Genomic DNA, 45,052 nt, shown 5'->3' with positions numbered 1-45,052 from the left:
AAACAGGTTTCTGAAACAGGTTTCTGAAACAGATTTCTGAAACCTGTGGATAACGGGCGCTTTCAACTAGCGGTTTCCTCCAACTAGCGAATTCCTCTCTTTGCTCCGGTTTGGCTGTATGTTGCTTTTTGAGAGCCCCGATGCTGGGAGAAAATCATTGGTAGTCTGGTGCTATGACAACACGTGATTTTGTAATTATCGGTGGTGGCATCAACGCCCTGGTGGCAGCGGCCAACCTCGCGGAGTCCGGCCGGGATGTGCAAGTGCTGGAGCGCAACGATCAGGTCGGCGGCGCGCTACAGTCCACGGAGATCCTCGGCGAAGGCATCGAGGCGGACCTGTACGCCACGAACCTGAACCTGTTTCTTGCTAACCCCGGCTACGAGAAGTGGAAAGATGAGCTCCGGAAGCTGGGCTTCGAAGCTGCTCACACCACCAAGCCGTATTGCAACGTGTTCCCCGACGGGAAGGCAATTAAGGTCTACGGCGACATCGAGAGGACCCGCTCGGGTCTGCGCGAGCATTCCCCGGAAGATCTTCGTGGATTTGATGAGTTGTACAGCGAGTACAAGATCTTCAATAAGGCCATGTTCCCTCTCTACAGCTCGCCGATGCCCACGGCGGAAACTGTAAGTCTTCTGACTTCGGGAGTGACGAAGGTAGGCTTCAATAAGTTCATGGAAGTCGCCCAGATCGTCCTGAGTTCCACCCGCGAGCTCGGTGACCAGTACTTCCATTCGCAAGAGATGAAGGCTCTCATCTCCACGTGGGGCCTCCACATGGACTACGGTCCGGAGGTATCCGCCGGTGCCATGTTCCCCTTCATGGAAACCTTCGCGGACATGGAAAACGGCATGACGCTGGCTAAGGGCGGCGCCCAGAACCTCATCAAGGCCATGGTTGCACTCATCAAGGAGTTCGGTGGCGTGGTCACCACTGATGCCGAGGTCGTAGAAGTGCTCACCGACGGCCAAAAGGCAACGGGTGTCAAGCTTGCTAATGGCGACATCATTGAGGCTCGCGAAGCGGTCATCGCCGGCACTGGCCCCAATGCCCTTTACAACGAGCTGCTAGGCAAGTCCAGCGCAATCGATCACAACGTGCGCTCAAAGGCCGCCCGCTACCAGTACGGACCCGCGACGATGATGGTTCACCTTGCACTCGACGCGCCCGCACCGTGGGCTGCCGGTGAGGAGATCCAGGACTTCCAATATGTCCACATCGGCCCGTACGTGGATGACATGTCACGCACGTACACGCAGGCAATCCAGGGCATCCTTCCGGACAGCCCCACGCTCATCGTCGGTCAACCGACAGCAACCGATCCGACGCGCGCGCCCGAGGGCACACATGTCCTGTGGGTCCAGGTTCGCTGCCTTCCATTCGAGCCGACCAGCGATGCCAAGGGAGAAATCACCCCAGGCACGTGGGACGAGATGAAGGAGGCCTACGCCGACCGCGTCGTCGACAAGCTGGAAGAGTACGCACCGGGGTTGAAAGACCACATCATCGCCCGCGACGTACGCTCCCCCCTCGATCTACAGCGCCACAACCCGAACCTCGTGCGTGGCGACTCGGTCGGTGGTTCCCACCACATCCGCCAGATGTTCCTGTTCCGCCCGTGGCTTGGTGGCTCGACGTACAAGACTCCGGTGAAGAACCTGTACATGATTGGTGCGGCGACGTGGCCGGGCGGCGGTTTGAACGGCTTGTCCGGGTGGCACCTGTCTGAACATCTGCTCGGAGATTCCATCCAGGATCGAATCTCCGACAAAGTGGTCAACGGCGTCAACCGCGTCAGGGAGTTTGTCCGCCGCTGGTAGTGTGGTAGAATTTCGCTCGTCTCGGCGAGGGCTGCATTGTACAGCCGTTATCGACGCGATGAGCAGAGTATGTAACCTGCGAAGACTCGACGAGAATGTCTTCGCAGGTTTTTTCATTCCTCGCGGAGATGGTACACATCTACGACTTTTAAGGAGACTTTTTCATGGCAAACAAGGCCCTGGATCTTTCCGCCAATCCCCGCAACGAATTTGGTAAGGGTGCCGCCCGCCGCGCACGTCGCGCAGGCCTCGTCCCCGGCGTGATCTACTCCAAGGACACCGAGCCGGTACACTTCACTACCGACCGTCTTGACCTCACCTCTATCGTCCGCAACCACGGCACCAACGCCGTCGTCGATGTTGACATCGAGGGCGAGAAGCACCTCACCCTGATCAAGCACATCGACCAGAACGTTCTCTCCCTCGAGATCGACCACGTTGACCTCCTCGCCATTAAGCGTGGCGAGAAGGTTGAGGTCGAGGTTCCGGTTGTCTACGAGGGCGAGCCTGCACCTGGCGCACTCGTATTCCAGGAGGTCGATACCCTCCGTATCGAGTCCGACGTGCTGTCCATTCCGGATGAGCTCACTGTTTCCGTCGAGGGCCTGGAGATCGGTTCCCAGATCACCGCCGCCGACATCGTGCTCGAGGATGGCGCTACGCTTGTTGACGAGGACGACCTCCTCATCATCAATATCGTTGAGCCGCAGGAAGAGGAGCCGGAAGAGGAAGAGGCTGCTGCCGAGGGCGAAGCTGTTGCCGAGGGCGAAGCTGCTGCCGAGGCTCCTGCCGAGGGCGAAGAGTAATTCTTCTCTCTTTTCGCAAAACCGGGCACCCACACGGTGCCCGGTTTTTGGGTTTATGTAGCGAAATGTGCCGCAGAGGCACAAAAAGGGTTTAAGCGAATAAACGGGCCGGGGACCACAGTGAGTGTCCCCGGCCCGCAGTGTCTATAACGTGTTAGAGGCTACAGATTACTTCTCGTAGTGTTTGAGGTTGACCTGAGGAGTAGGTGCCAGCGTGTGCGTTGCGGGGTTCTCCACATCGGGGCGGCGCATGTCTACCTGCGAATCCTCATCCGTTGCCTTGTACGGAATCTTGCCGGTCAGTACGTCGTGGACGCGATCCATATCGACGGTTCCAGTCCACTTGCCAACGAGAATGGTGGCAACCGCGTTACCGGAGAAGTTGGTCAGAGCTCGAGCCTCACCCATGAACTTGTCGATGCCAAGTAGCACAGGAACACCGGACAAGAGCTGCGGAGAGTGCGACTGAAGTCCTGCTGAAAGGACAGCGATGCCGGCGCCTGCCACACCAGCGGCGCCCTTAGAAGCGATGATCATAAAAACCAACAAACCAATCTGATCTCCGAGAGCCATGGGAGTGTGCATAGCATCGGCAATGAAGATAGCACTCATCGTGAGGTAGATGGCTGTGCCGTCGAGGTTGAAGGAATAACCAGTAGGTACAACGATGCCGACGGTGGCTCGATCAACTCCGGCGTGCTCCATCTTGCGCATGAGATTCGGAAGCGCAGACTCAGACGATGCTGTCGCCACGATGAGTAGGTACTCGCGGGCAAGGTACTTTGCCAGCCGGAAAATGTTCTGTCGCGTGAAGGCATACAACACTGTGCCGAGCACGCCGAAGATGAACAGGAAACACGTGAGGTAGAAGGCAAACATCAAGATCGCGAGCTGGCCCACGGCTTTGAGGCCAGTCGAGCCGACAACACCGGCCATAGCACCGAACGCGCCGACGGGAGCGAGCCACAGGATCATGGTCAAGAGCTTGAACACAACTTTCTGCAGATGCCCGACGAAGTTCAAAATGGGTTGTCCAGCCTGCCCCATCGACTGCACGGCGAACCCGAACATAAGCGCGATGAACAGCACCTGCAGCACGGACCCAGAAGTGAATGCCGAGAACATCGTGTCGGGGATAATATCGGAGATCATTCCCCACAGCCCACTGCTGGACTCCCCGGATGCTGCCTTTTCTTCAGCAGCTCTGATTGCTTCCTCACTCGGCTCGATCTTCATTCCGGACCCGGGCTCGATGATATTGCCCACAACAAGCCCAACTGCGAGAGCGAAAGTGGACATTGTGATGAAGTAGATGAGGGCAAGGCCACCGGCTTTGCCGACACTAGCTGCTGCACGCACCGAACCGATCCCCAGCACGATGGTGCAGAAGATGATCGGCGGAATGATCATTGTGATGAGCTTGATAAACAGCGTTCCGAGTGGCTTGAAGCCAGTCGCAATATCAGGGGCAATGAGGCCCAGAGCGATGCCTCCGACGACAGCCACGATAACGCCGATGTACAGCCAGTGGGTTCGATCCTTCGGTGCCTCTTTTTCCTTCGGAATCTGCGGTGAGTCGGAGACGTAGTCCTCGATATCCACCTTGTGCGAATCCGCTTGCGATACCTGTGTCATCGCATTCCTTCCTATTCTTCGTGTTCGTTAATTGTAAGCACGATCACACAGCAAAGTACATGAATTTACCTTTGGTTAACCCCGCTTTCACACCACCCATTCCGATGATCATCTACGTCTCAGAGGTGATTCTGTCCGCAGGCTGCGATGCGGGTAGCCTTATGTCCCATGAATCAATCCATCCTGTCCGAGGCATCCCGTCGCCGCACGTTCGCCGTCATTGCGCACCCTGACGCTGGTAAGTCCACGCTTACCGAGGCTCTCGCGCTCCACGCCCACGTCATCGCCGAGGCCGGTGCCGTCCACGGCAAGGCCGGCCGCAAGGCGACGGTGAGCGACTGGATGGAGATGGAGAAAGATCGTGGTATCTCCATCGCCTCCTCCGCCCTGCAGTTTGAGTACAAGCCGGAGGGGTACGAGGGCGAGCCCTACATGATTAATCTCGTGGACACACCGGGCCACGCAGATTTCTCCGAGGACACTTACCGTGTTCTAACTGCGGTTGATGCTGCAGTTATGCTCATCGACGGCGCGAAGGGACTCGAGCCCCAGACACTCAAGCTCTTCCGCGTGTGTAAGGCCCGCGGTTTGCCGATTATTACTGTCGTCAACAAGTGGGACCGCCCAGGCAAGCAGCCGCTCGAGCTTGTCGACGAAATTGTCGAGGAAATCGGGCTCCAACCGACGCCGCTGTTTTGGCCCGTTGGCGAGGCCGGCGACTTCAAGGGATTGGCGCGCCTGTCTCTCGACGGCGAACCCGAGGAATACATTCACTTTCTGCGCACAGCTGGTGGTTCAACGATCGCTCCCGAGGAGCACTACTCCCCCAACGAGGCGGCCGAGAAGGAACCAGTGGACTGGTCGCGTGCCGTCGAGGAAGCAGAGCTTTTGGCCATGGACGGTGCTATCCACGACGAAGAGCTATTCCTTGACTGCACCACGTCTCCAATGATCTTCGCCTCGGCGATGCTGAACTTTGGTGTCCACCAGATCCTTGACGCTCTGTGCTCATTGGCACCGCGCCCCCACCCCCGCGATTCCGATCCGCAAGCAATCGAGGAATCAACGACGGCGATGGACGAGACCCGCGAGGTGGACGATGCCTTCTCAGGCGTCGTATTCAAGGTGCAGGCGGGCATGGATAAGAAACACCGCGACACTCTTGCGTTCATGCGCGTTGTATCCGGCGAATTCGAACGTGGCATGCAGGTCACCCACGCACAGTCCGGCCGGAGCTTTTCCACCAAGTACGCATTGACGGTGTTCGGCCGTTCCCGTGAGACGGTGGAATCCGCCTTCCCCGGCGATATCGTCGGTCTGGTCAACGCGGGTTCGCTTGCCCCGGGCGACACAATCTACGCGGGTAAAAAGGTCCAATTCCCGCCTATGCCCCAGTTCGCTCCAGAGCATTTCTGCACGCTCCGAGCCAAGTCCCTTGGCAAGTACAAGCAGTTCCGCAAGGGCTTGGAGCAGCTCGATTCCGAAGGGGTCGTGCAGATTCTCAAAAACGATGCCCGTGGCGATGCCAACCCAGTGATGGCCGCCGTCGGGCCCATGCAGTTCGAGGTCATGCAGGCGCGCATGGAAAATGAATACAACGTGGAGACCGTCACCGAGCCGGTCCCGTATTCCGTCGCTCGTAAGACCACGCCGGAAACGGCAGAGGAGCTACGTAAACAGCGCGGTGTAGAGATCTTCACTCGCACGGACGGGGAGCTCATAGCTTTGTTCGGCGATAAGTGGAGGCTCCAATTTATTGAAAAGGAGCACCCTGAGTTTGAACTGGAAACATTGGTAGCGGATTAGAGTACTGAAACAGGCTGCTTCTATAATTAACCCCGCCACCTCGGGCAATGGTCCCTGGTTTACGAATTCATTTTTCAAGGCTAGACTAGCTTATTGCTATGAACGGTTTGAGAGAGACGAAGAAGGCGGCTACCAAAGAGCTTATCGCCGAATGTGCGGTAAGGATTGCTCTTGTCGACGGCATTGATAAGCTCACCGTGGCACGCGTGACGGCGGCTGCGGACGTTTCCCCACGGACATTCCATAACTACTTTCCGTCACGCGATTCAGCGTTACGGTGGTATCTGGAAAGCCACCTCACTGCGCTGAAGAAGAAGCTCATTGAGCACATCAAGCAAGAGGAATCCATTATCAACGCGGTGGAGGCCATCGTCCTCGAAGGTCTGGAAGAGGATCTCAACTCCCCTAGTTCCCTCCTGTCGCTCTACCACCTCGGGCAGATTCTGGAAACTATCGACTACGGGACGACGACCAAAGTCTGGTCTACTGTTCTGGCCGATGGTCTCAACCAGCTGACCCCGCTTACCGATCTCTCCGAATTCGAGTGCTATACCATCCTGAGCATCGCCGCCGAGGCAGGGCTCAAGGCCACCGGGTACCAGTATCCCAACCTGTCTAAACGGGCCGTTATCAAGAATGTGCGCTGGACCTTTGATCTTCTGCGCAATGGTGTAAATCCCACGTACGGGCTTTCCCACCCCTAAGACTCGTTCTTGTTCGATACTATTAAACGGGTGAGCACCTTTGTACCGAACGAAGACAACAAACCGGAACCAGTGGCACAGGTAAGCGTCGACAAGCAATTACCCCTACCCACCAGCCTCGATGAGGTCATCGCAGACGGGGTCATCACACGCGCGGGGAGGAAAATCCCCGCCGACCATGTCGTAGGGGTCCAGCTCAGCCCCGACGAACGGCTCCTGCGCGTCACCACCAATCATGGCAGCACCGACTACGACGCACTTCCCCTCGCCACCATCAGCGGCGACGATATGCAGTGGATCTGCCCACAGGTAGCAGAGCGGGGCCTCGGTATACCGGAACTCACCACGACGGAGCTGCAACCCGTCAACGACGCACTATTCACCGCCGCCTGCGCGCTATTCGACGCCGGCCCCATCGTCATCGTGCCACGCGTTGCCACCCCCGAATCCCGTGGCGTATGGAAGCCCCTCGGCAAAGCCCTCGACAAATGGACAACCGACGAGGCCCAAACAGACACCGACGCCATCGTGGTCCTCGCAAACGGCATCCCCTCCTCCGCCCGCGACGCAATCCTCGCCGCCGGCACATACCTCATGAACAACCCCGCTCATGCCACCCGCGCACTCGCAACCTACCTGCACCGCAACCCGACGCAGCTGCAGGTTCACGTCCACCCCGCAGGTCATATCGTCGGCGTGGGCGACGACAACCTCGATGCGATGATCGCCACGACGAAAAAACCCAGCGACAACGCCCAACAGCGTCTCATGCAGGCAATGGGGAACACCCCGCCACTATTGTCTCCTGACTTCGCGCACGTTTCCTTTTCGCACAATCGGCAGGCACGCTGTCTACCCGTCGCCACGGTGGCGGCAGGGACGTGGACGTGGGCGTGGGCGGACCCGAATGTGCCACGATCGGCGGCTGGGAAACTCCGGAGCTTTGGCTACGACAAGGGGCTCGTTCCTTTCACTGCTGCCTCCATGCCCAAGAAGACCGCCGATGACCTTCACCTGATGGAGGTCACAAAATATGTGTTCGGCCTGCTAGGCCACGCGTGGATTCCGCTCGACTCGGACAGGTCTTGCCTTGTCCTCTTCGACCCGCAGGAAGCCGGGTTGTAGTCCTCTGAAGAGGAAGAACAAGCAGGAGCAATAAAAATACCCGCGCAGTTCACTCAGTGTGAACCGCGCGGATGAAAACTATGTAGGTTTACTGCACAACGCTTGCGGGGATCTGCCCCTTGCTCATCTGCCGGTAGACGAGGGCACGAGCAATCATGATCGGTGCCACAATGAAGCCAGCGAGAATGAAGAGGGAGAACACGGACACAACGAAGGTGACAAGAGCTGCGAGGATCTCAAAGAGGATCACGGCGCTGTAGTTCTTTAGACCATCATTGAAGCCCTGCGAGATCGCACCGCCGATACCTGCGCGGTGGTCGGCTGCGTAGAACACCCAGTACGAAAGCAGTGGCCGCAGCAGAAGGCCCAGGAGGAAAGCGATCACGCCGGAGAAAATGATCCCGCCCCACGGAAGGGACTCTAGGATGGTCATCATTGCCTCTGTAGCTGCGTTGGTATCTGTTGTGTTTTGCGCCGCCTCCACAAGCGCCGGATCCAGGTTTCGTACCGCCGCGACAAAATTTCGTGCCCCGGGCAACAGGAAGAACACGCCTACGGTAACGAACCCGTTGACGAGGCTCGACGCCAACGAAACTACGATGATCGGCAGCCAATTGACATCCTTGAAGAATTCGCCGAAGGAAACCTTCGGTGCGTTTACGTTCTTCAGCGCGCCAGTCAGCATGACGCAAGAAACGAACAAGCTAACGATCATTGAGACGGACAGTCCAATGGTGGTACCACCCGTTCGCTGAAGAATGAAATTGAAACCGCCGGAGAACGCCCCCGCCACGATGATGATGCCAAGCCACGGCAAAATGTTCTTGAAGAAACGGGAGAAGCCGAAGCCTAGTGCGCCGACCGGGGACACTGTTCCATTAGATTGGACGAGTTCCTCGCCCGGCTCCGTGTACGTAAATGGCTGATATTCGCCCGCGCCACCGCTCGTTTCCGAGCCGGGGTACGCGGGGAACGCACCGGTGCCGGCTGCTCCACGGTCGTCCGGCGTGTCAAAGCCTTCAGGGGTGTGATCGTACGGGGATTGGCCGTACGAATCTGACGGCCTTCCCGGGAACTCGTTTTCTGCCATAGGCTTCTCACTCCTTTTCATGCTTTTCTAGCATGTCGATTATTTTTCATATGCGTTCATCCACGTTCATACGCGGTGCCCCAGTCTACATGTCTAAAATCCGCACGTCATGGGCAGAGTGCGAAAATGATGTAATCGTTATCAAACTTCTACCTGGCATCCAGCTGGCCGAAACCATAGCGAAACATTGCGTACCGCTGGAGGGGAGATACCCGCTGCAGTTCACGGCTACCTCCACTTCGTTCGTCTCGCTGGGATCCCCATCGCTCGGGGAGATCTTTCACGCGCAGATTGAAGATTGTTGTTCTCCAATCCGGGCACGGGGCGTTCTCGGGCACAGCTGGGCGGTAAGGGACGGACCGCCCGTCGAAAGGCATGCCACGGGCCCCAGGGAAACCAGGACTTTGCGTTCCGTCTCCCCTCGTAATCCGTCTGCCCCCGCAAACTATCTCTCCCCCGCAAACTGTATCCCCCGTGATCCGATTATCTCGTTATCTGGAACTCCACTGTCTGGGATCCCCTGGTGTTGGGGATCCCAGGTGCGCAGGCGCACTGCCTACGGATGTTTAGCTTTCCCAGGGCTACGCCTGGATACCAAGCGCCTCCCTGTAGGGGGTGGGGTCAACGGTATCGGTGGCCGACGGGTCAAAGTGCGGATCGCGATCCTTGTCCACGAGGACAGCGCGCACGCCTTCGAGGAAGTTCGGCTCACGGCGAAGGAGGGCACCCACAGCGAACTCATTGTCGAGTGCCTCCCGGATATCGCGGGCGCTCCTGTTCGCGGTGTATAGCTCAGCGGTGGCGACAAGCGAGGCGGGGTTGGCATTGGACTGAAGATCACGAACGAAATCGACAAACTCGGTATCGGCATGCGCGTCCAATGCCGCGTCGATGTCCGCCCACGTGTCCCCTGCGAAACACTCCTCGATCGCTGAAATCATCCCTGCCACGCGAGACGTACCGGCGGCATCATTGTCCACGTAGCGTTCCCGCGCCTCATCAAGCGACTCAGAGATCACCATCTCCGCGAAGCTGTCCAGGTCTTCCGAGCGCACGAAATCCGTGGCAAGGCCGCTCCAAAGGCAATCGGCAGGAGTCATGCGGTAGCCTGTAAGGCCGATAAAAGCAGCCAACGCGGAGCTCGGCCCGTACTCCCCTGCCATCCGCTGCGTCATATACGTCACTCCGGTGTCAGGGGCGAATCCGATGGCCATCTCTGGCATGCTCATCCAGCCTTTTTCGGTGATGACCCGGTGGGAGCCGTGGACGGAAATTCCCAGGCCACCGCCCATGCAGATGCCGTCGATGAGCGCGACAATTGGCTTCGCGTAATGGGCGATGAGTTCGTTCATGTCATACTCACGGGCAAGGCCGTAATCGCCAAAATCGTGGTCCCCGTTGACGGCATGTTCACGGAAAAGCTTCATATCCCCGCCCGCGCAAAACGCCTTTGGGTTGGTGGATCTAATGATGATGCGGTGGACTCGATCATCCGAAGCCCACTTCTCCAGGGCCTCGTCGATGGCACCAAACATGTCCACGTTAAGGGAGTTGAGGGCACGGGGCCGATCCAGCTCAATGATGCCTGTCGTATGCAGGGTGGAAGTCTTCACGTACTCGGTGGCAAATGCGGAGTCAGTCATACATCAAGTGTGGCATAAAAAATCCGGCTGCAACGAAATCGTTGCAGCCGGTGTGCGTGCGTTCGCTACTTGACCTGGAATTCGGCCATCTCATCCCACTCGGTCTTGCCAGGGATGAGGGTGTTTATGATGGTCGGGGTCTCTACCAAGTACTGCGGGATGTCGTCGCAGGCCTTGACAAAGTGGTCGGACTTGACGTGTGCTTCGGCAGCGTCGTCCTTGAATCCCTCAACGAGGATGTAGACATCGTCCTCATCGGTGGAGCGGAACCACTCGAAGAACAAGTTGCCGTCTTCGGCGAGGGTGGCGTTGGTGAAATCCGCGACGAGCTCGCGGAAGTTGTCCTTGAATTCCGGCTTTACCTTGTACTTTACGTTGATCAAAATCATGCAGCCCAGCCTAACGAGGAACCGAGATTCTCGCCACTTCTCCCGCTAGTCCAGCTGCTCGCCGAGCTCCAACCACTCCTCTTCCAGCGCGTCTTTTTCAGCGGCTACCCCATTGCGCTTTTCCGCGAGCTCGATGACGGTATCGGTATCAGCGCTGGCGCTTGCCTCCGCAAGTTTCGCGTCGATGCTGCCCAGTTCGGCATCCAGTTTGGAGATTTTGCGCTCAAGGGAGCTCATCTTCTTGGACAAGGCGTGGAATTCCGCGCCGCTGAGCTTATCGGGGTCCTCTTCCGTGGACGCATGCTCGCTGCTACCCGCGGACCCACGCGCGTGCTGGCTCGCGCCACTCTCCTTGCGCCTGGCCAGGTACTCGTCGATGCCACCGGGCAGGTTGGTCAGTGTGCCGTCGCCGAAGAGCGCCCACGTGGAATCGGCGACGCGTTCGATCAGGTACCGGTCGTGAGAGACAACAACGAGGGTTCCCGCCCACGAATCGAGGATGTCCTCGAGTTCCTGCAGCGTGTCGATGTCCAGGTCATTGGTGGGCTCGTCGAGGATGAGCATGTTCGGCTCACTCATGAGGACGCGGGTGAGCTGCAGTCGGCGGCGCTCACCACCGGAAAGATCCCGGACGGGAGTGCGTTGCCGCTTGGGGCTGAATCCCAAACGTTCGGCGAGCTGTGAGGCAGAAATTTCCTTGTCGCCGACGGTGATGTAGTTTTTCACGTCGGCGATGGAGTCGATGACCCGCTGGTTCTCATCGAGGTCATCGAGTTCCTGGCGCAACCAACCGATATGCGTTGTCTTGCCCTCAATACGCCGCCCCTTATCCAGAGGTCGTTCTCCTGCCAGGGCCTTGAGGAGCGTCGTCTTGCCGCTGCCGTTGACACCGACGAGACCGATGCGCTCGCCGGGCGCGAGGCGCCAGGTGAGCTTCTCCACCAGTGGCCGGCCGTCGGGGGTTGAGATGGTGGCATCCTCGAGTTCCACCACGACCTTGCCCTGTCGGCGTTTGGCAAAGCTCAAAAGCTCCACGGTATCGCGGGGCGGCGGCACGTTCTTGATCAGTGCCTCTGCTGCCTCAATGCGGTAGCGGGGTTTGGAGGTGCGGGCGGGGGCACCACGGCGCAGCCAAGCGAGTTCCTTGCGGGCCAAGTTCTGGCGACGCTGCTCGTTGGCATCTGCTTGGCGGGCGCGTTCGGCGCGGGCAAAAGTCCAATCGTTATAGCCGCCCTCGTACACGTCGACGGTGCCGTCGTGGACCTCCCACGTGTAGTTGGCAACGGTATCGAGGAACCAACGATCGTGGGTGACGACCACGACCGCCATGTCGGTAGACAGGAGGTAGCTAGCGAGCCACTCCACTCCCTCCACGTCGAGGTGGTTGGTGGGCTCGTCGAGGATGATGATGTCGAGGTCACGCACAAGTGCGGCGGCAAGCGACGTGCGGCGCTTCTCACCACCAGAAAGGTCACTGACGCGCGTGTCCAGGCCGAGCTCGGTGATGCCGAGACCGGAGAGGACATTTCGCACGCGCGGGTTTGAGGCCCATTCGTGGGTTTGCAGGCCGAGAGGGCCGATGACGTTGTCCGCGATCGAGGCTTCCTCGTCCAGATCGGGTGCCTGGGTGACGACCGCCAGGCGCAGGTCCTGCATGTGGCTGACGCGCCCGGAATCCGGCTCAAGACGGCCGGACAGGACGTTGATTAGGGTGGATTTGCCGCCACCGTTGAGCCCGACGATGCCGACGCGATCACCGGAGTTAACCCCCAAGGAGACATTGTCTAGCAATGTTTTCAACCCGAAGGACTGCGAGACTTTCTCCAGGTTTATGAGGTTAACCACGGTTGTCCTTTCTGTAGCTTGTCTGTAGCTTGTCGACGGCCCCGGGTGCGGTTGTCGTCGTCGTTACGGTGTGTCGGCAGGTTCCACTTGTTTCTAGTGCCCGCGCGACTGCGCTCGCTTGCTGCTCATCTGCACAGAGAAACGCGCAGGTGGGGCCGGAACCGCTGACAATCCCGCGTAGGGCGCCAGCGTCCTCGCCCGCGAACAGCGTGCGTGCAAGCTCTGGCCGCAGCGACAGTGCGGCATCCTGCAAACGGTTGAAAAGCAACGGCGCGAGATCGCTAGCTGAGGCTCCTGCTTTCAGGGCATGAACGAGGGGCTGGACGCTGTGGGGATGACCCCACGCACCGGCGCGATCGTGCTCTGTGAACACGGCCGGAGTAGAAAGGCCCTGGCCTTGGGTTGCGAAAACCCACCACAGGATACCGGTAAACGGGACTGGCGTGAGGATTTCGCCGCGCCCGGAACCGAGCGCTGTCCCGCCGTGGAGCACAAAATTAATGTCTGAGCCAAGGCGTGCGGCGATGGTGTCCAGCTCATCGATACCCAGAGGATGCTCGCGAAGAGCATTGCACGCAACGAGGGCTGCTGCGGCATCGGCAGACCCACCTGCCATGCCACCGGCTGTGGGAATCGCCTTGACGATGTGCAGATGGACAGGAGTGCTGGGAAGCACATTCTCAGCCACTTTCCAGACGAGGTTCGAGCTGTCCGTGGGCACGCAGTCGGCATCGAGGCCGGACACGGTGATCCGCATCTCTTCGGCCCGCGTCACAGTGACTGACTCTTGTAGGGCCGTAGCCTGGAAGACCGTCGTTAGCTCGTGGTACCCGTCCGGTCGGGGCGCTGCTGTCTCCAGGAAGAGGTTAACTTTGCCGGGTGCTGTGGCCGTCGCTGTCTCTAGCACGCTGCCTCCTTGGCAATGCGAACGAATTCGTCGACACCGAGTTTTTCCCCGCGCTGTCGTGGGTCGATGCCCGCAGCCGTCAGAATCGCCTCAGCGCGGTCCGCGCCGCCGAAAAAGCTGCCGAGGGCCGCGCGGAGAGTCTTGCGGCGCTGGGCGAAGGCGGCGTCGACAAGCGGAAAGAGCGCCTCGGGCGACACGCCCCACGGGTTGGACTCGAAGCAGTCGATGCGGACGAGTCCGGAGGAGACGTTCGGCGCCGGCCAAAAGACGTGTTTGCCCACTGTGCCGGCTTTCTTTACCTCGCCGAAGTAGCTGGCCTTGACGCTAGGCACGCCGTAGATTTTTGTTCCGGGGCTGGCAGACAGCCGATCAGCGACCTCTTCCTGCACCATCACAAGTACGCGACGAATGCTCGGCACCGTGCGCAGGAGGTGCAGGAGCACGGGCACGGCGACGTTATAGGGAAGGTTGGCGACAATGGCTGTGGGCTCCGCCTCTCCGAAGGCTTCCCTAGTGACGGCGAGCGCATCCGCGTTCACCACTGACAGTCGCTCGGCGCACCCCGGCGCGTGATCGGCGACGGTCTTGGGGAGCTGTTCGGCTAGGCGCCGGTCGATTTCCACCGCAGTGACAGCGGAAACCTCTCCGACAAGGCCAAGGGTGAGCGAACCGAGCCCTGGCCCCACCTCGATGACGCGGTCATCTGGTTCGAGGCCTGCTGCAGCAACAATCATCCGCACAGTGTTGGGATCGTGCAGGAAGTTCTGCCCCAGTTTCTTTGTGGGGACGATGTCCAACTGCGCGGCGAGCGCGCGGATCTCGGCGGGACCTAGGAGGCGAGGTGAATCGTTCATATCGCTACACATGGTAGCCCCGTCTGGTGCGACTAGCGAATACCAAGGGATGCGGTGCACGCGGGCCAGGCACCCCAGCCTTGTGCCGCCTGTACCTTCTGAGCGATAGCAATCTGCTGGTCACGGGTGGCGAGGTTTGCTGTGGGGGCGTACTCGCCGCCGCCGTAGGCGCTCCACGTGCCGACATTAAACTGCAAACCGCCGTAGTAGCCGTTGCCTGTGCTAATCGCCCAGTTTCCACCGGATTCGCACTGTGCGATGGAATCCCATACTGAGCCGGCAGCAACGGATGCAGCTGCCGGGGCCTTCTTCGTGCCACGGGCTATGACGGCGCCGGTCGACGGCGCGGTGACGGTTTCCTGCAACACCTCATTGGAAACTTCCTGGCCGTTGACGAAAACGATCTTCCTCGTCACGGTCTTACGGCCGGGCTCTGCGGGAGAAACTTCCGTCTCCTCACCCTCGGGGGACTCCGGGTCTTCGGTGTAGGTAGGTTCTGCGGTGTACTCCTCATCAGAGATGACGTTGCTAGTACGCACGCGATCAACCTTGATCGAGGATACGTCCTTCAGTGGTGTGTCCACGGAGGGTGTAACAACGTCTTCGGCACCGAGGGAAATGCCGCGCTTTTCGAGTACGTCACCAACAGTCTCGGCGGCGATGGAATCGTACACAACCCTGCCCGCGTCATCGACAGACACGATCTTCGGGTTGGTCACCTTGACGGTGAAGCCACCGGCGGGAATGACCTGCTCAGGGCTGGAGGAAATCTTGGCGGCCTTCGTGATGCTCGCCTTCTCACCGTCGTTGAAGTGCTGGAGAAGCTCGCTCACGGTGAGCGCGTTGGAGGTGACCTCGTGCTGCACGCCGTCGACAACGAGGGCGACCGGTTTGGCCGAGCGGACGGTGATATGGGTGCCGTCGACAAGCTTATCGGCGGGCGAAGGAGAAACAAGGTCGGAGTCCTTCGCTTCGAAGCCGACTGACTGAAGGGCATCGCCAACCGAGGCAGACATCGTCGAAAGTTCGGTGGATTGACCATCGATATCGAGGGTTATAGTCTTCGTGTTCCCTACGGCAAACACGCCACCGGCAACGACAGTAGCCAGAACACCACCGGCCGCAATCTTTACCGGGCGCGCATAGGTGGATTCGTTCAAGCGTCGCCTGACGCGACTATGGCGGGAGCTTTTAGAGGTGTACAGCGAAGAACCGTTGCCCTCGTGCGAAGTCATTGAACAGCCTTTCTCACCGGCGTGCTGTGCGGTACCGCGTGCGAACTCTCCGCAACGGCACCACGAAACGTCAGTGCGACGATAGTAACGAACGTGACAGTAACGATAGTAATGAATGTAACGATAAGGTAACAATGGCGGTTTTGTCCAGTAACATTTACCACTGTTACTAGTGTGGTAAATGTTGCTTCTTGGAGAGTCCAAAGATGGCATCGAAGGTGCGGGAGACGTGCGTTGCGAGTTCCTCGGGCTCCTCTCCACGCACCTCCGCAACACGCGCAAAGGTATGGCCGATGAGCGAGGGCTCATTCTTCCCGCCACGGAAGGGTTCCGGCGTCATATACGGGGCATCCGTCTCAATGAGAATCTGACCGGCAGGAGCGATCCGGGCTGCTTCGCGCAGCTCCTCGTTGCGTTTGAATGTCACGTTACCTGCGAAGCTGAGGATGTATCCGCGGCTAAGCGCTTCCTCCGCTACCGCCAGTGGGGAGGAAAAACAGTGGAGTTGCACGTAACGAGGTTTCGGCGCATCGGCAAGGATTCGCAGGAGGTCGGTATCCCCCTCACGGTTGTGAATCATCAGCGTCTTGCCTGATTCGACTGCAAGGTCGATATGGAAGCGCAACGCCTCTTCTTGCTGCTCTTTGCTTGCTGTGGTGTCCGGCTCGTGTTCCAGCCAGTAGTAATCCAAGCCGGTCTCTCCCACTGCGACACACTGCGGGTGCGCGACGAGTTCCCGAAGACGTTGGCGCGTGTTCTGGTCAAGCTCGTTTGCCTTTGTCGGATGGATCGCGCAGGCGGCGTACACCGCCGGATCCCATGTCGCTTGCTCGACCACGGCCTCGCTTTCTGCGAGGTCATCACCGACAGTAACGAGCTTTTCCACCCCGGCGTCCTGCGCGCGACGTACGAACTGTCGCACCGCCTCGGCATCGCGGGCGCCACACGACCAGAGGTGGGTGTGCGCGTCGCTGATTCCGGCGATGGGGTCGTGGGGCACGGGAAAGGGACGGGGCTTCTTTCGAGACATGCCTACACACTCTAGTCACACCGGCTTTCCGACGTGTTCTCCCTCCCGCGTCTTTCTCCCGCGTCTTTCTCCCGCTTCCCCCTCCTCAGCTCCCCTCGCTCGCACGTGCCGTGAACACGCACCTGGGAAATGCACCCGAAAACTAGCCTGCGGATGCTAGCCTGCAGATACGTACGAAGCCATGTGTGGGAAACTAATGACAATGCTTATTCGCCTCGCGCTAGCTTCAGACGCACCCGCCCTCGCCCGCATCCGAAATTGGGCAGCCGAGGAATCGACGGCGCTTTTCGACAACACCCCGGTCACCGTCGCCAACCGCACACGGTGGCTTGCCGAGGAACCTGTGGTTTTCGTTGCCGATGTCGACGGCGAAGTCATTGGCTACGCCTCATATGGGCCGTTTCGCGTGCTCACCGGTTACCGCCACACGGTAGAGAACTCGGTTTACGTCCTTCCCGGAAACCAAGGAGCAGGCATCGGAACCGGATTACTTCAGACTCTCATCGCACACGCAGAGGCCAATCCTGATGTGCACCGCATGGTGGTATGGATCGAATCGACAAACGAAGCCTCCCTCGCCCTCCACCGCAGGCACGGTTTTGAGGAGAAAGGGAGGCTCACAGAGGTTGGCTACAAATGTGGACGCTGGCTTGATGTCACAATCCTCGAAAGGGCCTGCTAGCCGCGCTAACCCCAGAATGCGACCGAACAGAGCCACGCACGCGGCTGAACAAAACCGCGCACGTGGCTGAACAAAACTGCGCACGCGGCTGAACAAAACTGCGCACGCGGGTGGCCTAAGCGTCTAGACCAACGAGCCGGGGACCAGCGTGGGGCGGGCTCTAGTTCACAGGTGCCCACTCGGGGCCGGTTTCACCGAGCTTGGCATCTAGCTTCTGCACAAGCGGCTTCGGCTTGGACAGTGCCACGCCAGCCTGCATGTCAATACGCTTCCAGACAGCCTGCTGCTTGGTGTAGTCACCCTGGATGGTGAGGTAATGACGCCCCTCCGGCGGGAGGTCGACACCCTTGATCGGGCGCGGAGAATCGTCGGTAACCTCGACGATCTGCGGGCGAGCGGCCCACTCACCGGTGCGTCCCAAGGTCTCGTGGACCTGCTGGGCGATGTGCGGAAGGTACGGGGTGAGCAGTGTGTTGCAATCGCTCACCACCTGCAGCGCTACCCACAGAACAGTAGCTAGGCGCTCCCGCTGGGACTCGTCCTTGGCCAGTTTCCACGGTTCCATCTCAGCGATGTAGGCGTTAGCTTCGCCCACCACGTGCATGGCATGGTTAATCCCCTGCTTGAAGCGGGAGTTATTGAGGTGGTCGCCGACGATGTCGAAGGCCTCTTCAGCCAGGGAAAGCAGGGCGCGATCAGCATCCGTCAGCTCGCCTGGCTGTGGCACCTCGCCGAAGTTCTTGTACGCCATAGACACGGTGCGGTTCACCAGGTTGCCCCAGGAGTTCGCCAACTCGTTATTCACACGGCGGACGAATTCCTCCCAGGTGAAGTCCGTGTCGTTCGTTTCCGGTCCGGCCACGGAAATGAAATAACGGAGTGGATCCGGTCCGAACTCTTCCAAAAAGTCCTTCACGTAGATGACGATGCCCTTGGACGAGGAGAACTTGGAACCACTCATCGTCAGGTACTCGCTGGAGACGACCTCGGTGGGAAGGTTCAACTCACCGAGCTCATAGACCTCGCCACCGTGAGCCCCCTTCCCCGCATAGCCGAGGAGCATCGACGGCCAAATCTGCGAGTGGAAGGTGATGTTGTCCTTACCCATGAAGTAGTAGGACCGGGTTTCCGGGTCGTTCCAGAAGTCGCGCCAGGCCTCAGGGTTACCGGAACGGTGCGCCCACTCGATGGAGGCGGACAGGTAGCCGACGACGGCATCGAACCACACGTAAAGCTTCTTCGCGTGGTCATCCTGCCACCCCTCGACCGGGATCGGCACGCCCCAGTCAATATCGCGGGAAATTGCGCGCGGGCGGATATCCTCGAGCAGGTTGAGGGAGAACTTGAGCACATTCGGGCGCCAGTCCTCACGCCCTTTGAGCCACTCCGCCAGGGCATCTGCCACGGCAGGGAGATCGAGCATGAAGTGCTCGGTCTCCACAAACTTCGGGGTTTCACCGTTGATCTTGCTTACCGGATCGATGAGATCGACCGGGTCAAGCTGGTTACCACAGTTGTCGCACTGATCGCCGCGCGCACCGCTGGCCCCACAGATCGGGCATGTGCCTTCAATGTAGCGGTCCGGCAGGGTGCGGCCTGTGGACGGAGAAATTGCCCCCTTCGTGGTCTGCTTGATGAGGTAACCGTTCTTGTACAGCCCGTCGAAAAGCTCCTGAACAACCGCGTAGTGATTGCGCGTCGTCGTGCGGGTAAAGAGATCGTAGGTAAGCCCCAAACCTGCCAGATCGTGGACGATCTGTTCGTTGTAGCGCGTTGCGAGTTCCTGAACAGTCGTGCCCTCCTTGTCCGCTTGAACGAGGAGCGGGGTGCCGTGCTCGTCGGTACCGGACACCATGAGCACGTTCTCGCCACGCATTCGCTGGTAACGGGCAAAAACGTCGGAGGGCACGCCGAAGCCTGCCACGTGGCCAATATGACGCGGGCCGTTGGCGTACGGCCACGCTACATTCACGAGCACATTATTCATGGCATTTACCTTAGAGGATTACTCTCCGCGACACGAACACGGAAGCCCCGATCCTGCCCTTTTAGGACAGGATCGGGGCTAGAAAGGCCACATTCTCAGGGCACCGCCACGGCGAAACTACGCGCTTTTTCACCGGGTGAAGGTTCAAGAAGACAGCTTCCATGGTGAAAACCCCTGCACCGTATGTCTAAGAGGAGTAGCGGCGTGGCTCCTCGTTAATGACGGTCTTCGTACCCCGCACCTTAGGCATAAGCGGGTTACGCTGCGCACGGTGCAAACGACGCTGGTTTTCTCTGTGCAGCCGACGCTCGCGCGCAAGACGCATAGCGAACTTCCGCTGAGATTTGATATCCAAGTAATTCGGGTCGTTAGCTAAGCCCTTAACGATGGCTGCCATGAGCCCGATAAGAACGAGGAGGAATGGGCTGGCTGCAATAATCGTCACGTTTTGCAGATTATTCAGCGCATCGTCACCACCGGAGATGAGCAATACCAGACCAATGGCTGCCGTCAGCACACCCCAGGTGGCCGTAACCCATCGGTTTGCGTCCGACTGCCCGTTCTGGCTCATCGATCCCATCACTGTGGAAGCCGAATCCGCCGAGGTGATGAAGAATGTAGCAAGGAGAACCATAGCCACAACCCCGACGATGTTTCCCAACGGGAAGGAATGAAGAAGATCAAAAAGTTGGGACTCAGCCGCGCCGTCGCCCCAGATGGAGCGTCCAAGCTGTTCGAGCTTGATGGCGGTTCCACCGAAAATACAGAACCAGACCAGGGACACAGCTGCGGGCACCGCCATGACACCAATAATGAACTCGCGAACCGTGCGGCCACGGGAAATACGAGCCAGGAACATACCGACAAACGGGGACCACGAAATCCACCACGCCCAGTAGAAGATCGTCCACCCGGACAGCCACTCGGCCGCATCCCCACCAGCGGTGTTGGCCGTACGGGCAGCCATCTCAAAGAAGGAGTCGAGGTAGCTCCCCAGAGCCAGCGGGATCGTGTTCAAAATCGCTACCGTCGGTCCTGCGACGAAAACGAAGAGAGCGAGCAGACCAGCAAGAACCATATTGGCGTTGGACAGATACTGGATGCCCTTACCCACACCACTCATAGCAGAGACGAGGAAGCACGCGGTTAGAACAAGGACAACAATCAACGTGATCTTAGCGTTTGGTTCAGAGATAATCCCGGACTTCTGGAGACCTGCACCGATTTGCAAGGCACCCAGGCCGAGGGAACAGGCGGTACCGAAAACAGTGGCGAAGATCGCGAGGATATCGATGAGCTTTCCAAGCCATCCCTCGGCAGCTTTCTCACCGATTAGGGGGATGAAAGCGGCAGACAAAAGTTGCTTCTTACCCCGCCGGAATGTGATGTAGGCGATGGACAGCCCCACGATGGAGTAGATAGCCCACGGGTGAAGCGTCCAGTGGAAGAGCGTCGAAGCGAAAGCCTGCCGCATGTTCCCGGAATCGTGCCCGGGCACACCGTCACGGAAGAACGTCAACGGCTCGGTTGTGCCGTAGAACATGAGGCCAATGCCCATCCCCGCGGCGAACATCATGGCAATCCACGAGGGAGTGGAAAATTCTGGTTGTTCGTCGTCTCGTCCGAGTTTGATCGACCCGAATTTGGAAAATCCGATAGCCAACGCGAAACCGACAAACACGGTGGTAAACAAAACGAAGGCCCAACCGAATTTATCTACAATCCACTCCAGAGTGGTGGTAGCAAAATTAGCGAAGTGATCGGGAGCGAACAGGCCCCAACACACGACCGCTAATACAGCGATTCCTGCGGGAGCGATAACACTCCAGTTAAGAGGACGATCCGGTTCATCATCATCCTCGAGACCCAACTGCGTCGGGTCCTCGTAGGTGCCTTCATGGCTGAGCATAGAGGCTAGCTCGCTCGTCGCCGAGCGTTTGGGAGCCTCATCATGTCCGTCTTTCTGTGCTCCCTCCACAGCTGTGGCCGTGGAGGATGCCTCTTGCGTCGTGCGCGGTGTATCCTCGTGCGTTCCTTCTCGAACTGACGAGTTACCTCTTTCCTTTTCGCGGTTGTCCGAAGTTTCTTCCATACCTATATGGTTGGTGACGTGACCCCTTCACCCAAATTTTATGGTTAAAACGGCAGATTTATGACCAGCACAAACAGATTTCGTTACCAATCCGTAATGTGAAAATCACCTCGTGAAAAGCATTTTTCGCACGAAATTACAACAAATATATAACTTTCCCGATAAAAACCCGCTGGTTATACCCATGAGGAGTACTCTAACCGCGGGCTGCCACGCAGGCATCGTAAAGCTTCTTCGTGCTCTGCCCATGCTCGGATGCTATACGCTTTGCAGCGGTCTTCATCCGCTCACCATTTTTCACAGCAGCCAGGACTAGGGGTACAAGGTCCTCCAGTGCCACCGCTTGTTCTTCAGCTGTTGCTCCCTCGATGACAACGGTGATTTCCCCGCGCACGCCGTCTTTCGCCCACCTAGCGAGTTCCTCCAGGCTGCCCCGGCGAACCTCCTCGTGCATTTTTGTCAGTTCACGGGTGACGGCGGCGCGACGCGTCGGTCCAACGAGCTCAGCTGCCAAAGCTAGCGTCGCAGCCAAGCGATGCGGAGATTCAAAGAAGCATGTCGCACGCTTTTGGGTCGCCACATCCTCAAGCCACTCCCGCCGCGCGCCGTCCTTGCGTGGTGCGAAACCGTCGAAGCAGAAAGTACCGACCCGCAGCCCCGATAGCGCAAGTGCCGTCGGAACCGCAGATGGCCCGGGCAGGCAGGTCACGGAGATTCCCTCATCGTGGGCACGATCGACCAGGGGAAAACCGGGATCGCTTACGCTCGGCATACCAGCATCCGTAACAACCAGGACTGTCCCCGTGCGCGCGTGTTCAAGCAACTCTTTGACTCTTCCTTCCTCGTTGTGGTCGAAGTTGGAGATGATACGGCCATGGATAGTGACGCCGAGGGCGTTAGCCAGCTGACGCGTGCGACGCGTGTCTTCAGCCGCGACAACGTCAGCAGTTTCGAGTGCATAGACAAGTCTTGGTGACGCATCTCCAAGATTCCCCAACGGTGTTGCTGCCAGTATCACTCCCGTGCGTGGCAGCGCGACGGCCGTCGCGTGACTGTTTCGTTCGGTGTGCTCGCCATACTCCTGATTCTCCATATCCCATACCTTATAGTTAGGTGCGTGAGTACAGCAGTAGCCCCGACCCCTGTGAGCCATGTTCACCCACGCACGCCGCTCCCCCCTGCACGGCGTTTACCGTGGTCAAAGCAGGATTGGTGGAACCTCGGTGTCCTCGTGGCGCTAGGGTTTTTCACTCGGTTCTTTGGGTTGGGCGCGGCCACCGATGGTGGCACCCCCGTGTTCGATGAAAAGCACTACGCTCCGCAGGCGTGGGAGATCTTAAAGAGTTCCGGTTTCCTCCAACCCGGCATTGAGGCCAATCCTGGGTTCGGCCTCGTCGTTCACCCACCGCTATCAAAACGCATCATGGCGATGAGTGAGGCGGTGTTCGGTTATTCGCCCTGGGGCTGGCGCACAATGGTAGCCCTGTTCGGTGTAGCAATGATCGCGCTCCTTTATCTTCTAGCTCGTGACATCTCTTCCTCTCGGGTCGCTGGTGCCTATGCCGGAGTCTTGGGGCTTTTCGACGGTGTGCTCCTCGTCAGTTCCCGCTTCGGAATGCTCGATATTTTCCTCGCTACCTTCGTTGTTGCCGCTCTGTACTTCCTTGTCCTCGACCATCAACAGATGTGTCGACGAATGTACGACATGCGCATGGATACAGCGGGCTTGGGTCCGCGACTTGGATTTCGCTGGTGGCGTTTCGCATCCGGAATCTGTCTCGGTGCCGCCGTTTCCGTAAAGTGGAGTGGGCTCTACTTCATGGCGTTCTTCGGCCTCTATGCGGTCGCATTAGATTGGTACCGCCGACGTACGTTCGGTGTGGAGAAGCCCCTCGTCGGAGCGTTGCTCCGTGATGCCTTCCCGGCGTTCGCCAGCATTGTCATTCTGCCGGTTGCGCTATACCTGTGGTCCTGGCGTTCTTGGTTCGCGTCCGAGACAGGTGTCTTCAGGCACTCACTGGAAGCGGGAGACTTTGAATCATCGCTTCCCCTTCCTCCGGCCCTCTTAAATTTCTTTTACTACCACAAAGAAGTCCTCGAGTTTCACAGCTCCCTAACTAGTTCCGGTGGTCACTCCCACCCGTGGGATTCTAAGCCCTGGTCGTGGCTCGTGGCTGCCCGTCCAGTCCTATATTCATCGGGCAGTTATGATGACTGCTACGTCGACGACTCGTGCAAAACCATGATTTATCTCTTCGGCACGCCCATTATTTGGTGGCTTATCGTTCCGGGGATCCTATGGTGCCTCTGGATGCTCATCACGCGACGAGATCTACGTTTTTCCGTTCCTCTCATCGGCTTTGCAGCGGCGTTTCTCCCCTGGCTCGTCGTATTCGACCGCCAGATGTACTTCTTCTACGCTGTCCCGATGATCCCCTTCGTTCTCGTTGGATTCGCGCTCATTCTCTCCCAACTAGACAGGTGGAAAACCTGGGGACACTGGATCGTTACGGGCTATCTCACTGCCGTCGCAGCAAGCTTTGTCTGGTTCTCGCCCATCCTCTACGGACTGCTCATCCCCTCCGGCCTCTATGACGCCATCATGATGCTCCCCAGCTGGCGCTGATTCCGATTTCTATGATGCGGATCCGCAGGACCAGAAATGATTAGAACGTTGGCCTGGCATTGGCAGCTTGCCAGGCTCTCCGCACAGCCGACCTGCCGTAGCCGGACAACCACGTCCAGACCAGTACGAGCGTTGCTGCTAGGAGAAGCAGCAAACCGACGATATTGCCGTTGGAAAGCGTCCCCACGATGAGGTCTCGTGCGGCAAACCCAAAGCTGAAGGTCCACAGTGTGGCAAAGATAGGCAGCATTCCCGTTGCTACTTCTGTCTTCCAGGATGCGAAAAGCAGCCCAAAGCCGAGTGCTACACGAGCCGCCGCTAGGTTGACCATCATGTCTGAAACGAGGGGATCTTCGGAGAAAATCCCCTCTGTCACGAGGTGCGTTGACTCTACGAGAGTCGCGATTGCCCAGATGATGTAGGCGATCCCAAGGAGGACGAGCAAGGTACGCGCAATTGCGAGGCTGGTCGCTCTACGGCTTTCTGCTCGGCGCACTTCTGGACCAACTCCAGCAAGGATAAGATCTGTGAGGTCAGGTGCGTCATCATCCGTAACCGAAAGCTCAGCCTTGAGCAAACGAGCATTTTCTAGATACGCTCGGCAGTCCGCACACCCCTCGAGGTGCGCTTCGATGATCGTGTCATCGATGTCCGCTTTCTCGTTGTCCAGCTTTGCCGAAATCGCTCGCTGAATTTCCTGGCAGCTAATCATCGGCGAACACCCGATCTAGGCTCACTCGACCCGCACCAAAGACGACGATCATGATCAGCGCGGCGATGAGGACCATCACAAATTCTGGCCCTCCCTGACTGACAAAGAACCCGTTTCCCCAGTGTGCGAAGAAAATCGCGGAACCCATCAACAGGATGAGAACTCCGGCGACAATCGTGCTTAAAAACCCAAGAATGAGCATTCCACCACCGGCTAGTTCGGCGATCCCGGAGGCGTAGGCGGAAAATCGAGCATTTGGCACGCCCATTGCGGAGAATTGGCCTGCGGTCTCAATTGGCCCGGTAATAAACATCTTGTCCCACCCGTGGGCAATGAAGACTACGCCCAGCACCAAACGAAGGAGCAACAGTGCAGTTTCTCGAATGAAGGGACGATCCATGAAACTTAGGATACCTTCCCTACCACTCGTCGCATGAGATACTCTCTTTCAACGCGCGCCAGCTGTATGTACTGCGCTCAGCAACGACACAAAACCTGTTTCACTCACACACGTGAATGCAACTCTTGTGGAACCCACGCATTGCTCGAATCCCCCTCCTTACCCCGGTTTCTGGCCACTGCATCGTGGATGCAGCGTGAACTCCCCCCATCGTGAGCCTTCACGCCTGATTCCGTTTTCTTCAGTCGGGATCTGGTTTTCTCAACCGGGTTCTGTTCTTTTAAACCGGGCCCCTGTTTCGTAAGCCTGATCCTGGTTTTCATTCCAGCCCTGGTTAAGACTTTGTATTCCATTGTCACATAAGTGCTACGAAGTAACCGTGGCGCAGTGCACATCCCCGCCATCGAATGCTGCCTTTATTGGACTCCACAGCGGGAGAAAAAATGATCACCAATCCGGCGTTAAGCAGCACGGATGAACCCCCACTACGTGAAGAGAACGAACGAGTTCACTCGATCAGATACGCAAAATCCCCAGGCGAACACTCACCTGGGGAAATGCCAACCGTGGAGCCTACGAGAATCGAACTCGCGACCTTCTCATTGCGAACGAGACGCGCTACCAACTGCGCCAAGGCCCCTCATTGGTACGGTGACTAACGATACTCTCCCGCAACCAATTTCCAAAAATGGGGGGCGCTTTATCCGGCTTGCTGCAGCTCCGAGGATACGAACTGTACTTCTGGCAGCGACCCATCGAAATCTGGAGACGGGTCATCGACCTCCAACACAATTCCGGCCGGCGTGCGCAAGCGGGCGGGGATTGATTTCTCCTCTTCTGCCCCCAACTTCACTCCTAGGCGAGCGCGACGGAGGTTACGGATTCGCCGAGCGCGAACCCGATTTTCTTGCTTCACCTGCTGACGTAGCGCCCACAGATACATCGCAATCGTGGCGACAACGAGTACCGGGAGCATCCACATCCAACGCCCGACAAGGAACGCGACGGGAATCGACGCAACCAAAGCAACAACTAGGGCAAGGAGTGTTCTCTTGCGTCGCTCGTAGCGGTCGAGACTGACCTCGGCATCTGCCTGAGGGTCAAATCCACCGCGACCTTTTCTACGCTCGGCGAAGGCAATTTCTTCGGCACTGAGTTCCTGTGATTCCGCATCGTTATCTTCAGCAACGGCAGCCTCAGTAGTCTCGAGCTCGTCGGTGTCGGGCTCACCGGGGTAAAGCAAATCAGCGGGTTCTGTGTAGGACGTGTCGAGGTCGTATGTGTCTCCGCACTCGCCCTGCTCTTTTTCGCTGGGCGCGCCGAGATCAACACTGTTCTCTTCGATTTCGCTCGTGTCACTACTGTCAGCTGCTGTGAGGTCCTCAAGCATCGACGCATCCACTCGCACGGCGACGCTTCCACCCGATTCCGCGAGCACTTCCCCATCCAGCACTGCTTCAGCCTCAGTGTTGTCAGCGGAGCTTTGTTCCGAAGCCGACGCTCCTTCTTCGTCATCGAGGTTGTCTTCGAGCTCGTAGGAACCAACAAGCTCGTAATCCTCGGACACCTCCGCATCCTCGCGATGGATATCGCTCTTAGTAAAACGCGGTCGACGGCGCGGCACGTTGATTGTCCCGGAACCGCCCTCGTACACCACGCGGGTCTCTTCAAGAGCTTTGTTAGTACGCCTGATCGGCTTCTGCCCACGAAGGAGCAGGGGCGCGAGGACGAAAATCCACATCACTACGATGAGCACGATGGGAAGATTTCCGGACACGTGGGTTCCACCTTCAAGCTAGACGACGATTTTTACGCTATGTGAATCTTAAGCTTCGCGCCGGTAGCTGCGGGTTATGCCACGCGGAAAGGCGGAAAATTAAACTACTCGCCCCATCCGCCACAGTCTGTTGATGGCGAGAGTGGAAAAGTCGTCCTCGTTGAGAGCCACCATGACGTGATCTCTCCACTGCCCGTCGATATGCAAAGCCCCTCTCAGGTATCCCTCCTGCTGGAAACCAATTCGGGACAGGACTGCACGTGATGGTTCATTTTCCGGAAGATACGTCGCGGTCAATCTGTGCAGTTTCATCCGCGCGAAGGCGTGGTCAACCCCGAGAGCGACCGCTGTCGTGGCCACCCCCATACCCCGGTAGCGGGAGCTCACCCAGTAGCCTATCCATGCTTCGCTGACCGCTCCTCTTTGGACATTGCCCAAAGTAAGCTGACCGGCAAAGGCGCGGTTGACGGTGACTGCGAGCGGCACGAGTCGACCGGCGTAGGCCTCGTGCGACAGGAACTTGAAATTCGTGTTCCACGCGCTGACCGAGTTCGCGGCCTTCCAATCAAGAGCTGTGGGCTCTACCGTTCGGAGTGAGTCCTCATCTTCTCGTCGAAAAGCAGACCAGAGCTTGCCATCAGCTTTGACCGTTGGGCGGAGCTGAACACTGATCCCCGAAGGTAGCGTAGCTACCGGGGTTGCCTCAGGCCATCCGGGGTGAGACTCCGGTTCGTCGAAAAGCAAATGGGCAAGCCGATCAATCATTGCTAGCCCTGAGAGAGAAACATGACATCGACAACGTCGCCCGGGCGAACATCGGGTTGCTCCTCGGGGATCACAATGTACGAATTCGCCTCCGCGAGCCCCGCGAGCAAGTGGGCCGGAGAGCCTGTCGCACCGGAAAGCCCCTCAACAAGGTAATCCTGAGTCTCCGCGTCGCGCATAAGTCGGGCACGGATAAAGCCACGCCGACCGACGCGGGATTGCAAGGGCCCAAGAGCTCGCGCTTTCACGAGACGCCGGTCAAGTGGCCGCTTCCCCAGGCCTGCGCGGATCATGGGGCGAACGAAGGCCTCAAAAATAACCAACGATGATACAGGTGTTGAAGGCAACAGGAAGCAAGGAACTTCATCCGATCCCAAGACAGCGAACCCCTGAACACTACCTGGGTGCATCGCCACTCGAGTGGTGTCAACCTCACCTAGCTCAGAGAGGATTCCTTGAATTTGCGTCGCACCGGCACCACCAACAGCCCCGGAAATGAGAATGATTTCGCTGCGGATCGTCTCACCCTCGATGACCTCACGGATGCGTCGCGGTTCCCCCTCAACAATTCCCACGCGACGAACATCCGCCCCTGCGTCCTTTGCGGCGGCAGCAAGAGCATAGGAATTGATGTCGTACACCTGTCCACGCCCGGGAACGCGGTCAATGTCCACCAGTTCCTTGCCGACAGACAACACTGATACTCGGGGACGCGGATACGCCAACACCTTCGAGTGACCGACGGCAGCCAGCAAACCGATCTGTGCCGGGCCGAGGATCGTCCCCGGGCTCACAGCCACATCGCCCTCATTAATGTCCTCGCCAACTCCCCGTACAAATTCTCCGGATGCCACAGGTTTGAGAGGGCGGACGAACGACGTTCCCTTGTCTGACCAGGAAAGCGGCAAAACTGAATCTGCCAGCGTGGGAAGTGGAGCACCGGTATGTACACGCATGGCCTGTTTCGGCTGCAAACGCATCGGTTGTTGTGAACCCGCCGGAATTTCACCCACAACGGGCAGGCGAGCGTCGCGGCTGGAGGGATCCTCAGGTGTGTCCTCCCCGTGGTTTCCGACAATCGCGCGCGTGCCACCAACATCAACCGACCGAACGGCGTAACCGTCAATGGCAGCCATCGCAAATCCCGGTAACGGGTGTGCCGCTTGAACCTCCTCGGCTGCGAGAAGACCACCGGCATCTGTGATAGCCATGCGGACGGGATCGGGCACAAGCGCGTTCGCCAGGGTTACTTCCTTGTGTGCCTTCACCGATCGCATAACAACTCCTCCGGGCCACGTGGCCACGATCTCCTACTTATGCCCTACGGGACAAAACTCTACCCGAGTAGATCCTCCAAAAAGCGACGAATCCCCGGCCCGTACACGGGATCCTGCAAACCAAAGTCCACACAGGCCTTGATGTAACCGCCTGGGTTGCCGAGGTCATGGCGCGTTCCGTGGTGAACGATGACGTGAACCGGCTCCCCCTCCTCAATGAGCAGCTCGATCGCGTCTGTCAGCTGCAACTCGCCTCCCTTACCAGGGGTAATCCTGCGGAGTGCATCAAAAATTTTCCGATCCAACAAGTAGCGCCCAGTGGCGGCAAGCGTTGAGGGGGCATCCTCGACGGACGGCTTCTCCACCATCGTTTTCACGCGGGCGACGTCATCCATCGGACACTCTTCTACATCGAAGACCCCATAGTTGGAAACCTCCTCCTTGGGGACATCAAACGCGCAGAGAACCGATCCACCGAAGCGGGCGCGAACCTCAGCCATTTTTTCCATCACACCCGTGGGAAGCACAAGATCATCCGGAAGCATGACGGCGACAACGTCTTCATCATCGTCCAATGCTGACTCGGCGCAGGCCACAGCGTGTCCGAGACCCAATGGCTTATCTTGCTCAACGGCAATTGCATCAATGATCTCCGGTGCCCGACGCACCTTCGCGAGCTGCTCGTCCTTGCCCCGCTCCTCGAGAGTTTTCTCTAAAACCTCGTGCGGGCGGAAGTGATCGAGAACCTCCTTTTTGTTCGGGGAGGTTACGACAGCGAGGCGTGACGCTCCAAGCGCGGCTGCTTCCTCAGCAATGAGTTCAATCCCGGGGGTGTCAACGACAGGAAGCAGCTCCTTAGGAACGGTTTTGGTGGCCGGCAGGAACCGCGTACCCATGCCTGCGGCAGGGACGATGACAGTCTTCACCGCATGCTTATGGTCTGAAATGGATAGGGTCATGAGCAATACACTACTAATACGCTCTCCCCAAACGTCCACTAGGTCAGTGTTTGCGTGTCTAGAGTGGAGACATGGAAACCAAAGCTGAATACAGGAAGCACCTGTTCGCGCAACGAAAGACACGCTCCCAATCTGAAACAGCAGCTATCCGCGATGCCCGGCTCGCACAGAATGTTGTCGCGGAAATCACGCGGCGTGGTGCTTCCCGCGTGTCCGCTTACTACCCCACTTCGGGGGAACCAGGAGGACGCTTTCTCATCCCCGCTCTGAAAGATGCCGGACTGACAATTTTTCTGCCACTCTCCCTCCCCCAGGGGCAGCTCGCGTGGGCCGAGTACATCGACGACGACCACATGGCACCAGGGGCCTACCGTATTCCGGAACCCACGACCCAACCTTTTTCAACACTGCAGGAGGCCGGAATCGATTTCATCATCGTTCCCGCGCTGGGGGTTGATACCCAGGGGCACAGACTTGGAAAAGGCGGTGGCTACTACGACCGGCTACTTGACGCAAACCCCACGATTGCCCGTGCCGTTGTCGTTTACTCCGACGAGGTCCTCCCCGAGGTTCCCTACGAGGCACACGACGCACAGTGCGATTGTGTGATCACTGACTAGTACACTATGACGCTATGAAGTTCTCTTTTACTGCCGCCCTTGCAACCGCGACGCTCGCACTTTGTGCCCCGGTCGCTTCCGCCTACGATGTAAACGTGGGAATCGACCCGCAGTTCGGACCCGTTTGCCAGATCACCGACTCCTCGGGGGCACAGTCCGTTCTCAAGGATCAAAGTGACGCGGTCGTCCGTATGAATTCCGATATCCGCACTGGATTGAGGAATGATCTGCCGTCCGGTGTGAGGAAGAACTTCAATGTCGTTGATCGGCTAACTGACCTGCAGATGCAGGAGCAGGAGATCGCCGACGACGACATCAATGCTGGTCAAAAGGCCTTCACGGAACTAGAGAACTCGGCAACTGCTGCAGGGTGGAACCAGCAGGAACTTAACATCGCCTCGTACCCGGCCCCGGAGGAGCAGATTCCCACCCTCCTTATCCCGCAGGCACAGGCTTCCCAATTCCTCGAGTCCGAGAACCTTTACAAAACGTTAGCGGAGTCGACGCTGTCCTCTAACGGTCAAGTGCTGCAAATGATGAGTGACCGCGGCGCCAAGGTAGCCAGCAAAGCAATCGGCACATTGAATTCCCGCATGCAAAAGGTTACTGAGGGATCCGACGATGCGGCCCTCCGCAGTTCCCTGCAGCTTTGTGCAGACGGCGTGTCTGCACAGGACGGCGCTTATGATGCCTCTGTTACCCAGCGACTACCCCTCACCGGTGGCTTCGGTTCGGGCTCTGCGGCTGGCCTTGCCGGTCTTGCCGGGATCGCACTCCTGCTCGTTGTCTGCCTCACCGTGGGCGGAGCCAAGCTGCACAACTAGCAAGCGGAATACAGGCAGGCTGCACAACCGGCAGGCTGCACAACCGGGCAGCCGGTCTAATACACTGCGTGGTCATGATCGTCCCCTGTGCCACATACATGAGGCCCGCACAGGAAGACCAAGAACCCCATGACCTTGTTTCGGCAAATGTGCACTGTTCCCTATCCAGTAGTACGTAGATCCAGTAGTACGTAGACACGACCGGAGTCCACGGACGCGGTACAGTTCCTCCGGCTTAAAAGACCCACGGACCAACACGGATGCCGTTTCCTTACGCTTACTCGTTTAGCTCGACTTTCTTACCCCTGGTTTTCTCTCATCCGTCGCGCTCCCGAACCCCCGTCACTAAGTTCCCCTCCACTGGCTCTCCAGTGGCTTTGAGTCGTTCGTGCGAGCCGTAGCTCATTCGGCCAGCGATCCGGTTGGCTACTGCGCGGAACCTAAGCACGGTGCTCGCACGTCTAACAGTCATGAACGCCTTTCTCACACCGGGGTGGCACCGCAGCCTGTGGCTGCGCCGGATCGCTGCCGTCAGTCTTGTTATCCTCGCTGCCACGCTTTCTCTCACACGAAAAGATCCCACAGTGGTCACCCTCAGTCGCACTGTTTCCGCAGGTGAAACGCTTGCACCCAGCGATTTTTCGCGCACCTCAGTTCCACAGAGTCTCATCCCCGACAATGCGGTGACGGATGACACCGCAGCCCATGGCAACGTTGCTGTGACGACACTCAGCCGGGGACAGATTTTGACATCAACGAGCTACACGGGCGAAGGAATTACACCAGCCGGGCTTACTTCCGTCCCCCTCAGGCTCGCTGACCCAGCTACGAGTGAGCTTCTCAAACATGGGGATTCGGTGACAATTGTTGCTGGGGACGGATCTATTGTGTGCGAAAAAGCAACCGTTATCCTTCCACGAAAAGATACGGTGTTGGTGGCGATGGACAGCGACCTGGCCCCAGCGGTCGCCAGCGCCACTCTGAATGGACCTGTCACCGTCGTTGTGCGTAGTGCGGTGGCATCTGTTCCCGCCAAAACTCCTCAGTAAAGGTTCCATCGGATTCCGAGGGGGATGCGGAGGCATCGTCGTCAAGCTGGACAATTCTGTCTGGCTGACCAGGTTGACCAGCTGTTGGGCGATCCGCCTCCCGGTCATAATCGTGCGTGGATTTCTTGGAAATTCGGCGCCGACTCCTCCTAGTTGCCATCCGAGGATCCCTGAAGTTGCCCAACGACATGATGCGACAGTGGGAGCAGTGTTGCTACACCGTCGCGGATAGCACTTCGGGAAGCCGCCAGATTCACGATAAGCGTCGAACCTGACACCCCGGAAATCCCTCGCGATGTCGCGGCATCGAGTGCCCCGCAGGCGATCCCCGAGGCGCGAATGGCCTGGGCGATGCCGGGGATCTCCATATCCAGCAACGGCTGCGTTGCTTCAGGGGTTTTATCACGTGGGCCAACCCCGACACCGCCGACGGTGAGAACGAGATCGACTCCACCGACAACGGCGGTCTCGATTGCCTGCCGTATTGCGGATCGCTTGGACTCTACCTCAATTAAGCCTCCGACGTGGAATCCACCCTCGTGCAGAAGCTCAGCAAGGAGCTTGGAATTTTTGTTGCTGCGATCGCGAATGTTTACGACGAGGGCGCGATGAGGAGTCGGTTCGAGGTTCGCTTCCTCCTCAGCGCGCAGGCTCGCAAGATCCGGCTCGGCAACGTCGTCGAAAAAGGTCATAACCAAAAACTTACTCGCTCGAGAGAGTTACCTCTACCGTTCGCGTCTTCTCCGTATCCGGATCCGTCACCTCCAACGTCACCGTTGATCCGAAGTCCTCCGAACGGACGGCCGCGATCAGTGAATCTGCGGAGTCGATGCGCCTGTCATTAATGCGCGTAATGAGGTCACCGGGGTTAAGATCCACACCTGCTGCGGCACCCGAGGGATCGACCCCTGCGACTAGTGCACCATCGAAACGGGAGTTCACGGCGAGCTTCACACCGAGCATGGGATGCGTTACCACGCCGGAATTAAGAAGCTGATCAGTGTACCGCTTGAGGTTGTTCACCGGGATTGCAAAACCGAGGCCGATAGAACCCGTCTGGCTGGAGCCCGAGGACAGCGAGGCGATGACCGAGTTCATACCGATAAGCCGACCATCCATGTCTACGAGCGGACCACCGGAGTTGCCGGGGTTGATAGCAGCGTCCGTCTGGATAGCGTCGATAAGCGAAGACTGACCAGCCTCCCCGCCAGCCGCACGCACCGGACGCTGCAGGGCAGAAATAATACCGGTAGTGACCGTTGCAGATAGGCCAAGCGGAGAGCCAACCGCAACCACCTGCTGTCCCACTGCGAGGGAATCCGAATTGCCGAGTTCAATAGCTGGCAGCCCGTGAACATCGCGGATTCGGATAAGCGCCACATCGGTAGACGCGTCGCCCGCGACAAAGTCCGCGGGATGGCGCTCCCCGTTGTTCAGGGTCACTTCAATCTCACGGGAGTTCTCTCCGGCGACGTGATTATTAGTCAGAACGAGACCATCGCTGCTGATAATTGACCCGGAACCTTCACCAAGAGCACTGTCCGAGAGAACACGAATGGAAACGACGGAGGGGAGAACCTTGGCTGACACGGCTTCGACAGATCCGGCCGGGGCGGGGTCGGTATTTACCGGGGCTTCCTGGGAAAAAGTCGTCTCCTCCTGAGCATTTTGCATCGAGGAAACTGCAACCCCGGTAATGGAACCAGCGGCTACAGCTCCGACGAGCATTAACGCCAGGGCGGCCGGCAGTCCCACTTTCCGGGGTTGTTTAGACGATTCTTGTTCACTAACTTCCACGGCGTCACGAGCGTCGTTCGGCTGTGGAGCGTTCCACATAGATTCACCGTATGTCATAGTGAACGATCTTATTACGTTGTCCTGTATTTTCTCCGTTGCCAGAGCTGTGTAAGGAAATCACTTCTGCTGCCATCTTGCTGTGAACGGGTAGCTCGGTCCTCGTCATCTGCGGGGAGATTCCCAGCAGTTCCGGGCAAAATGACAGTCATGAGGTTCCCGCCGTCGTCCGAATCGCCGACGGTGATCGTGCCGTTATGCCTGTTAATCACACTTTTCACAATTGCTAGCCCGAGGCCAGAGCCGGGCATAGACCGGGCCTCTGCTGAACGATAGAAACGCTCGAAAATTTTGTCTCGATCAGCCAGCGGGATGCCGGGCCCTGAGTCCGCGAATGTAAGTTGAATCATTCCGGATTCGACTGGCTTCATATTGATTCTTACTGTGCCGTTGCGGGGCGACCACTTTGCCGCGTTGTCCATGAGGTTTAGCGTGGCGCGCCCGAGAGCAAAGGGATCGCCTTTGAGCTTCCACGGGTACGGGTTGAATGCAAACGACACATCGGGACGGCGACGCTTCACACGCTCCAGAGACGTGTCCATAACCTCCATGAGGTCAACATCTTCAGCCACGAATTCTCGGCTACCGTCCTCTCGAGCCAGGTCAACGAGATCACCGATAAGGGTGGACATTTCCTGAATCTGAGCGACAACGTCCTTTTCGATAGCCTCACGATCTTCGTCGGAGATCATCGCATTCTTCTGTTTGCTCACCATCATGAGCAATTCGACGTTGGTGCGTAGAGAAGTCAACGGAGTCTTCAGCTCGTGACCTGCGTCGGCAACCAACTCCGTCTGTCTATTGCGGGAAGCCTGCAAAGCAGCGAGCATGTCGTTGAAGGATCGCGTCAACTGGGCGATTTCATCACTTCCGACGACGGCCATGGGACGCAGCTCGTCGGTACGGGCAACATAGTTCACTGCTTGCTGCAGCCGAGCGATCGGCCGTAGACCCGTGGAGGCCACAACAATTCCGGTAGCGATTGCCATGAGCACGCCCGCAATTGCAATCAGTAGCAGCACCATTCCCAGGTTGTTGATGATGCGATGGGTTGTTGCCATATCCTGTGCAAGAACAACCGTTGCGCCCGTGTTTCCGTGCAGCGCAAGCACTCGCTCCTCGCCGGCGTTCCGAATACTCAGCTCCTGGCCGCCCTGAACAACGGGGATCTCGGAAACAAGCTGGATCGAATCGCCAACGGGGTTGGGCGAACCGGGAATGTACACCATTGCCCGCGTGTCAGGGTTGTAGCTCTTGAAAGCGGTCACCTCGGCAGCGGGGTCCAAGAGGAAGGCGGGATCAACAGTCTCACTGATGAGCGATTCCGCCTTTTCCTTCATGGCTACATCGACGTTACGGGTGAGGGCAGTAGAAACCACCCAGTACGCCACCACTGTCATGAGTCCAACAGCTACAGCCACCATGAGGGCGGTGACTAGGGAAAGCTGCCAGCGTAAAGGAGCTCTACGGCCCCACTCGGAACGTTGACGCGCCACTCCACGGCGCAAGATCACGGCGCCGTCTCTCGCAGCACGTAGCCAACACCGCGAACGGTGTGGATGAGGCGGGATTCACCGTTGGCTTCCGTCTTCTTGCGCAAATAGCCGATGTACACCTCGAGAGCGTTACCCGACGTGGGGAAGTTGTAACCCCACACCTCTTCCAGGATGTCAGAGCGGGAAAGCACCTTCCGCGGGTTGCGCATCAGGTATTCGAGAAGAGCAAACTCCGTCCGAGTGAGGCTAATTGGCTTCCCACCTCGCGTGACGTCGCGCGTATCGGGGTTGAGCACCAAATCCTCAAATTCCAATTCTTTGGGCTGCTCAGGAGCCTGAGATTCAGTAATTGAACGGCGGAAAAGACTGCGCACGCGCGCTAGAAGCTCTTCCAACGCGAACGGCTTGGGAAGGTAATCATCAGCACCAGCATCCAAGCCAGCAACGCGGTCAGAAACACCATCGCGTGCGGTGAGGAGGAGAATGGGGCGGTCATCGCCGGTGCTCCTCAAAGTGCGACACACTTCAAGTCCGTCCATCTGCGGCATCATCACATCAAGGATGACGAGCGTCGGCTGTTCCTTTTCGATGAGTTCGACAGCCTGAGCACCATCTTCAGCCAGGACTACCTCGTACCCGTTGAAGGTCAACGACCGTCGAAGCGATTCTCGCACCGCTTGTTCATCATCAGCAACAAGTATCTTCATTTCTTCCCTCTAAAATGCGGTCTTTCTAAGAATAATACCATTAAGGAAGCTCCTTTTAGACCTCACTCCAGTTTGCCCCCAGGTGACTATCATGCCAGCTCCAGACTTCTTCGAGGTGAGCTAGGTAATTACCAGCTAAGTTACGCCTGTGTAACGTCAAAGCATACCCCCAAAAACGGCACGCTACGACAGGTGAAGGAAGGTTGTCCGACATTGGCAATACCGGATGTCCCCCCGGATAGCACGAAAAACGGCATCCTGGAAAGATTCCAGGATGCCGTTCTTAGCATGCTCCGGATTGTTCCGAAGCATCTTTTCCTCTCGTGCCACGATCCGGAGGATGCGGCACGTCAGGTTACGTTAGAACTGCTCGACGTCTACGAGACCAAGCTTGGCTGCCTTGACCAGGCGACGAGGAATGAGAACCTCGCGGCCGTCAATCTTCACAGCCTGCAGGTCAGCGTTGTGAGCCTTCCACTGCGAACGACGCATACGCGTGTTTGCACGGGACTTACGAAACTTTGGGACTGCCATTACTTCGTCGCTCCCTTCTTCTTACGGCGAGCCATGCCGCCGAAGCGACGCTGGAACTTCTCGACGCGGCCAGCAGTGTCCATGAGACGCTGTGCACCGGTCCAGAAGGGGTGGGACTCGCTGGTCACATCAACAACAATGAGCGGGTACTCGTTGCCATCTTCCCATTCGACCGTACGATCGCTCGTAACGGTGGAACGAGTCAGGAACTTGTGTCCTGTACCCGCATCCTGAAACACCACGGGGTGGTAATCAGGGTGGATATCTTTCTTCATAAAATTAGTTCCCTCAGGATTGAGACTTCAGGTCGTCCCCGTCGTGCACTCGCCATGAGCGAAACGGGTCGTGCCTGAGTTGGGTACTTATTTCTTACAGTGTTCTCAGCGCCCGCAGGGGAGCACATCGAGCAACCTTTGGCATAGTACACGCCAGAGACAATAAAGCCAAACCCCGGTAACTGCCCGCGCACGCTACTCCCCCGCCAGGACGTAAAGTTTCAGGCTTGTCGACGCCTCCCCCACGGTTTTCTCGCATCCTACGGTTCCCGTTCCCGCGTTGCGTATACCTTATTACTCCATCACTGCGTCACTGCACTACCGCTTTATCACCTTGACGCGCGCCTGTACGCACGCTCTGTTAGAGTCACCTACAGAGAAACGAACTCGATTCGCTACCCTTCGCCTGGGAATTAGGAATTTTCGGGGGTCCCGTGTAAGGTAGTCGCTTGCTGTTGTCAAAAGTATACGTTTACGCCCTCGTCGACCGGCTAATCGCAGCACACTGACCTAGTTAGGTGCAGTTTCGTGCGCGTTTGTCACGATGTGGGCGGTTAGGAGAAAGAAAGTCCATGTCGGCAATTTGCCAGGTAACGGGACGCAAGCCAGGTTTTGGCAAGTCTGTCTCGCACTCCCACCGGCGCACCAACCGCCGTTGGAACCCCAATATTCAGCGTCGTAAGTTCTACCTGCCCTCCGAGGGCCGTACCATCACGCTGAACGTGTCCACCAAGGGCCTCAAGGTCATCGACCGCGACGGTATCGAAGCCGTCGTTGCCCGTATCCGCGCTCGCGGGGAAAGGGTCTAAGTTCTTATGGCACGTAACGATATTCGTCCGATCATTAAGCTGAAGTCTACGGCTGGCACTGGTTACACCTACGTCACCCGTAAGAACAAGCGCAACAACCCGGATCGCATCACCATCAAGAAGTACGATCCGGTCGTCCGCAAGCACGTCGATTTCCGCGAGGAGCGATAATTCATGGCTAAGAAGTCCAAGATTGCCAAGAATGAGCAGCGTAAAGAGATCGTCGCCCGTTACGCGGAGCGTCGCGCTGAGCTCAAGAAGATCATCAAGAACCCGAATTCCACTGACGACGAGCGTCTCGACGCTCAGTTCGAACTGAACCGTCAGCCCCGTGACGCCAGCCCCGTGCGTGTTCGCAACCGCGACTCCCACGACGGTCGTCCGCGTGGCTACCTCCGCAAGTTCGGTCTGTCTCGCGTTCGCATGCGTGAGATGGCTCACCGCGGTGAGCTTCCCGGTGTTCGTAAGTCCAGCTGGTAATTTCTAGGGAGATTGTAAATGAAGCGCAATAACGCAAAGAGGGCGCGCATCGAGCAGTCCCGCCGCCCCAAGAAGAACCCGCTCAAGGCCGCAGGCATTGAGAAGGTTGATTACAAGGATCTGAACACGCTCCGTCAGTTCATTTCCGATCGTGGCAAGATCCGTTCTCGCCGCGTCACCGGGCTCACCCCGCGTCAGCAGCGTCAGGTTGCTACCGCGGTCAAGAATGCCCGTGAGATGGCTCTCCTGCCGTTCACCAGCCGGTAAGCGGCCGAGGAGATAACAGCTTAAAAATACCCACCAGGTTTTCCTGGTGGGTTTTTGCATCCCGAACAGCAACTGGATTTTTGGTTTCCGATTCCCCTAACCTGGCTGCTGAGCGTTCAGCTTCAGGATGAACGTTCAGTTTCGTAAAGGCATCCAGCTTCGCATGATATCCAGCTTCGCATGATATCCAGCTTCGCATGGCATCAGGCTTCGATACTTTTAATCTTTCGTTGTTCCGATGCCTGTTTTCGGTGACAAGTTCAAGCGCGCACCACAACAGCTCTTTCTCGTTCTCGTTCACCCGTCCGGATTTCGTCGCACCGACATGACTTGTGCATGTCCATGTATTTTCCGAGATGCGGAAACACCCGCAGGTGAGCTCTTCAATGAAGGTCGCTTCCTTCTTTTACCGCTGAAGGACTCTCTTATTTGGCAGAGGTCTACCTGGAGGCGTTCGGAGTGTAGGGAAGTGTTGAGGGCGTTGGTAATCGCAGAGTGCGTTGGGAAACGCTGGGATCGTTCTAGACCTCGTCACCGGCTCTGCGGGCGATGCGGAAAGCCTGTTTGATAAGTGGGGCATCACACATCTGCCCATCGAGTTTAAAGGGGCCGGGGTGGTTATAGGACTCCGCTACCACCCGACGGGCCCACGTCAACGTCTCCTCGTCCGGCAAATAGGCCCGGCGCACAGGCTCCGTCTGTGCGGGGTGGATCGTCGCCGTCGCAGCGAAGCCGATGCGCGCCGCATCGACAGCCTCACGGTACTGCCCCTCCGGGTCGGAGAAGTCGGCGAAGGACGCGTCAATACTGAACTTCCCGTGGGCAGCGGCAGCGACGTGAACCATTGTGCGGGCAACCTGAATGGTGTCGCGGTACAGGTGTGTCGGTCGCATCGTTTCATCATCTTGGTAACGCGAGTGCGTGCCACCGAGCTCCATCGTCAGATCCTCGGCACCCCAATACAACCCGATGACATCCGGGTGGGCAGCGATCTCGTTTACATGGACGAGAGCCTGTGGTGTCTCGATCAGCGCGATGATCGGCAGCCCCTCGACCTCAGGGGGGATTCCGTCCCGCAGCATCGGCACGATGAGTGGCCCGTACTCGGTCTGCTTATATGCTTCCAGATCCTCGAGGAACCCCGGAGCCTCCGGGCCGTTGATGCGCACGATAACGCGTGCAGGATCGAGGTGGGAATTGATGAGATTCTGTCGCGCTTCCTCCCGCGCCTGTGCATCGTGTTCTGCCCCGGCACCATCCTCCAAATCAAGAATGATCATGTCTGCCCTAGTGATTCCTTTGGCAAACCGCTCGGGGCGGTTACACGGCACGAACATGATGGCTGGTCCGAGGATGATGTTCTCATTGTTCATGGGTTCATCGTACCCGGCTAGCACGCTTGTCGACGCTTTTCCCACCGTCGCTTCCTGCCTACGGTCTCCTCCTAGTGGTGGTGGCTGCGCTCAGCCCCCGCCCCGATACTCGCCGCCGGGGCTCCTCCAGGCTCCGTAATGACAAACTGCCCCATCATGCCATTGTCCTCGTGGTAAAGCATGTGACAATGGTACATGTACGGCCAGGCGGGATCCGGGTAGTTGCCGAAGGTGACGGCGAGGGTGACCGTTGTCTCCGGCGGGATCGTCACCGTATCCTTCCAGCCCTGTGTCCACACTTCATCGGTATCCGGCGCATCGAGCACCATGAAGGAGGCATCGTGGATATGGAAGTTGTGAATCCAGTCGCTGTTCTCATTCGTCACCGTCCACTGTTCCGGCGTGTCATGGTCGATAACGAAGTCCACGCGTTGCATGTCCATTCGCTTCCCATTGATCTCGAAGGTGTTGAGTGCGAAAGACCGCTGGAAACCGGTCTCGGGAACCACATCCTCGGCGTCGACAAGCCGATCAGGAATGTCCCGCGGCGGTTGTGCGTCCTGCGGCCCGACGATGCGGAGAAGATAGTAGGTGTCCTCCACACCGAAGTCTGGAACGGAATCGTCCTTCGGCAGCCCCAGCCGGTGTGGAAAACCAACGGAGCGGAGGAAGATCTCTTCCCCTTGTTCCAGATCAACGATGATTTCGAAGCGTTCCCCCGGACCGATGGGGAGGCGTTTGACCTCCACCGGATGGGGAAGGAATCCCGTGTCTGTGGCGACGACGGTGAATGGGCGATCGTCAGACAGCGCAAGGTTGTGGAATCGCATGTTCGACCCATTGACCAGGCGGAACCGAACCTGAGACGTGGTGGCATGGAACACCGGATTCGTGCACCCATTCACGTTTGGGGTGTCCCCGAGGAGCCCAAGGTCTGGCAGGTCAGTCTCGTCAAAAGAGCCATCCTCGTTGAAGCGGTGATCCTGCAGAATGAGCGGAATATCGTCAACACCATAGTCAGCGGGGATGTCCGGCATATCCTCGTCGGTGATCACGAAACCGCCAGCGAGGCCACGGTAAGCGTGGAGCCCCGTCGCTTCGTGTGGATGCGGGTGGTACCACACCGTCGCTGCCGGCTGGTCGATCGTGAACTCCGTCGTCCAGGTCTCCCCCGGCTCGATCGGGCTGTGCGGGCCACCGTCCATGATCGCCGGGAGCTTCATCCCGTGGATGTGCATGGTGGTCATCTCATCCAGTCGGTTTTCAAATTCCAGCCGGACGCGCTCACCACGGCTGGCAACCACCGTCGGGCCGAAATGAGGACCGTTGAAACCCCACGTCGTTGTCTGCTTCCCTGGTACAATCTCCGACGTCCCCTCCTGAGCAGTGAGGTGGAAAACGCGCACCCCATCGATGACCTCTGAATCGGCTGTCGGCGGGATGGGCAGTTCGCGGTTAAAGCTCTCCGGTGTGGGGGCACCCGGTGAACAAGCACTGAGAACGGAACCAGTAGCTGCCACAGCAGCGGCCCCGGCTGACAAGGTAAGGAATGAGCGTCGGGTAATCATTCATCAAACTTTAGTTTGATAGGGCTGCACTTTCAAAAAGCCGTCGGGCCCTACCCAACCATTCTGAGTGAGTCGCGTATCTCCAGCCAGTCGAGCTCCTCTCCCCTATCCACCCCGCAAATGACAAGCCGCCTACCACAGTCGTGGTAGGCGGTTTACGCACACTCACCAGGCTTGGGCGGACTGCACAGCACTCAACTGCACAGCACTAGCCTTCACTATCCAGGCCGGTACCCGGGCGGTTAGTGCAGGAAGTGACGAGTCCCCGTGAGATACATGGTCACGCCGGCCTTCTTTGCAGCCTCGATGACTTCCTCGTCACGAATGGAGCCACCAGGCTGAACCACAGCCTGGACCCCAGCCTGAGCGAGGATCTCGAAACCGTCAGCGAAGGGGAAGAAGGCATCAGAGGCGGCGACAGCGCCTGCGGTGCGGTTCGTCCCATTTGCGAGCGTGTTCGCGCGCTCAACCGCAAGTTTTGCGGAATCCACACGGTTGACCTGTCCCATTCCCACGCCCACAGTGGCGCCCTGGTTAGCGATGAGAATCGCGTTGGATTTCACACAGCGGATACTGCGCCAAGCGAATTCCAGGTCTGCCAGGACCTCTGCTGTAGCGGGCTCACCGGCAACGAGCTTCCAGTTCTTGGGATCATCACCCTCGGCCTGCAGCACATCTCGATCTTGCTCTAGGACACCACCAGAGATGAACATCTGCTGGGTGCCACCGCGATGCGGCTCGTCGCACTGCAATATACGCAAGTTCTTCTTCTCCTGCAGCAGCTCCAGCGCGGCGGGCTCGTAGGACGGCGCGATGATCACTTCGGTGAAAATTGGCCGCACCTGCTGCGCCATCTCCATGCTCACCTGGCGGTTCACAGCGATCACTCCACCGTACGCACTCATCGGGTCACAGGCATGCGCCTTCTTGTGTGCATCGGCAAGCGAGGTGTGAGAAACGGCAATGCCACACGGGTTGGTGTGCTTGATAATGGCAACACACGGATCTTCATGGTCCCACGCTGCGGCCCACGCGGCATCCGCATCGCGGTAGTTGTTAAAGCTCATCTCCTTGCCGCCGAACTGCTGCGCGGCTGCAAGCCCCTCACCGGTTATGCGCACCGTAGCCTTTTGATGCGGATTCTCACCGTACCGCAATGCCCGCACCGTGCCACTCTCACCAGCCTCTGCACCCAGCTGCTCAGCGAACCACTGAGAAACGTGTGCATCGTAGGCAGCGGTGTGACTGAATGCTTTGAGCGCGAGCTCCTGCCGCTCTGCGTAGGTGAACCCGCCGTTCTTCGCGGCCTCCGCAGCTCTACCATAGTCGGCGGAATCAACAACAACGGCAACGGAACCGTGGTTCTTAGCCGCACCACGAACCATAGAGGGTCCTCCGATGTCGATCTTTTCGACGCAATCCGCATACCCTGCACCCGAAGCCACCGTCTGCTCAAACGGGTACAGGTTCACAACGACGAGCTGGAACCCCTCGATGCCGAGTTCTTCCAACTGCTGCATATGTGCTGGCACATGCGTATCGGCGAGGATGCCGGCGTGTACGACGGGATGCAGCGTCTTCACGCGGCCATCGAGACATTCCGGAAACCCCGTAATCTCGCTGACATCGGTCACCGGGACACCCGCATCGCGGATAACTTTCGCCGTCGAACCTGTGGAAACAATGTCAACCCCCGCCTCGTGCAGCCCTTGTGCGAGCTCGTCGAGGCCCTCTTTATCGAACACACTAATGAGTGCCCGCTTAATCGAAATCTTTTGATCTTTACTGCCCATTACGCCACAAGCCTTCCTCGAGCACTTTCACGATTAATTGACGTTCAACTATCTTAATTCGCTCATGCAAGGAGTCCTCATCGTCATCCTCCTTAATGAGCACCGGCCACTGCGCAACAATCGGACCGGTATCCATCCCGGCATCCATTTTGTGCACCGTGGAACCCGTTACCGCCACTCCATAGTCCAAGGCATCACGCACTGCATGAGCGCCTTTGAAAGCTGGCAAGAGCGCAGGATGGGTATTCAAAACGACATCGAAGCCAGCAAGGAAATCCTCCGAGACGATGCGCATCAGTCCAGCGGACACGACAACATCCGGCGTATATGCAGCAACAGCATCCCGAAAATCGCGATTCCACTGGTCCCGGTCGCCGGGGGTGAACTCAACCACCTGGGTGGGGACAGATTCAGCCCGCGCGCGCTCGTTAGCAACGCAGGGCCGGTCCGTGATCACAGCGACAATTTCGTAGACGCTACTGTCCCGATCCATCATCGCTTGGAGAAGTGTCCCCGACCCAGAGGCGAGAACTACCACCCGCATTTTTTTCTCGGGGGCTGTCTGAACTGCGTTGTTCATCCCCAATTCCGTGGGGATCGACGGCAGCGTGTGGGATATTCGCATCATCGTCTTCGGTGACCTTTCCCTGCTCGATTACTGATGTCTCATCCCATTGTCCCCCACGGTCGCCGGCTTCGGAACTTTCGTGCCCACGAGCGGGTGTACCACCCGTGTCCGATTCTATTTCTTCAGCATCGCTGTCCTGCTCGTGACCCCGGCCCCCGTGCCCCTCGCCGGAACGGCGATCGGGTGTGCTGGAGCTGCTGCCGCCTTCGGCGATATCTCCTTCGCCGACGGTAGCGGTGCGGATGTCTGTGTCAGCACGGCTCCCCGCGACAACAGTGTCCTCGGCAGATGCCTTGTCCTCTGCATTCAATGTGGAGCCAGAGGGTTCATCGGATGGCACGTCTTCCGAACCCACATGTTCAGACTCATCAGCAGCAGCATCGTCGACTGCATCTTCAACACCATCGCGAACACCGTCGTGCGGGCCCGGGTCAGTATCAGCCCCATCGCCGGAGTCAGCCACACGTGTTGCGCTCGGATCTCCAGCGCGACCACTGGAGGCATCGGCAGGGGAACTACTCTCCGGTGTCGTTTCTGGGGCTTCTGCGGATGCGTCCACACCGGAGCGTGCATTTTTACCCCCGAGGACGCGCAAAACAACTCCAC

44 protein-coding genes and 1 tRNA gene (1 of these 45 running past the window's edge) are annotated in these 45,052 nt (G+C 58.1%); 14 read left to right on the top strand and 31 right to left on the bottom strand.

Annotation, left to right across the window (positions count from 1 at the left end; translation table 11 throughout):
* Positions 1–173: 173 nt before the first annotated feature.
* Positions 174–1,823 (top strand): phytoene desaturase family protein, encoded by a 1,650-nt coding sequence (locus HMPREF3044_RS04585; protein WP_005395835.1) that lies wholly within the window; start codon positions 174–176, stop codon positions 1,821–1,823.
* A gap of 164 nt (positions 1,824–1,987) precedes the next feature.
* Complete coding sequence (locus tag HMPREF3044_RS04580; protein ID WP_005395833.1) at positions 1,988–2,629, top strand: 50S ribosomal protein L25/general stress protein Ctc; 642 nt, start codon at positions 1,988–1,990, stop codon at positions 2,627–2,629.
* A gap of 168 nt (positions 2,630–2,797) precedes the next feature.
* Here the strand turns inward: HMPREF3044_RS04580 and HMPREF3044_RS04575 are convergent, their stop codons facing one another.
* Positions 2,798–4,264, bottom strand: a complete 1,467-nt coding sequence (locus HMPREF3044_RS04575; protein ID WP_005391830.1) for a C4-dicarboxylate transporter DctA — start codon at positions 4,262–4,264, stop codon at positions 2,798–2,800.
* A 168-nt stretch (positions 4,265–4,432) separates the two neighbouring features.
* Between HMPREF3044_RS04575 and HMPREF3044_RS04570 the strand changes: the two genes are divergently transcribed.
* From HMPREF3044_RS04570 to HMPREF3044_RS04560, 3 genes are all read left to right on the top strand, one after another.
* Positions 4,433–6,070 (top strand): peptide chain release factor 3, encoded by a 1,638-nt coding sequence (locus HMPREF3044_RS04570; protein WP_005391829.1) that lies wholly within the window; start codon positions 4,433–4,435, stop codon positions 6,068–6,070.
* A gap of 98 nt (positions 6,071–6,168) precedes the next feature.
* Positions 6,169–6,774: a TetR/AcrR family transcriptional regulator gene (locus tag HMPREF3044_RS04565; RefSeq protein ID WP_005391828.1), complete on the top strand. Its 606-nt coding sequence runs from the start codon at positions 6,169–6,171 to the stop codon at positions 6,772–6,774.
* Between the two features lie 30 nt (positions 6,775–6,804).
* Positions 6,805–7,899 carry a DUF6882 domain-containing protein gene (locus HMPREF3044_RS04560; protein WP_232621872.1) on the top strand — a complete coding sequence of 365 codons (1,095 nt, stop codon included), beginning with the start codon at positions 6,805–6,807 and terminating at the stop codon, positions 7,897–7,899.
* A gap of 88 nt (positions 7,900–7,987) precedes the next feature.
* Here the strand turns inward: HMPREF3044_RS04560 and HMPREF3044_RS04555 are convergent, their stop codons facing one another.
* The 8 genes from HMPREF3044_RS04555 to HMPREF3044_RS04520 form a co-directional block, all read right to left on the bottom strand.
* Positions 7,988–8,989, bottom strand: a complete 1,002-nt coding sequence (locus HMPREF3044_RS04555; protein WP_232621873.1) for a hypothetical protein — start codon at positions 8,987–8,989, stop codon at positions 7,988–7,990.
* A gap of 581 nt (positions 8,990–9,570) precedes the next feature.
* On the bottom strand, positions 9,571–10,632 hold the full coding sequence (locus tag HMPREF3044_RS04550; RefSeq protein WP_070739613.1) for a 3-hydroxyisobutyryl-CoA hydrolase: 1,062 nt from the start codon (positions 10,630–10,632) through the stop codon (positions 9,571–9,573).
* Between the two features lie 65 nt (positions 10,633–10,697).
* Positions 10,698–11,021 carry a putative quinol monooxygenase gene (locus HMPREF3044_RS04545; RefSeq protein ID WP_005391817.1) on the bottom strand — a complete coding sequence of 108 codons (324 nt, stop codon included), beginning with the start codon at positions 11,019–11,021 and terminating at the stop codon, positions 10,698–10,700.
* A gap of 45 nt (positions 11,022–11,066) precedes the next feature.
* Complete coding sequence (locus HMPREF3044_RS04540) at positions 11,067–12,866, bottom strand: ABC-F family ATP-binding cassette domain-containing protein (protein WP_005391815.1); 1,800 nt, start codon at positions 12,864–12,866, stop codon at positions 11,067–11,069.
* The gene (locus tag HMPREF3044_RS04535; protein ID WP_005391813.1) at positions 12,859–13,773 is read right to left on the bottom strand and encodes a 4-(cytidine 5'-diphospho)-2-C-methyl-D-erythritol kinase; all 915 of its coding nucleotides are present in this window, start codon (positions 13,771–13,773) and stop codon (positions 12,859–12,861) included. Before HMPREF3044_RS04535 ends, HMPREF3044_RS04540 begins: the two co-directional genes overlap by 8 nt.
* Positions 13,767–14,627: a 16S rRNA (adenine(1518)-N(6)/adenine(1519)-N(6))-dimethyltransferase RsmA gene (rsmA, locus tag HMPREF3044_RS04530; protein WP_005391812.1), complete on the bottom strand. Its 861-nt coding sequence runs from the start codon at positions 14,625–14,627 to the stop codon at positions 13,767–13,769. Before rsmA ends, HMPREF3044_RS04535 begins: the two co-directional genes overlap by 7 nt.
* A 32-nt stretch (positions 14,628–14,659) precedes the next feature.
* Positions 14,660–15,787 carry a resuscitation-promoting factor gene (locus tag HMPREF3044_RS04525; protein ID WP_005391810.1) on the bottom strand — a complete coding sequence of 376 codons (1,128 nt, stop codon included), beginning with the start codon at positions 15,785–15,787 and terminating at the stop codon, positions 14,660–14,662.
* A 244-nt stretch (positions 15,788–16,031) separates the two neighbouring features.
* Positions 16,032–16,892, bottom strand: a complete 861-nt coding sequence (locus HMPREF3044_RS04520) for a TatD family hydrolase (RefSeq protein WP_005391808.1) — start codon at positions 16,890–16,892, stop codon at positions 16,032–16,034.
* Between the two features lie 196 nt (positions 16,893–17,088).
* On the opposite strand from HMPREF3044_RS04520, the gene HMPREF3044_RS04515 reads away from it, so the two are divergent.
* Positions 17,089–17,574: a GNAT family N-acetyltransferase gene (locus HMPREF3044_RS04515; protein ID WP_005395820.1), complete on the top strand. Its 486-nt coding sequence runs from the start codon at positions 17,089–17,091 to the stop codon at positions 17,572–17,574.
* Between the two features lie 160 nt (positions 17,575–17,734).
* On the opposite strand, the gene metG is transcribed toward HMPREF3044_RS04515, so the two are convergent.
* The 3 genes from metG to rsmI all read right to left on the bottom strand — a co-directional run bounded on the left by metG (position 17,735) and on the right by rsmI (position 22,746).
* Positions 17,735–19,561 carry a methionine--tRNA ligase gene (gene metG / locus HMPREF3044_RS04510; RefSeq protein ID WP_005391805.1) on the bottom strand — a complete coding sequence of 609 codons (1,827 nt, stop codon included), beginning with the start codon at positions 19,559–19,561 and terminating at the stop codon, positions 17,735–17,737.
* Positions 19,562–19,748: 187 nt separating this feature from the next.
* Positions 19,749–21,653: a BCCT family transporter gene (locus HMPREF3044_RS04505; protein ID WP_005395818.1), complete on the bottom strand. Its 1,905-nt coding sequence runs from the start codon at positions 21,651–21,653 to the stop codon at positions 19,749–19,751.
* 196 nt (positions 21,654–21,849) lie between these two features.
* The gene (gene rsmI / locus HMPREF3044_RS04500; RefSeq protein WP_070739610.1) at positions 21,850–22,746 is read right to left on the bottom strand and encodes a 16S rRNA (cytidine(1402)-2'-O)-methyltransferase; all 897 of its coding nucleotides are present in this window, start codon (positions 22,744–22,746) and stop codon (positions 21,850–21,852) included.
* 24 nt (positions 22,747–22,770) lie between these two features.
* On the opposite strand from rsmI, the gene HMPREF3044_RS04495 reads away from it, so the two are divergent.
* Positions 22,771–24,279: a dolichyl-phosphate-mannose--protein mannosyltransferase gene (locus tag HMPREF3044_RS04495; protein ID WP_210400523.1), complete on the top strand. Its 1,509-nt coding sequence runs from the start codon at positions 22,771–22,773 to the stop codon at positions 24,277–24,279.
* Between the two features lie 40 nt (positions 24,280–24,319).
* On the opposite strand, the gene HMPREF3044_RS04490 is transcribed toward HMPREF3044_RS04495, so the two are convergent.
* The 7 genes from HMPREF3044_RS04490 to HMPREF3044_RS04460 all read right to left on the bottom strand — a co-directional run bounded on the left by HMPREF3044_RS04490 (position 24,320) and on the right by HMPREF3044_RS04460 (position 30,169).
* Positions 24,320–24,991, bottom strand: coding sequence for a zf-HC2 domain-containing protein (locus HMPREF3044_RS04490; RefSeq protein WP_005395814.1), 672 nt, complete (start codon positions 24,989–24,991; stop codon positions 24,320–24,322).
* Entirely contained in the window at positions 24,984–25,391 is a 408-nt protein-coding gene (locus HMPREF3044_RS04485) for a DoxX family protein (RefSeq protein ID WP_070739604.1), read from the bottom strand. Before HMPREF3044_RS04485 ends, HMPREF3044_RS04490 begins: the two co-directional genes overlap by 8 nt.
* 567 nt (positions 25,392–25,958) lie before the next feature.
* Positions 25,959–26,031, bottom strand: a tRNA-Ala gene (locus tag HMPREF3044_RS04480).
* Between the two features lie 60 nt (positions 26,032–26,091).
* Complete coding sequence (glpR, locus tag HMPREF3044_RS04475; RefSeq protein ID WP_040429069.1) at positions 26,092–27,168, bottom strand: divisome protein SepX/GlpR; 1,077 nt, start codon at positions 27,166–27,168, stop codon at positions 26,092–26,094.
* A gap of 99 nt (positions 27,169–27,267) precedes the next feature.
* A complete protein-coding gene (locus HMPREF3044_RS04470; protein WP_005391791.1) occupies positions 27,268–27,933 on the bottom strand; it encodes a GNAT family N-acetyltransferase in 666 nt (221 codons plus the stop codon).
* Positions 27,934–27,935: 2 nt separating this feature from the next.
* Positions 27,936–29,210, bottom strand: coding sequence for a molybdotransferase-like divisome protein Glp (glp, locus tag HMPREF3044_RS04465; protein WP_070739601.1), 1,275 nt, complete (start codon positions 29,208–29,210; stop codon positions 27,936–27,938).
* A 59-nt stretch (positions 29,211–29,269) separates the two neighbouring features.
* Positions 29,270–30,169: a UTP--glucose-1-phosphate uridylyltransferase gene (locus HMPREF3044_RS04460; RefSeq protein ID WP_005395802.1), complete on the bottom strand. Its 900-nt coding sequence runs from the start codon at positions 30,167–30,169 to the stop codon at positions 29,270–29,272.
* 71 nt (positions 30,170–30,240) lie between these two features.
* On the opposite strand from HMPREF3044_RS04460, the gene HMPREF3044_RS04455 reads away from it, so the two are divergent.
* The 3 genes from HMPREF3044_RS04455 to HMPREF3044_RS04445 all read left to right on the top strand — a co-directional run bounded on the left by HMPREF3044_RS04455 (position 30,241) and on the right by HMPREF3044_RS04445 (position 32,662).
* Positions 30,241–30,789, top strand: coding sequence for a 5-formyltetrahydrofolate cyclo-ligase (locus tag HMPREF3044_RS04455; protein WP_005391788.1), 549 nt, complete (start codon positions 30,241–30,243; stop codon positions 30,787–30,789).
* A 14-nt stretch (positions 30,790–30,803) separates the two neighbouring features.
* Positions 30,804–31,613, top strand: coding sequence for a hypothetical protein (locus tag HMPREF3044_RS04450; protein WP_070739598.1), 810 nt, complete (start codon positions 30,804–30,806; stop codon positions 31,611–31,613).
* A 449-nt stretch (positions 31,614–32,062) separates the two neighbouring features.
* On the top strand, positions 32,063–32,662 hold the full coding sequence (locus tag HMPREF3044_RS04445) for an SAF domain-containing protein (protein WP_231286145.1): 600 nt from the start codon (positions 32,063–32,065) through the stop codon (positions 32,660–32,662).
* Between the two features lie 149 nt (positions 32,663–32,811).
* On the opposite strand, the gene HMPREF3044_RS04440 is transcribed toward HMPREF3044_RS04445, so the two are convergent.
* The 6 genes from HMPREF3044_RS04440 to HMPREF3044_RS04415 form a co-directional block, all read right to left on the bottom strand.
* A complete protein-coding gene (locus tag HMPREF3044_RS04440) occupies positions 32,812–33,354 on the bottom strand; it encodes a MogA/MoaB family molybdenum cofactor biosynthesis protein (RefSeq protein ID WP_005391785.1) in 543 nt (180 codons plus the stop codon).
* A 10-nt stretch (positions 33,355–33,364) separates the two neighbouring features.
* Positions 33,365–34,516, bottom strand: coding sequence for a trypsin-like peptidase domain-containing protein (locus HMPREF3044_RS04435; protein WP_005395799.1), 1,152 nt, complete (start codon positions 34,514–34,516; stop codon positions 33,365–33,367).
* Between the two features lie 14 nt (positions 34,517–34,530).
* The gene (locus HMPREF3044_RS04430) at positions 34,531–35,940 is read right to left on the bottom strand and encodes a sensor histidine kinase (protein ID WP_070739595.1); all 1,410 of its coding nucleotides are present in this window, start codon (positions 35,938–35,940) and stop codon (positions 34,531–34,533) included.
* An 86-nt stretch (positions 35,941–36,026) separates the two neighbouring features.
* Positions 36,027–36,719, bottom strand: coding sequence for a response regulator transcription factor (locus tag HMPREF3044_RS04425; protein WP_005391779.1), 693 nt, complete (start codon positions 36,717–36,719; stop codon positions 36,027–36,029).
* Between the two features lie 360 nt (positions 36,720–37,079).
* Complete coding sequence (gene rpmF / locus HMPREF3044_RS04420) at positions 37,080–37,253, bottom strand: 50S ribosomal protein L32 (protein WP_005391778.1); 174 nt, start codon at positions 37,251–37,253, stop codon at positions 37,080–37,082.
* The gene (locus tag HMPREF3044_RS04415) at positions 37,253–37,528 is read right to left on the bottom strand and encodes a type B 50S ribosomal protein L31 (RefSeq protein WP_005391776.1); all 276 of its coding nucleotides are present in this window, start codon (positions 37,526–37,528) and stop codon (positions 37,253–37,255) included. Before HMPREF3044_RS04415 ends, rpmF begins: the two co-directional genes overlap by 1 nt.
* 572 nt (positions 37,529–38,100) lie before the next feature.
* Between HMPREF3044_RS04415 and rpmB the strand changes: the two genes are divergently transcribed.
* The 4 genes from rpmB to rpsR are packed head-to-tail and all read left to right on the top strand — an operon-like array spanning position 38,101 to position 39,084.
* Positions 38,101–38,337 (top strand): 50S ribosomal protein L28, encoded by a 237-nt coding sequence (rpmB, locus tag HMPREF3044_RS04410; RefSeq protein WP_005391774.1) that lies wholly within the window; start codon positions 38,101–38,103, stop codon positions 38,335–38,337.
* A 6-nt stretch (positions 38,338–38,343) separates the two neighbouring features.
* Positions 38,344–38,508, top strand: coding sequence for a 50S ribosomal protein L33 (gene rpmG, locus HMPREF3044_RS04405; RefSeq protein ID WP_005391772.1), 165 nt, complete (start codon positions 38,344–38,346; stop codon positions 38,506–38,508).
* Positions 38,509–38,511: 3 nt separating this feature from the next.
* The gene (gene rpsN, locus HMPREF3044_RS04400) at positions 38,512–38,817 is read left to right on the top strand and encodes a 30S ribosomal protein S14 (protein WP_005391770.1); all 306 of its coding nucleotides are present in this window, start codon (positions 38,512–38,514) and stop codon (positions 38,815–38,817) included.
* Between the two features lie 18 nt (positions 38,818–38,835).
* Positions 38,836–39,084, top strand: a complete 249-nt coding sequence (gene rpsR, locus HMPREF3044_RS04395) for a 30S ribosomal protein S18 (RefSeq protein ID WP_005391768.1) — start codon at positions 38,836–38,838, stop codon at positions 39,082–39,084.
* On the opposite strand, the gene HMPREF3044_RS12875 is transcribed toward rpsR, so the two are convergent.
* The 6 genes from HMPREF3044_RS12875 to HMPREF3044_RS04370 all read right to left on the bottom strand — a co-directional run.
* Positions 39,071–39,385: a hypothetical protein gene (locus tag HMPREF3044_RS12875; RefSeq protein WP_141759636.1), complete on the bottom strand. Its 315-nt coding sequence runs from the start codon at positions 39,383–39,385 to the stop codon at positions 39,071–39,073. The two genes, rpsR and HMPREF3044_RS12875, sit on opposite strands and share 14 nt — an antisense overlap.
* Positions 39,386–39,605: 220 nt before the next feature.
* Entirely contained in the window at positions 39,606–40,457 is an 852-nt protein-coding gene (locus HMPREF3044_RS04390) for an HpcH/HpaI aldolase/citrate lyase family protein (protein WP_005391764.1), read from the bottom strand.
* A gap of 71 nt (positions 40,458–40,528) precedes the next feature.
* Positions 40,529–42,025, bottom strand: a complete 1,497-nt coding sequence (locus HMPREF3044_RS04385) for a multicopper oxidase family protein (protein ID WP_070739592.1) — start codon at positions 42,023–42,025, stop codon at positions 40,529–40,531.
* A 242-nt stretch (positions 42,026–42,267) separates the two neighbouring features.
* Positions 42,268–43,818: a bifunctional phosphoribosylaminoimidazolecarboxamide formyltransferase/IMP cyclohydrolase gene (gene purH, locus HMPREF3044_RS04380; protein ID WP_005391756.1), complete on the bottom strand. Its 1,551-nt coding sequence runs from the start codon at positions 43,816–43,818 to the stop codon at positions 42,268–42,270.
* Positions 43,808–44,398 carry a phosphoribosylglycinamide formyltransferase gene (gene purN / locus HMPREF3044_RS04375; protein ID WP_083318113.1) on the bottom strand — a complete coding sequence of 197 codons (591 nt, stop codon included), beginning with the start codon at positions 44,396–44,398 and terminating at the stop codon, positions 43,808–43,810. Before purN ends, purH begins: the two co-directional genes overlap by 11 nt.
* Positions 44,295–45,052, bottom strand: the 3' portion of a protein-coding gene (locus tag HMPREF3044_RS04370) for a hypothetical protein (protein ID WP_236589123.1). Its footprint extends 874 nt past the window's final position; 758 of the gene's 1,632 nt are visible here — the last part of the coding sequence; its start codon lies beyond the right edge, outside the window; its stop codon occupies positions 44,295–44,297. The genes purN and HMPREF3044_RS04370 overlap by 104 nt, the downstream gene beginning before the upstream one ends.

The organism is Corynebacterium sp. HMSC073D01 (assembly GCF_001815555.1).
Lineage (GTDB): Bacteria > Actinomycetota > Actinomycetes > Mycobacteriales > Mycobacteriaceae > Corynebacterium > Corynebacterium glucuronolyticum.
The sequence above is the reverse complement of the archived record's forward strand: the minus strand, read 5'-3'. Positions and strand labels throughout refer to the sequence as shown.

What these genes read in the sequence shown, in the direction of transcription:
- HMPREF3044_RS04585 (WP_005395835.1), top strand. Translation starts at nt 174, where the DNA reads ATGACAACACGTGATTTTGTAATTATCGGTGGTGGCATCAACGCCCTG.
- HMPREF3044_RS04580 (WP_005395833.1), top strand. Translation starts at nt 1,988, where the DNA reads ATGGCAAACAAGGCCCTGGATCTTTCCGCCAATCCCCGCAACGAATTT.
- HMPREF3044_RS04575 (WP_005391830.1), bottom strand. Translation starts at nt 4,264, where the DNA reads ATGACACAGGTATCGCAAGCGGATTCGCACAAGGTGGATATCGAGGAC.
- HMPREF3044_RS04570 (WP_005391829.1), top strand. Translation starts at nt 4,433, where the DNA reads ATGAATCAATCCATCCTGTCCGAGGCATCCCGTCGCCGCACGTTCGCC.
- HMPREF3044_RS04565 (WP_005391828.1), top strand. Translation starts at nt 6,169, where the DNA reads ATGAACGGTTTGAGAGAGACGAAGAAGGCGGCTACCAAAGAGCTTATC.
- HMPREF3044_RS04555 (WP_232621873.1), bottom strand. Translation starts at nt 8,989, where the DNA reads ATGGCAGAAAACGAGTTCCCGGGAAGGCCGTCAGATTCGTACGGCCAA.
- HMPREF3044_RS04550 (WP_070739613.1), bottom strand. Translation starts at nt 10,632, where the DNA reads ATGACTGACTCCGCATTTGCCACCGAGTACGTGAAGACTTCCACCCTG.
- HMPREF3044_RS04545 (WP_005391817.1), bottom strand. Translation starts at nt 11,021, where the DNA reads ATGATTTTGATCAACGTAAAGTACAAGGTAAAGCCGGAATTCAAGGAC.
- rsmA (WP_005391812.1), bottom strand. Translation starts at nt 14,627, where the DNA reads ATGAACGATTCACCTCGCCTCCTAGGTCCCGCCGAGATCCGCGCGCTC.
- HMPREF3044_RS04520 (WP_005391808.1), bottom strand. Translation starts at nt 16,892, where the DNA reads ATGTCTCGAAAGAAGCCCCGTCCCTTTCCCGTGCCCCACGACCCCATC.
- HMPREF3044_RS04515 (WP_005395820.1), top strand. Translation starts at nt 17,089, where the DNA reads ATGACAATGCTTATTCGCCTCGCGCTAGCTTCAGACGCACCCGCCCTC.
- metG (WP_005391805.1), bottom strand. Translation starts at nt 19,561, where the DNA reads ATGAATAATGTGCTCGTGAATGTAGCGTGGCCGTACGCCAACGGCCCG.
- HMPREF3044_RS04505 (WP_005395818.1), bottom strand. Translation starts at nt 21,653, where the DNA reads ATGGAAGAAACTTCGGACAACCGCGAAAAGGAAAGAGGTAACTCGTCA.
- rsmI (WP_070739610.1), bottom strand. Translation starts at nt 22,746, where the DNA reads ATGGAGAATCAGGAGTATGGCGAGCACACCGAACGAAACAGTCACGCG.
- HMPREF3044_RS04490 (WP_005395814.1), bottom strand. Translation starts at nt 24,991, where the DNA reads ATGATTAGCTGCCAGGAAATTCAGCGAGCGATTTCGGCAAAGCTGGAC.
- HMPREF3044_RS04485 (WP_070739604.1), bottom strand. Translation starts at nt 25,391, where the DNA reads ATGGATCGTCCCTTCATTCGAGAAACTGCACTGTTGCTCCTTCGTTTG.
- HMPREF3044_RS04470 (WP_005391791.1), bottom strand. Translation starts at nt 27,933, where the DNA reads ATGATTGATCGGCTTGCCCATTTGCTTTTCGACGAACCGGAGTCTCAC.
- glp (WP_070739601.1), bottom strand. Translation starts at nt 29,210, where the DNA reads ATGCGATCGGTGAAGGCACACAAGGAAGTAACCCTGGCGAACGCGCTT.
- HMPREF3044_RS04460 (WP_005395802.1), bottom strand. Translation starts at nt 30,169, where the DNA reads ATGACCCTATCCATTTCAGACCATAAGCATGCGGTGAAGACTGTCATC.
- HMPREF3044_RS04455 (WP_005391788.1), top strand. Translation starts at nt 30,241, where the DNA reads ATGGAAACCAAAGCTGAATACAGGAAGCACCTGTTCGCGCAACGAAAG.
- HMPREF3044_RS04450 (WP_070739598.1), top strand. Translation starts at nt 30,804, where the DNA reads ATGAAGTTCTCTTTTACTGCCGCCCTTGCAACCGCGACGCTCGCACTT.
- HMPREF3044_RS04440 (WP_005391785.1), bottom strand. Translation starts at nt 33,354, where the DNA reads ATGACCTTTTTCGACGACGTTGCCGAGCCGGATCTTGCGAGCCTGCGC.
- HMPREF3044_RS04435 (WP_005395799.1), bottom strand. Translation starts at nt 34,516, where the DNA reads ATGACATACGGTGAATCTATGTGGAACGCTCCACAGCCGAACGACGCT.
- HMPREF3044_RS04430 (WP_070739595.1), bottom strand. Translation starts at nt 35,940, where the DNA reads ATGGTGGCTGTAGCTGTTGGACTCATGACAGTGGTGGCGTACTGGGTG.
- HMPREF3044_RS04425 (WP_005391779.1), bottom strand. Translation starts at nt 36,719, where the DNA reads ATGAAGATACTTGTTGCTGATGATGAACAAGCGGTGCGAGAATCGCTT.
- rpmF (WP_005391778.1), bottom strand. Translation starts at nt 37,253, where the DNA reads ATGGCAGTCCCAAAGTTTCGTAAGTCCCGTGCAAACACGCGTATGCGT.
- HMPREF3044_RS04415 (WP_005391776.1), bottom strand. Translation starts at nt 37,528, where the DNA reads ATGAAGAAAGATATCCACCCTGATTACCACCCCGTGGTGTTTCAGGAT.
- rpmB (WP_005391774.1), top strand. Translation starts at nt 38,101, where the DNA reads ATGTCGGCAATTTGCCAGGTAACGGGACGCAAGCCAGGTTTTGGCAAG.
- rpmG (WP_005391772.1), top strand. Translation starts at nt 38,344, where the DNA reads ATGGCACGTAACGATATTCGTCCGATCATTAAGCTGAAGTCTACGGCT.
- rpsN (WP_005391770.1), top strand. Translation starts at nt 38,512, where the DNA reads ATGGCTAAGAAGTCCAAGATTGCCAAGAATGAGCAGCGTAAAGAGATC.
- rpsR (WP_005391768.1), top strand. Translation starts at nt 38,836, where the DNA reads ATGAAGCGCAATAACGCAAAGAGGGCGCGCATCGAGCAGTCCCGCCGC.
- HMPREF3044_RS04390 (WP_005391764.1), bottom strand. Translation starts at nt 40,457, where the DNA reads ATGAACAATGAGAACATCATCCTCGGACCAGCCATCATGTTCGTGCCG.
- HMPREF3044_RS04385 (WP_070739592.1), bottom strand. Translation starts at nt 42,025, where the DNA reads ATGATTACCCGACGCTCATTCCTTACCTTGTCAGCCGGGGCCGCTGCT.
- purH (WP_005391756.1), bottom strand. Translation starts at nt 43,818, where the DNA reads ATGGGCAGTAAAGATCAAAAGATTTCGATTAAGCGGGCACTCATTAGT.
- purN (WP_083318113.1), bottom strand. Translation starts at nt 44,398, where the DNA reads ATGAACAACGCAGTTCAGACAGCCCCCGAGAAAAAAATGCGGGTGGTA.